Here is a 54,302-nt window from a genome sequence, read left to right as displayed (position 1 = left end):
TACTTTTAAAGGGGTTTGATATGGCAGGCAACAAATCCCTTCACGCGGCAAACAAAGCCAAAAACGATGAGTTCTACACCCAGCTTTCCGACATCGAAAAAGAGCTGCGGCACTACAAACACCATTTCAAAAACAAAACTGTTTATTGCAACTGCGACGACCCGCGCGTCAGCAATTTCTTCCATTATTTTTCTTACAATTTCGAGCATCTCGGCCTGAAAAAGCTGATTGCCACCTGCTACAAAAACCAAAACAGCGACCTGTTCAGCCAAAACGACAGCGAACAGGCGGTTTGGCTGGAATATACAGGGGACAAAGACGGCAACGGCATTCCCACCCCCGAAGAAATAGCAGTCAAACCGCTGAAAGGCGATGGCGACTTCCGCAGTGAGGAATGTATCGAACTGTTGAAACAGGCTGATATCGTCGTAACCAATCCACCGTTTTCGCTATTTCGGGAATATGTGGCGCAGTTGGTTGAATATAGCAAGAAATTCATCATTATCGGCAATCAGAATGCCATTACCTATAAAGAGATTTTTCCCTTGCTAAAAGAAAATAAAATATGGCTTGGCAACCATAATGGTGATATGGCATTCCAAGTGCCTGATTATTATAAGCCAAAAGCAACACGCTATTGGCAGGATGAAACGGGACAAAAATGGCGAAGTATGGGAAATATCTGTTGGTTTACCAACTTGGATATAGCCAAACGCCATGAAGAACTGATTCTGTACCGAACCTACAACCCCGCCGATTATCCGCAATACGACAACTACGATGCCATCGAAGTATCCAAAGTTGCCGATATTCCCTGCGATTACGATGGCGTAATGGGTGTGCCGATTACGTTTTTGGATAAATACAATCCCGAGCAGTTTGAAATAATTGGAACTAGCGATAGAGGGGGCGACGGATTGTTGGAATATATCAAGAAGGTTCATGACCGGTATGATGCCCCTGTTGTAAAAGGGAAAGGGATGTATAAACGCATAATGATTAGGAGAAAATAATCATGAAAATCCAAATGACCACTCTCACTATCCGCGAACTGACGGGCTACGACAGCGAAACCAAAAAAGCGGCGGGCTACACCGACAACAACGAAGACGGCGTGCGCGCTTATGAAGGAAAACTGGACGTTCGCCCGCCCTATCAGCGCGAGTTTGTCTATAAAGACAAACAGCGCGATGCCGTAATTGATACCGTATTGAAAGGATTTCCGCTCAATGTGATGTATTGGGCGGTGCGCGATGACGGCACGTTTGAAATCGTGGACGGGCAACAGCGCACTGTTTCCATCTGCCAATATGTGAACGGCGATTTTGCCTATATGATGCGCTACTTCCATAATTTGCAGGCAGACGAACAGGAGAAGATTTTAAATTACGAACTGACCATATACCAATGTGAAGGAACAGACAGCGAAAAGCTGGACTGGTTCAAAACCATCAATATTGCGGGTGAGAGGCTAACCAACCAAGAATTGCGCAACGCCGTGTATTCGGGCAACTGGGTAACGGATGCCAAACGCCATTTCAGCAAAACCAACTGCGCCGCCTACCAAATCGGAAAAGACTATTTGAACGGTACAGCCATCCGCCAAGACTATTTGGAAACCGCTATCGGATGGATTGCCAACCAAGACGGAGACGAAGCAGTCTGCAAATATATGGCGGTTCACCAACATGATAAGAATGCTGATGATTTATGGCTGTATTTCAAAAATGTGATTGAATGGGTAAATCTGAAATTTCCCTTCAAGCGCACCAAACTGATGAAAGGGCAGCCTTGGGGATTCCTATACAACTGTTTCAAAGATACCGATTTGGATAAAGACGTATTGGAAGCGGAAATTGCCAAACTGATTGCTGACGACGATGTGGAAAACAAAAAAGGGATTTACCAATATGTCCTAACGCACGATGAAAAGTATTTGAACATCCGTGCTTTTTCAGACAGCATCAAACAGAAGATTTACGAAAAACAAGACGGCATTTGCCCACACTGCGAACAGAAATTTGAATTGTCGGAAATGGAAGGCGATCACATTAAACCGTGGTGTGAAGGTGGGAAAACGGTTGAAGAGAATTGCCAGATGTTGTGTCGGGACTGCAACCGGAGGAAATCTAACAAATAGCAAGCCGTAGCCTGCATTCCCACCAACCGCGTGCGTGGCTACGCCACACACCCTACCTGCGGGCGACGCAAACCTTAAGATTAAGGTGTAGGGTGTGTGCGGTACGCACGCACGCGGTTTTTGTTGCTACCGAATGATTCCAAACCATGCCGTAATCCAGTCAGCAGCAAACGCAGCTTGGGTCATGTACCAACAAAACTCAATATCAAAGGCCGTCTGAATTTCAGACGGCCTTTCTGTTTTCATTTCAAGCTGATATTTAAGCTTTTTATTCAATCATCTGACAATCAATCTTTCTCAACCGTAAAAAACAGTTCTTCCTGTTTCAAAGCATTACCGTCTGCATCGGTCAATGCTGCTTCTGCTGCGGAAAACTTGATAACGGCGAGGCTGAGGCTGCCTTGCTCTGTGAGTGCAGTATTAAGAATAACGCCTGCTTCTTCCTCGCCGACTTTGATGGCAATACCGGCGGCTTCTAAAGAATCGCCGCTTAATGCGGCCAGACCGCGTTTGACTTGGCCTCGGTATTGGGCGCGGGCGATGATTTCTTGGCCGGGGTAGCAGCCTTTACGGAAATGGACTGCACCAATGATGTGTTGGTTGAGCATTTGGGCAACAGCCGCTTCTTTGGTTGCGGCGCAAATCCACGGATAGCCGCTGCGGATTTCGTGCAGGTTCCACGCGTTTTCGGCTCCTGCTTGATATTCGGCTGCATTTTCGGCTGCTGAAATTTTCAGACGGCCTGTGTGCGGCAAGGTAATTTCTACGGTGTTTTCTTGAATTTGGGCTGAAAAAGACAGTTGCGGTTCGGTAGCAGGATGTGGTTCTGCATTGTCTGCCAACTCGCCGCTTACTGCCAAATCAGGCATCAGCTCGAAGACGACTTTTGCACGCAAGACAAACATTCTCAGGCGTTTGACGATGGCTTCGGTCAAATCTTGCGCCATGATCAACAGTAAATCTTCTCCTCGATTGACGACCAACATATTCGCCAACACACGGCCTTTAGGCGTATTGTATGTGGCATAACATGCCTGACCGGAAGCTAAATTATTAATATCGTTGGATAATTGGCCATGAAGAAATGAAGCTCTGTCTTCGCCGCTGACACGGACAACACCGAAAAAAGGCAGGCGGGTTTGCATAATCGACTCCTTAAATTGTGGATGCTGAATTATCGCCCAAATTGCCGCTTATTATCAAATAAATAAATTCAGGCCGTCTGAATGTTTCAGACGGCCTGTTGTTTGGATTCAAACAATCAAAATTATTTGATGCTGACTTTGCGGATAATCACGGCTTCGGTTGGAACGTCTTGATGATAGCCGCGTGTCGCTGTTTTTACTTTGCTGATTTTACGGACGACGTCCATGCCGGAAGTGACTTTACCGAAAACGGCATAGCCGTAGCCTTGAGGGGTTTTGCTTTTGAAATTCAAAAAGTCGTTATCGGCTGTATTGATAAAGAACTGGCTGGTTGCGGAATTTGGATCGCCGGTGCGAGCCATAGCGATGGTGCCGACGTTGTTTTTCAAGCCGTTGTCTGCTTCGTTGTTGATGGCTTTATCGGTGGATTTTTGAACCATTTTCTCGGTAAATCCGCCGCCTTGAATCATAAAATTGTCGATAACGCGGTGGAAAATCGTGTTGTCGTAAAAACCTTTTTTGGCGTAATTGACAAAGTTTGCCACGGTTTTCGGCGCTTTGACTTCATCCAGCTCCAGTTGGATGTTGCCCATATTGGTTTCAATCACTGCATGGGTAACCGCTTGCGCTTGCACGGAAAGTGAGAGTGCGAGGGCGCACAAGGTCAGTTTGATGGATTTTTTCATATGTCTTCTCGAATGATGTATTGTGAAAATGGAATATTAACCTTGTTTCGCGTGAAATCCATAAAAAACATGTAAGATTTTTCAAGCAAAAAACATAAGGCAATCAAAATCAGGCCGTCTGAAAAGGGATAAAAACCAAATTCTTGCTTTTTATCATTCCCTTTCAGACGGCCTGCTATTACGGTCAAACCGAAATCAGATTAGAAATCCAATTCCGCTTTCAGCCAGTAAGTACGCGGCATACCGACGACGGCGAAGCTGCGGTCGTATTGGCCGCGCTGAACCTGCCAGTAGTTTTTGTTAAACAGGTTTTCTACCGAGCTGCTGACAGTTAAAGTATTTTTGCCGAGCTTGGTTTTGTAGCGCGCGCCTACGTCAACCAAGGTATAGGACGGGAAGGCGTATTTTTTTTGCGTGTCTTGGTAAGACTTGCCGAAGTACGAAACGTTGCCGTTCAAGGTCAAGCCTTTGGCAAACGGGGTGTCCCATTCCACGCCTGCTTTGGCAATCACGCGCGGGTTGGCAACTTGTACGCCGTTAACCAAATTGTCGGCAAAATTCGGATAATCTTTTACAGTCGATTGCAGATACATCAGACCGAAAGTCGGACGCAGGGTTTTGTTCAACAAGTTGGCATAGGTATTGAACTCGATACCGCGGCTGCGTTCCATACCTTGCTCAGAACCGCTATAAGCCAAGCCCGCATTTTTGCGCGTTGCAAAATCAGTACCTGAAGTCGTTTTACCGAACCAGTAGCCCGGACGTTTGATTTGGAATGCGTTCAGCGTCGTTACGAAATCGCCCCAGTTTTTACGTACGCCGACTTCAAATTGGCGGCTAACGCGCGGATCTGCCATCGTTACATGACGGTCTTCATCAGTACGGATGACGGACGGCTCCAAATCTTCCATATAGTTTCCGTAAACCACCAAATCAGGCTGCGGAACCCATGCCGCCATCAACATCGGGCTGAAACGGCTCGCATCTGCTTTGCGGCCGTTTAATTTGTCTTTCTGCTCGACGGCTTGGAAACGTCCGCCCAAAGTGAGGCGGTATTTATTGTCGGCAAAACCCAGTGTGTCGGATACTGCCAAGCTGTTTACTTTGATCACGGTATCCACTGAAGGCGTTGCACTCCATGCCGTTCCTAAGTTGGAATCCAATTTTGCCAATTGGGTTGGAATATCAAGGCTCGGATCGATAACGCTGCTTCGTGTTTGACGTGCGCCTTGATAAGTGGTGCGTTTACGGTCGATACGGTCAAATGCGGCACTCCAGTTGTGACTTACCGGACCGGTTTCAAATTCGCCGCGCGCAGTCAGATTCATACTGAGCGTTTTGAAACGCTGGTCAGTCAGGCGCGCGCGACCGGAATTGTAGGTTAAACCGCTGTCTGTAACGGTCGGAGAGGCGAAATTACCGTAATAGCGCGCATTGTTGTAGCCGATACCGCCTGTAATTTGGGCATTTTCAAACGCATCCCATTCAAAAGTCAGCATATTCGTTTGACCGCGCGTGTTTTGAGCCTGCCAGCTCGGCGCCAAATTCACTTTGCCTTCAGGCGCGTCAAACAAGCGGCCGTTGGCGTTTTGAATATCTTGGATACGCGCACGGCCGCCGTTGGTTTTGCGTTTTGCGTAGATGGAATCGAACGCCACGCGCAGTTTTTCGCCGCGATAGTCGGCATTCAAGGCAAATTCTTTGTTGTCTTCGCTGTAACCGTGGCGCGGGGTGTCGCCGTGGCGCAGTTTGCCATTGGCGCGCACACCGAATTCTTTGTTTTCGCCGAAGCGTTGACCTAAATCGAACGTACCTTGGGCGCGGTTGTTGCTGAACCAGCCCAAACCGATTTTGCGGTTGCCTTCGTCGGCAGCTTTTTTAGTTTCGATATTGACGGAACCGGATACCGCGCCTTCAGGGTCCATACCGTTTACGGCGGTGGACGCGCCTTTAATCAGTTGCGCAGAACCGACTTGCACGCTGGCCGTGCCTTGCGTACCGTACATACCTGCCAAACCGTTGACGCTGAATTGGCGCGCATCAAGTTGGTAACCGCGGAAATACAGGCCGGTCAATGTATTGCTTTCGCCGCCGAACTGCCAAACGGAAGCGTCTTTTTTCGCTACGGCATCCACCAAAGTACGCGCTTCGGTGTTGTTGAGGGCTTGTTCGTCGTAGTTGACGACGGTAATCGGCGCGGTAAAGGCGTTGGCTTTGCCCAATACGCCCAAGTTCACGCGATCGCGCAAGTCGCCGTCGCTGGCGATGGAATAAGAACGGGCGGCTTTGACGCGTTTGGCGTCAGCGCGGACATTGACTTCCTGCAACTGCTGTTGCACGGGGGTTTCGGGTGTCGCTTCATCGGCGGCATAAGCGAATGCGCTTGCAACCACAAGCGGCATCAGGGCTAATTTGCTGTTCATAAAATACCTTCTGGTTTGAAATATTAATAATTCTTATTTCTTATATCGAGTAAAAAATTACAAAGTAATTTGGTTTTGCGATTATATTTGATAAGATTTCTGCTTTCCACAAAAACAAATAAGAACCGTTTGTAAATACAAAAAAATACAACAGTTCAGAAAACTATTATTACAGTTACCATAGTCAAATAAATTTGCCGTCCTTTCAGACGGCCTTTACTTCCTTTCAGAGAACACCCCATGCAAAAATGGCAAATCGAGCTTTATTCCACGCCGTCTTGGCTATTGCAGACCTTATTGATGGTCGCCGCAGCCTCGGCGGTCATTCTGTTTTTTGCACGCAACACACGCTTCGGGCGCGAGTTTAGCTATATCCTGCGCCTGTGCCTGACGCCGAAAAGTACGGTCAAAGTATTGCTGCTGATTACGGCGATGATTACGCTGCTGTTAACCGAAGTACGGCTGAATGTGTTGAGTACCTTTATGTCCAAAGGGCTTTACGACTCGATGCAGGATTTGAATGCCTCCGCGTTTTGGATGTTTGCAGCGATGAATGCAGGCGTGGTGTTGATACGGGCGTTTAACAACGTCGTCAACGACTTTCTCGATCAAGGCTTGGCGATTAAATGGTCGGAGCGGCTCAATGAAGTTTTGACTTCACGCTGGCTTGCCGACAAAAACTACTACCGCCTGCAAATGCGCCACCACGCGCCGGACAACATCGACCAGCGTATCCAACAGGACGCACAGGATTTCATTGCCTCGACCATAGAATTTGTGCGCGGCATGGTCAATTCGGTCGTTACCTCGCTGGAATTTGCCGTTGTTTTGTGGGGCTTGGCAGGCATCCTGACCGTGTTCGGTTTCGACATTCCGCACGGCATCGTTTGGTTTGTCTATATGTTTGTGATTTTGGCGACCTTTATCGCCATGTGGATAGGCAACCCTTTGATTCGTTACAACTATGAAAACGAAAAGCTCAACGGCGACTACCGTTATTCCCTCATCCGCGTGCGCGACCACGCTGAAAGCGTGGCGTTTTACAGCGGCGAAAAACACGAACACGACCAGCTTTCCGACCGCTTTAAAGCCATTATCCGCAACCGTTGGCGCATTACGCGACAAAGCGTTTGCCTGAGCGGCTTTAACGATATGTTCACTAACGGCATCAAACTCTTCCCGATTATTTTGCAAGCTCCGCGCCTGTTTGCCGGACAAATCAAAATCGGCGACATCCAGCAGACCGTCCAAGCCTTCGCACGACTGCAAAACGCGCTGTCTTTCTTCCGGATGTTCTACAACAAATTCACCGCCTACCGCGCCCGATTGGAGCGTCTGTACGGTTTTTTGCTGAGTACGGAAGAAAAACACACCGCACGACAACCTGACCTTACCGAAGTTTCAGACGGCCTGATCTTAGAAAACGTTGCCCTATACCGCCACAACGGCGAAGTTTTATTAGACGGTATCAATATCAACCTCAAAAACGGCAACTCCCTACTGATACGCGGCCCAAGCGGTTGCGGCAAAACTTCGTTGCTGCGCACGCTGGCAGGGCTTTGGCCTTTCGGCAGCAGCGGTAAAGTCAGCCATCCGCCGCATCAAGACATCCTCTTCCTGCCGCAACGCCCGTACACGGCGCAAGGCAGCCTGCGCGACGCGATTTGTTACCCCGACATCGACAAACAGCATCCCGAGTTAGCCGAAGCCATGAATACCTGCCGATTAGGTTATCTGGTTGATAAATTAGATAAAACCGATGACTGGCAACACAAACTCTCCCCGGGCGAACTGCAACGCGTCGCCTTCGTCCGCGCCCTGCTCTCGCAGCCCAAAGTCATCCTGCTCGACGAAGCCACCGCCGCCTTGGACGAACCGACCGAAGCCATGCTCTACCGCGCCTTAAAACAAAAACTGCCCGACAGCATCATCATCAGCATCGGCCACCGCAGCACGCTCAACGAATTCCATGATTTATGCCTCGATGTCGGTCATGTACAATGCTGAATTAATGGCATATAAAAGGCCGTCTGAAACAGTGAAAAACGAAATCTAACGATTTTGTCATCGCTGTTTCAGACGGCCTTTTCAAACGCCATGGCATGTTTATTTGCTATACTCTGCATTGTGTTAACGTCGTCTAAAAAATATTTATGAAAACCCTGGCCCTTATTCCACATTACAACCACCCGACCACCATCAGCCACGTTGCCCAAACCATGCGCGGCTTCGGTTTAAACGTTTTAATTGTGGACGACGGTTCACGCGAAGAATGCAAACCTGTATTGCAGGCTTTGATTTCAGACGGCATTGATGTCCTTTACCGTCCCATCAACGGCGGCAAAGGTGCAGCGGTCAAAACCGGCTTGGAATACGCTCAAGAACATGGCTATACCCACGTCTTGCAGGTTGATGCAGACGGTCAACACTGCTTGAGCGACACTCCCAAACTCCTCGCCGCAGCAGAACGAAATCCCGAAGCCGTTGTTTGCGGCTGGCCGCAATACGGCGATGACGCGCCCAAAGCACGGCTTTACGGACGCAAAATTACCGATTTCTGGAATATGCTGCACACTTGGTCATGCGACATCAAAGACGGCATGTGCGGCTTCCGCCTCTATCCGCTTGCACCCGCGCTATCCGTCGTCCGCGAAGAAACCGTAGGCGACCGCATGGACTTCGATACGGAAATCCTTATCCGCCTCTACTGGCGCGACGTCAAACCGGTTTGGATTAAAACGCCCGTCCAATACGCCGCCGACGGCGTGTCCCACTTCGATGCCTTTGCCGACAATGTCCGCATCAGCAAAATGCACACACGGCTGTTTTTCGGTATGTTGAAACACCGATTGGGCAAAATTTTTAATCTATATAAAGACTTATGATGACTATCCCACATTTTTCAGAATTACGTAAACCTATATTAGAAAAACTATCTGATGGAAAAGTTTGGAAAAAATCTGAACTCACCGCACCATTAGCTAAATATTTCTCACTAAGCGATGAAGAAATAACGAAAGAATATGAATCTGGAAATGGCATTATTTTTAATGATCGTATTTCCTGGACATTAAGTTATTTAACTCTATGTGAATTACTAGATCGTCCCAAACGAGGGTACTATGTCATTAATTCACTAGGAAGACAATTTCTCTCCAAAAGCAATCAAGAGATTAATGAATATATCGATAAAACAATGGCTTTACGAAATAAAAAAATAAAATCTGAGCCTGTTTTACAGATCACTTTGTCATCAAAAAACTCTATTGAGGAAACCCCTCAAGAACTATTATATGCATCATACAAAACCATACGTCATGAAATATATACTGAAATTATAGACACCATTATCAGTAAAACACCCAAGGTTTTCGAAAAATTAGTAGTCGATTTATTACAAAAAATGGGATACGGTGGTGCAGTAGAAAATTCAGGGACAGTAACTCAATATAGCAAAGATGGTGGTATTGATGGGGAAATTAAGGAAGATATATTGGGATTTGGGAGAATTTATATACAAGCTAAACGATATAAAAAAGATTCCACTATTGGTAGACCAGAAATTCAACGTTTCGTAGGTTCATTAATGGGGAGAAATGCAGACAAGGGAGTTTTTATTACCACCGCCCAATATTCAAATGATGCAATTGAATATGCAAATACTTTACCCAATGCCAAAGTTGTTTTAATAGATGGAATGAAATTGGCAGAATATGTATACCAATATGATTTAGGTATGCAAACAGAACAAACTTTTAGCATTAAAAAGCTAGATACAGATTTTTGGGATTCTCTACTAAACGATGATGTGCAATCCTCTATAACTTAATTCACACCCAAACCATGACCGACAATAAACAAACCCATTGGGCGGCGCAGCCCGAACGCGGCAACCGCCTGTTTCTCGCTCTGACCACATTGATGGTGCGCTATCTGCCGGCTTTTTTCATGAGGCCGTGCATTTGGTTTGTGGTGCTGTATTTTTATGCAACCGCACCCAAACCGCGCCGTCATGTCTTACGCTATCAAACCCGTCTTCAGACGGCCTTTCCCCATACCGTCCTGCCGAAACACAGCGTATTCAAACAATTCATCGCATTTGGCGAAGCGGTTTGCGACCGTTTTGCCGTGTGGCAACGCAAAATCCGTTATGAAGATTTGGTAATTGAAGATCCGGACGATATCTATTCGCAAGTCAAACGCAACGAACGCGGCCAGATTTTTGCCTGTTCGCACTTAGGCAATACCGAAGTTTGCCGTGCGCTGGTGTCGCACCATAAAGATTTCAGACTTAACGTATTGGTGCACAGCAAACACGCGCAGGCATTTAACGAGGCATTGCAAAAAGCCGGCGCAGATCATATCCGTCTGATTCAGGTGACAGATTTGGACACCACCCTGATGATGGAATTGAACCGCCGTATCGAAGACGGCGAATGGATTGCCATCGCGGCCGACCGTGTGCCTGTACGCGGCGAGAAAACCGCCGACATTAATTTCTTAGGCCACACTGCCCCTATGCCGCAAGGCGCATGGCTATTGGCTGCGCTTTTAAAAACGCAGGTAAACACGCTGTTTTGCGTCAAACAAAACGGCCGCTATCATTTGAAACTGCGCCGCTTTACCGATACTTCCAGCTGGAAACGCGGCAGCCGCGAGGCTTCCGTCAAAGACGCGATGCAGCGTTTTGCCGACATTTTGGCGCAAGAATGTGCGCAAAATCCGCTACAATGGTTCAATTTTTATGATTTTTGGGGCGAAGATGCCGTCTGAAACCATCACACTTACTCTTTTAAACCATGAAAAAACACATCTACTGCCAACACAGCTTTGAAACCGAAGTTCCTTTTTTTGACGTAGATGCCATGCATATCGTGTGGCATGGCAACTATGTCAAATACCTTGAAACCGCACGTTGCGCTTTTTTGTCTTCCATCGGTTACGACTACAACGAAATGGGACGGCAGGGGTACAGCTGGCCGATTGTGCAGATGAACCTCAAATACATCCGCCCTGCCCGTTTCGGCCAAAAAATCCGCGTTGATATGGACATCGTCGAGATCGAAAGCTGCCTGCGTATCGATTACACCATTTACGATGCCGAAACCAACGAAAAACTAACTCGCGCTTCGACTACCCAAGCCGCAGTATCGCTTTCAGACGGCCTGATGCAGTTTCAAACGCCGGACAGCTGGTTGGAAGCAGTAAAAAGACATCCGACATTTAAGGCCGTCTGAAAAATTTAGCGATTAAACAACATATTGCCTGCTTATCAGCATTACCCTTTATAATTTTACGTTTCTGTTTCAGACGGCCTTTATCCTCAATCCACACACACTTATGCTACTGAACCTCAACCGCTTTGCCTTTCCTGTTTTCTTAAAAGAAACCCGCCTGCTTACCGCCCTCGCCCTGCCTATGCTGTTGGCCCAAGTGGCGCAAGTGGGTATTGGTTTTGTCGATACGGTGATGGCCGGTGGCGCAGGTAAGGAAGATTTGGCCGCGGTGGCTTTGGGCAGCAGCGCATTCTCAACGATTTACATTACCTTTATGGGCGTGATGGCGGCGTTGAACCCGATGATTGCCCAGCTGTACGGCGCAGGTAAAACCGAAGAAGTCGGCAAAACAGGAATGCAGGGCATTTGGTTTGGCTTGTGTTTGGGCGTATTCGGCATGCTGTTGATGTGGGCAATGATTATGCCTTTCCGTCATTGGCTGACATTGAACGATTATGTCGAAGACACGATGGCGCAATATATGTTCTTTACCAGCTTGGCAATGCCGGCCGCTATGATACACCGCGCCCTGCACGCTTATGCCTCCAGCTTGAACCGTCCGCGCGTGATTATGTTGGTCAGCTTTGCGGCATTTGTGTTGAATGTGCCGCTCAACTATGTGTTTGTTTATGGCAAATTCGGTATGCCTGCTTTGGGCGGTGCAGGTTGCGGCGTAGCAACGGCAGCGGTATTTTGGTTCAGCGCATTGGCTTTGTGGCTTTATATTGCCAAAGAAAAATTCTTCCGTCCGTTTGGTTTGACGGCAAAAATCGGCAAACCTGATTTGGCGGCTTTCAAACAGATTTGGAAAATCGGCGCCCCCATCGGCTTGTCTTATTTTTTAGAAGCCAGCGCGTTTTCGTTTATCGTCTTTTTGGTGGCACCATTCGGCGAGGATTATGTTGCCGCCCAACAAGTCGTCATCAGCCTGTCGGGCATCTTGTATATGGTTCCGCAAAGCGTCGGCTCTGCAAGCACGGTACGCGTTGGCTTTTCACTCGGACGGCGCGATTTTTTGCGGGCGCGTTATATTTCAGGCGTGTCGCTGGTGTTGGGCTGGGTACTTGCCACCTGTACCGCACTGCTCTTGGTCATCTTTCGCTTTCAGTTGGCCGGTATGTACACCAACGATGCGGCCGTATTAGGCATTGCCGCGACCGTTTTATTTTTCGCTTCCCTATTCCAACTGGCAGACGCCACCCAATGTATCGCTTCATATGCGCTGCGTGGCTATAAAGTGACCAAAATGCCGATGTTCATCCATGCCGTGGCTTTCTGGGGCTGCGGCCTGTTGCCCGGCTACCTGCTTGCCTATCATGCCAATATGGGTATTTACGGCTTCTGGACCGCGCTGACCGTTTCGCTGACGATTGCCGCCATTGCATTGGTATGGTGCTTGGAGCTTTGCAGTAAAGAGATGGTCAAATCACATAAGGCCGTCTGAAAAATACAAGCAGTCTTTCTCCAATGATTGCGCCATTTAATCAACGAATTCCTATTTTAAAGTTAAACCCATGCAACCCATCCAATACCAAACCGACCTTACCCCTTACAACACTTTCGGCCTGAAAACCCAAGCCCAAGCATTTGTTGCACTAAAACATTCCGACGAGTTGCGCGACATCGTCCGACTGCCCGAGTTCGACCGAGATACTGTTTTATGGCTCGGCGGCGGCAGCAATATCCTTTTGATGGAGGACTACGCCGGTCTGGTTGTGCATATGGAAAACAAGGGAATACGCGAAATTGAGTGTTCAGATGGCCTGGTTTATATCGAAGCTCAGGCTGGGGAAATTTGGCATGATTTTGTTTTGCATACGGTTGAACTGGGTTTAAGCGGGCTGGAAAACCTCAGCCTGATTCCGGGCACGGTCGGCGCGTCTCCGGTACAAAACATCGGTGCATACGGCGTTGAAGTCAAAGATGTTATCCATAGCGTACGCTGCTTTGATTTGGATACGGAAACCTTTGTCGAGCTTTCCAATGCCGACTGTGACTTTGCCTATCGTGAAAGCCTGTTCAAACAGGAAGGCAAAGGCCGTTATGTGATTGTTTCGGTTGTATTTGCGTTGAAAGAGCATTTTGTGCCGAACTTGGGCTATGGCGATTTGGCGGCAGCGGTTGCCGAACTGAGCCAAGGCCGAGAAGCAACAGCCAAAGATGTTTCCGACGCAGTGTGTTCAATCCGCAACAGTAAACTGCCTAATCCTAACGTACTTGGTAATGTCGGAAGTTTCTTTAAAAACCCTGTTGTCAGCGCTGAAAAAGCTGCCGATTTGTTACAGCAATACCCCAATATGCCACGCTATCCGCAGCCTGACGGTTCGGTCAAACTCGCGGCCGGCTGGCTGATTGACCAATGCCGTCTGAAAGGCCATCAGATCGGCGATGCGGCAGTGCATGACAGACAGGCTTTGGTTTTGGTGAATAAAAACAATGCATCCGCGCAAGATGTCCATCAGCTGGCACAATATGTTTGTAATACAGTATTTACTCAATTTCAGGTAGAATTACACGCAGAACCCAACTGGCTGCCGACTTCATACAGCCTATAAAACAAAGGAGTGTATCCCATGCCGCGCATTGCTAAAGTCAACACTTACACACGAATCATCAATGCCAGCCTCGCCTTGTTCAACGAAGAAGGCGAGCGCAATATCAGCACTAACCATATTGCCGCCCACTTGGGCATCAGCCCAGGCAACCTCTACTACCATTTCCGCAACAAAGACGAAATCATCGTCCAATTGTTTAAACGTTACAGCGATGCCCTGCTTGCCTACCTTAACGAAGCCGTATTGCCGTCTAATGTTGAAGACTCCATCAACTACATGGCCGGTATTTATGATGTGATGTGGGAATACCGTTTCCTTTTCAGCGATGTGAACACCCTGCTTGCCCGCAGTGCCGAATTATTGGGCGAACACAATACCTTTACCCAAGCCAAAGTTTCCCCGCTGTTGGTCAACCTGCTGACCCAGCTCAACGGCTTGAACATCATCAGCGCAGACCAAACCGCCATGAACGACCTTGCCGTCAATATGTGGATGGTGACGAAATACTGGTTCGACTTCGACAGCTCCCTGCGCGGCCGCGCCAAGTTGACCGAAGATTCCAAAGTACGGGGCATCAGCCGCACACTCAGCCTGTTGCGCCCTTACCTCCTGCCGGAACACCGTGCCAAATTCGACCAAAAAATCGGCAGCAACCATTGATTTTTCCATACAAAGGCCGTCTGAAAACGTGGCTTTAACCAAGTTAAAGCTATTTTCAGACGGCCTGTTAATTTTCGGATGCTTTATTTATGCACCTTCCCGATATTTCCATTCTCGGCTTAGGCTATCTCGGCCTACCGCTAGCGCAAAAATGTTATGAACAAGGCAGTCAGGTAGCCGCCATCAAACGCAACCTGACCTCCGACGACATCAATCTGCCGATTGAACTCGACATCATCGATTTAAACCAAAACGATATTTTTCACAGTTCGACTTTATGGCAAAACCATATCAACAAGCCGGCATGGTTCTGCCTGCTTCCGCCTTCGTCATTAAACCATTACGCCGATACCCTGAAAAAATGGATTCAACTTGCCGAGCAATCTAAGGTACAACACATCATCTTTACCAGCAGCACCAGCGTGTATGGCGACCAAGCACGCATATGCGATGAAACCACGCCGCCCGATCCGCAAGCCGAATCCGCCCGTCAAATCCTCGCAATCGAGCAAGCCTTATTTGAAAGCGCCGTCCCCCATATCGACATACTGCGACTGGGCGGACTTTATTCTGCCGACCGTCATCCCGTTACCAAGCTGGTTCAAAAAACACGCATTCAAGGCGGCAATCAACCCGTCAATATTCTTCATAAAGACTTGGCCGTCCAAGTCCTTTTTCAGACGGCCTGCCAAGCTGACGGCAAGCGTATCCGCAATATTGTCGAACCCCGTCACCCAAGCCGGGCTGAATTTTATACTGCCGAAGCGGCCAAACTCGGGCTGCCGGCTCCTGATTTCATCGTTGATGACAAAAGCAACGGCAAAATTGTAAATACCGTTTGCGCAGACGGGCTAAGCCTGTAAAATTGCGACTCAACCCATTAATCCGTTTCAGACGGCATTTAGAGTAAACCATGTCCGCCCTATTTCCCCTTATCAACCACCTGATACAGCAAAATCCAGAGCAACAGCGCGAGCTGTCTGAATTTGCAGGCAGTATCATCTGCATCAGCCTAACCGGTTTCAGACTGACCGGACGCATCAGCGAACAAGGTCTTCTTGAAACCGCACACGAAACCGCCGACACCAACATCACATTCCACAACAGCGCCATCCAAAAAATCCTCCAAGGCGGTCAGCCCGGCGTGGGCGACATCAGCCTCGAAGGCGACTTGGTATTGGGTATGTCCGTCCTTCCTATTTTGGGTGGACTGCGCTATTATCCGAGCGAAGATTTGGCGCGTGTATTCGGCCATGTGGCCGCAGAAAGCATCAGTTCGCGCGCCGGCGACATCGGCCGCACCATGAAAAAAATCGGCAAAAGCATTGCCGAGCAAATCAGCGACTTTTCACGCGAACCCGAATCCCCTGTTATCGACCAAGCCACGCTTGCCGCATGGTTGGAAGAAGTGGACAAACTGCGTGACGACGTTGCCCGCCTAAACGAACGCCTCGACCGCCTCGAGCGCGATATCTGGATAGATTAGACACTTAATTTCAGACGGCCTACTATCATGAAAAGCCCATTTAAAAACATCGGTATCGTTACACGTCCCAATACGCCCGAAATTCAAGATACCGTCCACACATTGGTTTCTTTTCTGCGCGAAAACGGCTTTACCATCTATCTAGATGAATTGAGCGTAGAAGAACACTGCGTCTATATCCAAGATTCCGCATACTGCGAAACCGTAAACAAAGCCCAGCTGGGCAAATACTGCGACCTCGTTGTTGTACTCGGCGGCGACGGCACCTTCCTCTCCGCCGCCCGCGAAGTCGCCCCGCGCGCCGTCCCCATCATCGGCATCAATCAAGGCCACTTGGGCTTTCTTACCCAAATCTCACGCGACACCATGGTTGAGGGCATCCGCCCCGTACTGGAAGGCAAATATCTGCCTGAAGAGCGCATCCTCATTGAAGCCAGCATCATTCGTGACGGCGAAACCATCGAACGCGCCCTCGCCCTCAACGACACCGTACTGTCTCGTGGTGGCGCAGGTCAAATGATTGAATTTGAAGTATTTATCAATCAAGAATTTGTCTATACCCAACGTTCGGACGGTCTGATTATTTCCACGCCGACAGGTTCGACTGCCTACGCGCTTGCCGCCGGCGGCCCCATCATGCAAGCCGGCCTGCACGCCTTCACGCTTGTGCCTATCTGCCCGCAATCCATGACCAACCGCCCGATTGCCATCTCCGACACCAGCGTGATCGAAATCCTCATTACCAAAAGCGGCGACGCACGCGCACACTTTGACGGACAATCCCATATCGACGTGCAAAACTTCGACCGCATCATCATCCGCCGCTATCACAACCCCTTGCGTGTCCTCCATCCCACCGATTACCAATACTTCAAAACCCTGCGCCAAAAGCTGCATTGGGGCGAACAATTGATTTAAACAACTTCAATAAACAGGCTTACCATGAAAACCATTTCAAAAACCTTAATCATCGCGCTGTGTGCCCTTTCCTCCCTCTCCGTCTCCGCACACGGCATGCATAAAAGCAAACCCTTGTCCTTTGAAGAGTTACCGAAAATCTGTCAGCAATACTTTACCCGCGCAGATGCGTGTTACCAAAAAGCAGGAGATAAAGCATCGTTCCAACGCGACAACACAAAATACCTGCGCCAAATCCTACCTGCCGCCGATGTAGGCCAACGTGAACGCATGTGCCAAATTGCCATGGATACATTCGCTGAAAAAACAAAAAACTTGAGCTGCGAATAAAGACCTTTGTCTTAGCTCTAGCAATTTCTGATTCCATACAAAGGCCGTCTGAAACATTGGATTGTTTCAGACGGCCTAATTACAAGATTCTTACTTTCTTAAGAAGAAACCACAAAATTCACTATATGCGCTTCACTGTAATCAGGGATTTCCAGCTTTTCTATCATGCGGTGTAACACATCATTCGGCACAGAATGTTCGCGGTTACGGTTTTGCGATAGTAATTGCGTGTAAGGAACTTCCAAATAAATGAGATGCACGCGTGCGCCGTAATCGGCAAACATCGGCAGCCATTTGCTGCGCAGGTCGCGGTTAAGATTGGTCGCATTAAAGACAAATGACGTACGGGCTCGCAGGTATTCTTTTGCCTGCTCTTTACCCAAACGCACTGCTTCGGCGGTATGTTTGGAATCTGCAGGATTGAGTTTGCGTTCACGGCGAATCTCATCCAGCGATAGCATGGGCAGATGGGCAAGATGTTGCCTGATGTAACTGTCTTTACCGCTACCTGCTATGGCACACATGGCATACACATCAAAGGTTCGATCATCAAATGGCTGATAATCCGGCATTTCACTACGGCCGTTAAGATAGAGATAGCGTCCGTAGTCGCTGGCAAAAGTACGAGCCTTACCCCAACAAACATTTTCTTCACAGAGTTCACGAAACAAATCAATGCGCAGCAAAATATCCTGTTGGTCGCAACATACACGACCCAGTACATCAGCTTTAGCAAGCATGGCAAGATGTGCAGTGTTGACCTGCAAACTGGCAGCTATGACGGCTCGCTCAGGATTAGGCTTGTTAATCGCCCATAAGGGCAATCCGTGCAAGCGCACGAGTTTGGCGATTACTTCTCTTACGGCAAACGAAGCGGCAAGTTCGGTATACAGCAAAGTACGGGCGGTATGCTCGCCTTTTTTTGCGTGATGCGGCGAGACAATCCGCTCTTTGCCGTTTTCAATTTCACGCTTGGTCGTACTGCGTTTTTCCACATCATGCAGCATGGCGGCAGCAAACAGAATATGCTGCTCCTGTTCATCAAGCGCTTGAAACTCGGGCAGTTGTAAAAGGGCTTCGCACACCATTTTGGTATGCGTAAATACGTCGCCTTCGGCATGCCACTCAGGGTCTTGCGGAACGTCCTTCATATCGGCAAACCAACTGAAACGACGTTCTAAGGCTTGCCAATCAGGAAGTTGGCCGGGTATGTAATATGGAAATGTCCACATAATTGTCTTTCTTATTATTGGATCATTGGACTTCAGGCCGTCTGAAACTGCCAGCTTTGCCAATGGTATTTGTCGTAATCGATAAGACGAGCAGGCTTCCAAGTTTTCGTCCAATGAACGTCGGTTTTAACATGTTTGGCTCGTACCAATTTGAAAAGATTGTCGAATTCATTGGATTGAACAGGCAGGTTGCCGTTGTTGGTGGCAAAATCAGCGGCGTTCCGGATAACGAAACCTTCACTGCACGCTGCTCCTGTGTTCGGATCATAGCCGCCAAGCTTGCCTGCAGTTTGTACGCTGTCCGTCCACGGCTCTCCCAAATTGGCGGCAAGCCATTGCGCTAAAGCAAGATCTTCATTGGCGTATTTTTGAGTGAAATCTGCAAGCGGCTGGATAATGGGGATTTCTGGCACAGTCGGGAAATCAAACAGCTGCGCATAAAATTTAACCTCTTCCCATGAAAGCCAATGTCCGCCACGGCGGACTGCAAACAGGTAAAAATAGCTTTCCAGTTGCGAATAGGCAATCGAATGAATGCCATACATATTCTCGCCAAAAAGTTCCAGATCGCCTAAATCATCTTTGATTTGCTGCCATCGTTGCAGCAAAGGTTTATCCCACGGGTGCTGGGTAGGCGCAGCATGACTACGGGCATAGAGGCCGTGCGCGGCAAAGCAGTTATTTTGCCCATCTAATTTTTCGGTTAAAACCAACTTCGGCAGCTCGGCAAAATATGAAAGAAAGCCGCGCGGCATAAAGCGGTCGTCTGAAGTCGTGCCTAGGCTGATGGGCGCGTGTAGGCTGCGAGCGTATTTTTGAGGTTCAGTTGTCGTCATAATATTTTTCCTTTTTATTCATTTTTTAATTTTCTTTTCAAGTATTCCCAGCGACTTGTTATATCTTCCCCACCATATTTCCTTGCTTGGAAACCAAAAGTTGGTCGATTTTCAAGTTTTCGGTATCGATGATTTCAAACTTATAACCGGCATAAACCAAAAAATCCGTACGCTTCGGGATTTTGCGCAGGGAATACATCATAAAGCCGGCGATGGTTTCGTAGTTTTCCGAATTGGGAAACTCTTCAATATCCAGTGCGCGCATGACATCGGTAAGCGGCGTGGCACCGTCCACCAACCATGTATCTTCGGTACGGCGGATGATTTGCGGCTCTTCTTCGGTATTAACCAGCTCGCCCATCACAATGCTCATCACATCTTTCAGCGTTACCACGCCGACCACCAGCGCGTATTCGTTCACCACTACGGCAAAGTCTTCGCCGGAAGTCTTGAAGGTTTCCAAGACATCGTAAAGCGACAGCGTGTCGGGAATGAACAAGGCTTTACGCAACACGCGCTTGTCGGTCAGGCGGACGTCTTTTTCTTTTAAAAATAAAGTCAGCAGCGTATGCGATTCGATATAGCCGATGACGCGCTCCAAGTCGCCGTCACACACGAGGAATTTGTTGTGCGGTTTGTCCGACATCATTTCCAACACGGTATCGCTGCCGTCGTTTTTATCGAAATAGGCGATGTATTCGCGCGTGCTCATGGTGGAAGTGACCGTACGCTCCTGCATATCGAAAATGTTTTCAATCAGATAGTGCTCTTGTTCTTTCAATACACCAGCCTGTGCACCAGCATCAACAACGGCATAAATATCTTCCGAGGTCAGCTGCTCCTGACGGACGGTTGAGATTTTGAAGAGTTTGAATATTGCGTTTGCCAACCCGTCAAAAACCCAGACAAGGGGTTTTAAGATAAAAATCAGAAACATCATCGGACGCACAATGCGTACCGCCACCGCTTCGGGATGGGTCATTGCCATACGCTTGGGCATCAGGTCGGCAATTAAAATAAAGCTGCCTGTAACCAGCGAGAAAGTCAGTAAAGAGGCAACTGTGCTGCCCCAACTGCCTGCGTTCTCCAACAGCTTGCCAAAATACGGACGTATTGCCGCCTCGCCGACAATACCGGCAAGAATGGCGACGGCGTTCAATCCGATTTGGACGACAGTAATAAAACTGCCTGGCTGCTGCTGCATATTGATTACGTCAAGCGCGCGCGTATCGCCGCCGTCTTTCGCCATGACCTGCAATTTGATTTTGCGTGCCGAAGCCAGCGCGAGTTCGGAACAGGACACAAACGCGCTAATAACAATCAGCAGGCACAATAATAGTAAGGCTTCAAAAATATTCATGAAAATGTGTGTGTGTATGGTATAGGTTAAAAATATTCAAACAGCAAAGGCCGTCTGAAAAATTCAATTTGATCTTAGATTTGCGTTTTATTTGTCAGTGATGCGTGAAGCAAATGATGGTATTGAAATAAATTTTACTTAAAAGTAAGTCATATTTTTTCAGATAATCTTGCGGAAAACCTCATTATTTATACAGATAAGGCACGACACTTACCTTCAATATTTCTATCAACTCTTCATCCATGTATCTGTAATCATCAGGAATATCTAAAACAATCATTTCCTTATATTGCAAAGCACGGGGAAACTGTGCCAGCAGACGGCTCTTATGTTTTTGTTCCATCACGAAAATCTTATCCGCCCATGCGATGTCGTCTATGGAAACAGTATGCCGCGCATTGGGGCTGGTCCCTGCAGAACGTGCCTGTACATTTGGATAACGTCGAAATACGGTTTCAGCGGTAGGACTGCGCCATTGGTTACGACTACAAATAAAAAGTGCATTCATAAAAATTAAAAAAGGCGGAAAATATCCGCCTTGTAAAAACCATCTCGATTGAATCGAAAATGTATCTTTTGAGTTAGTCAAACCATTCAGCATCAAATTCATGCTGTCTGAACGGATAAATAAAACCCAATTTTTGTGCACGTTTGATTTTATTGCTGCGGAGATATATCAAATCCCACTTTTTTTCAGGTTTATATTTCAAAGGATTTTTGCCATGTACACGATGACTGGGGCGTTGCTCTTGATGTCGTCGCCATGCACGGCTACGACTTTGATCTAAATTGTCCATTATCTGCTTTCTAATTTTGTTTCGGAAATCGGGTTCAGCAGCCGCGATTTTTATGTATTCGATTATTCGGCAAGAAAATAGGGTAACAAAATTATAGCGAAACTGAAGATATAATGCCAATATTAAACAATTTATTAGGCTCAAAATAGCCAAAGGCCGTCTGAAACTTGAGACACATTTATTGTTTTAATCATCCAGCGCATCTTCATCCAAGGATTTCAACCATTTCAGCTTTTCGCCAATTTTGATTTCCAGCCCGCGAGGGACAGGTTGATAGAAATCAGGTTCGTACAAGCCGTCGGGCATATAGCTTTCTCCAGCGGCGTAGGCATTGGGCTCGTCATGGGCATAGCGGTATTCGCGTCCGTAGCCCAATTCTTTCATCAACTTGGTCGGCGCATTGCGCAGGTGGACGGGCACTTCGTCGCTGGCATTTTCTTTGACGAAACGGCGCATTTGGTTGTATGCCTTATAACCTGCATTGGATTTGGCGGCGGCGGCAAGGTACAACACGGCTTGCGCCAAAGCAAGCTCCCCTTCTGGCGAACCTAAACGCTCATAGGTAGCGGCGGCATCATTGGCAATCGTTAAGGCGCGCGGGTCGGCAAGTCCGATGTCCTCCCACGCCATGCGCACGATGCGGCGGGCGAGGTAGCGCGGGTCGGTGCCGCCATCGAGCATACGGCAGAACCAATACAGCGCGGCATTCGGATGCGAACCACGCACGGATTTGTGCAGGGCGGAGATTTGGTTGTAGAAACTCTCGCCGCCTTTGTCGAAACGGCGGATTTGCGCCCCGAGACTGTCGGCGAGAAATTCGGCAGTTAATTTTTTCAGACGACGTGTGTCGGCGGCGCGTAAAAGTTGTTCTAATAAATTCAACAATCTGCGCGCATCGCCGTCGGCGGTATTGACGAGCAGCTCCTGCGCATCGGCTTCAATCGTGAAATCTCGGTATTCAGGCAAAGCCAATACTTTGGTAATCAGCTTCTTCAGGTCGTCTGAAGACAAGGATTGCAAGACATACACCTGCGCCCTGCTAAGTAAAGCCGGATTGACTTCAAATGACGGGTTTTCCGTGGTGGCGCCGATAAAGGTTAATAAGCCGCTTTCGACATAAGGCAAAAATGCGTCCTGCTGCGCTTTGTTGAAGCGGTGTACCTCGTCAACAAACAAAATCGTCGCGCGCCCTTGCTGCAAGGCAATTTCGGCCTTGTCGATTGCCTCGCGTATGTCTTTCACGCCGGAGAATACGGCGGAAACAGGCAGAAACTGGGCATTGAAACTCTGCGCCAAAATCCGCGCCAACGTCGTCTTGCCCACGCCCGGCGGCCCCCACAGCAACATAGAATGCGGCTTCCCGCCTTCCACCGCCACGCGCAAAGGTTTACCTTCGCCGATTAAGTGCTGCTGCCCGATGACATCGTCTAAAGAATGCGGGCGCAGGCGTTCGGCAAGCGGCGCATCAGGTTGGCGGGTAAAGAGGTCGGACATGGCGGTTTCCGTGAAAGAGGGTTTTCAGACGACGTGGATTATAGCAGGTCGTCTGAAAACGGACGGATGGTAAAGGAAATAATAAAGACAGGATACATCACAACCGTCATTCCCGCGCAGGCGGGAATCCACTTGTGAATTTCAGTTAATTGATTTTTATGGCTTTGCTTATCCTCAAAGATGGATTCCCGCCTGCGCGGGAATGACGGCATAGGTTTGCCATAACCTACTGGCAGATTTTTTTGTCCGTGTATCCTATATCAGGATGACCATCCTTGTTTCTTGGCGAATCATGATTACAGCTGCCGTAATGAATCTGGATTGACATATTTTTTGCATTGGATTGTATCGGCAGGATAGGTTGGACATTGAAATTATTCAAGCCGGCATTGGATTGGGCGTTAAGGTCATTTTTGAATCTAACGTCCGTATTAATATCAATTGCTGGATTGTCATGACCGGTATTGTCAGGATTACTGTCGTCATTGCCATCAGTATCGGTACTGATATAACTTTCCGGCATGATTTGCAAGGCTTTTCCGCTGATGACGATACATTCTTTACGTAATTGTTCTTTTTTTCTATTTCTTTCTTTTTGTTGTTCTTCTTTGGTGTCATCAACAGTTAGGGTATTGTCAACAGTTGGCGGACAGAAAACTTTAGTATCGCCCAAATTCCATGCCATGTAGCCGAATAGGGCGTTATTACGTTGTTCAAAGTGCGGGGAACAGTCAATGTCTTTTTCTTTTTTTTCTGTTTCCGAAAGCGCAGAACATTTAAATTTTTGTTTTAATTTAAGCAAGTCATTTTTATCAATGCCGTTGGCTTCTTGAGAGCCGTTGTTTTGTTGGAAGTTGTTGTGCAGTAAATACCATGAAGAATCTGAGCGAAACTCAACATAATGTATAGGGTATAAAACTTTTGCTTTTTCGCTATAAAACATAAGGATAAGAATGATAAATGCATTAACAGGGAGACATGCAATAAAAAAAATTTTTTTTAATACTTTACTAGATAAATAAGCTATAAGACTAAATAAAAACGCAATAAAACAGAAGACTACGAAGTTCGAAAATGAAAAAGATATTATATTCAAGAATATTAAAATTAAATATATTATTGCAAAAAGTACAATTATAATAGACCATCCTTCTAGTTTATATGATGGAATATCATTTTTAATACCTTCTGGATTTGCTAAACAAAATATAAAGTAAAGTAATGCATAAATTATAAGGAAAATTATTCCAAAAGAAATAGATATTGTTAATAAATTTGCTGCATTCGCTATTACATCAGGGAAAATACTTAACTGACCTATATTAAGAAGATAAGAATATATAGTAATTCCACCAATAAATATTCCATATACTGAAAAAATACCTAATAATTTGCTGATGATTTTCAAATAATCAGACAGTTTTCTTTGCTCTTTTGGTTGCTCAACTGTATCAGCTTGTTTCATTTCTTCTTGTTTTGCAGCATCATTGTTTTCTGCGGCATTTTCATCTGCCTTATTTGAGTTTTTATTTTCGCTTGCGCACATCCATTCCGTAATCTTTTTAAAAAATTTACATAAGCATGTTGATTCATCTGTATTCTGTACATCATCTTTTGATTCAGGCTGTTTATTTTCAGCAGTATGCTCTGAATGCTCTTGAATACCTTCGTCAGCCATTTTCTCTTGATTCTCTTTAGGGTTTTGCGTGTTTTCGTTTGAGTTAGCCATTGATCAATCCTCTATTTTCCCAAAAAAAAACGGATTATACCCCGACTTTCCCCAATCCCCCATCTCACGCCGCTTACGGTATAATACGCGTTTGTTTAAAGACTTTGCGGGGCGTTTCAGACGACCTTGCGGCAAGGGATGGCTATGAATATGAAAAAGATTGTTGCCGTTGCTTCTGTGGCGGCGTTGTTGGGCGGTTGCGCTTATGATTCTGACTCGGCGTTCGGCGGTTTGGGCGGCGGTACGGGTATCGGCGGCAGCGTGGTGAAAATGGCGGTCGATCACCAGTGCCGTTCGGAGTTGAACAAGCGCAATGAGTGGCGTTTGGTTGCGCTGACGATGAGCGCGGAAAAACAGCGCGAGTGGGAAGATAAAATCTGCGGCTGCGCGAGCGAGGAGGCGCCGAATCAGGTGTCCGCACAAGAGTTGATGGATGTTTTGAATCCTTCTTCGCGCGATCGGGCGATTGCGTCGGTAACGGTGAAAACCGTCAATGCTTGTTTCAAGCGTTTGTATAGATAATGTTTTTCAGACGAACTCTGTGTATCGGGGTTGTCTGAAAGTTTATAGTGGATTAAGGTCAGGATAGGGCGGCTTGCGGGATGGTTCGCAGGCGGGTTTCCTGTTTTGACCGGCAATATTTTTGTTTTTATAGAGAAGAAATCATGAAATACATCAGCACCCGCGGTGCAACCGCACGCAAGCAATTCAGCGAAGTTTTATTGATGGGTTTGGCTCCTGACGGCGGTTTGATGCTACCTGAGCAATACCCTCAAATCGACCGTGCTACTTTAGACCAATGGCGCACACTCAGCTATCCTGAGCTGGCGTTTGAAGTCATGAGCCTGTTTGCCACCGACATCCCTGCTGATGATTTACGCGACATCATCAACCGCACCTACACCGAAGAAGTATTCGGCACCAAAGCCATTACTCCGGTGCGTACACTTTCAGACGGCATCAAAATTCAAGCCCTCTCCAACGGCCCGACTTTGGCATTCAAAGACATGGCCATGCAATTCTTGGGCAATGCGTTTGAATATGTATTGAACAAAGAAGGCAAAGAACTCAATATTTTAGGCGCTACCAGCGGCGACACCGGCTCTGCCGCCGAATATGCCCTGCGCGGTAAAAAAAGCGTCAATGTCTTCATGCTGTCTCCGGAAGGCAAAATGAGCGCATTCCAACGCGCGCAAATGTTCAGCCTGCAAGATGCCAACATCCACAACATCGCCGTTGAAGGCATGTTTGACGACTGCCAAGACATTGTCAAAGCCGTACAAAACGATGCCGAATTCAAAGCCAAATACCACATCGGCACTGTCAACTCCATCAACTGGGGCCGTATCGTCGCCCAAGTCGTGTACTACTTCGCCGGTTATTTCAATGCCACTTCGAGCAATGACGAAAAAGTCAGCTTCTGCGTGCCAAGCGGCAACTTCGGCAATGTCTGTGCCGGACATATCGCTCGTCAAATGGGCCTGCCTATTCACCGCTTGATTGTCGCCACCAATGAAAACGACGTATTGGACGAATTTTTCAAAACCGGCGCATACCGCCCGCGCAACAGCGAACACACCCACGTTACTTCCAGCCCGTCTATGGATATTTCCAAAGCCTCCAACTTCGAGCGTTTTGTATTTGACCTGATGGACCGCGATGCAGACGAAATCAAAACCTTATGGGCTGAAGTAGGCTCCGGCAAAGGTTTCAATTTGGAATTTGTCTTAAACAAAGTACATCAACAATATGGCTTTGTTTCCGGCAAATCGACCCATGCCAACCGCCTTGCCACCATCAAACAGGTTTACAAACAAGACCGTGAATTGATTGATCCGCATACAGCCGATGGTGTCAAAGTAGCGCGTGAAGTACGCGAAACCGGCGAAACCATTGTCTGCCTCGAAACCGCATTGGCTGCCAAATTTGAAGCCACCATCCATGAAGCCGTCGGCGAAGTTTCCATCCCCCGCCCTGCCGCATTGGAAGGCTTGGAAAACCTGCCGCAACGTGTCCGTGTTGCCCCTAATAACGCAACGACAGTAAAAGACATCATTAAGGAAGCTTTGGCTTAACCGGTTGTCTTTGACGACTAAAAAGGCCGTCTGAAACTTTTTCAGACGGCCGCGACTGGTACTTGAGAAGTGGATAACATTATTGCCAATCCTACCTCATCACAGTCGTTCTTATTATAAAATCAAGGCGTTAAAACAATACCAACTCCTTTTGACTTTCAATTGCAAACATTGTAATGACAGATATTTTCGTTTAGAATTGCATGTTTGCTCTAAATCTGGATTGATATGCAGACAACACAAGCCACATCCAACTGGGAGCTGTACAAGCGTTTGCTTGGATATTTAAAAAGCTATTGGAAGATGTTTATCGTCTCCGTAGTGGCCATGCTGATTGTCGCCGGTACGATGCCGGCTTTCGGTTACTTGCTCAAACCTTTGATTAATGAAGGTTTTGTCGATAAAAACATGAAAAGCATGTCATGGTTGCCGCTGGCAATTGTGGCGCTGTTTTTCGTTCGCGGCCTGTTCAACTTCATTAATGAATATTGCACGACTTATCTGTCCAGCCACTTGGTGCAGCGCTTGCGCGGTGAAATGTTCAACAAAATGATGCACCTGCCGACTTCGTATTTCAGTAGCAATACCGGCGGCCGTCTGATGTCGCGCATTTTAAGCGACGTCAACCAAATTACCGATGCAGGATTTAACGTCATTACCGTGATCGCCAAAGACGGCGTGAGCGTGGTCGGCCTGTTGGGCTTACTGACTTATCTAAACTGGCGTTTGACCCTGATTACTTTTATTATTTTGCCGGTCGTCGCCGTATGTATCCAAACGGTCAGCAAACGCTTGCGCAAATTGTCTGCCAACAACCAAATTTATCTTGGCCAGCTGATGCAGGTTTTGGGCGAAAGCATTAATGGTGAACGCGTTGTAAAAATCTACGGCGGTCAGGATTATGAAAACCGCCGCTTCAACCGTATTGCCGACGATGTGCGCCGCAACCTGCTCAAACAGGTTTCCGCCAGCTCTGCCGGTACCGGCATTACGCAATTAATGGCTTCAGTTGCTCTGGCTGCAATTATTTACGCAGCAGCCCGCCAAGCAGGGCTTTCAGGATTTAGTGCAGGCGATTTTATGTCGTTTTTGTCTAGCATGATCATGATGTTTGACCCCATCAAACGCATGACCGGCGTGATGCAATCCCTGCAACGCGGTTTGGCGGCAGCTGAAAGTGTCTTCACCTTTTTGGATCAACCTGAAGAAAGCAACGAAGGCAAACAGATTCTCAGCCCAAACCCTGGCGATATCGAATTTTGCAATGTTGTACACCGCTATCCTGAAGCCGAACGCAACAGCTTGAACCACATCAACCTGCTTGTACCGCAAGGAAAAGTTACCGCATTGGTCGGCGCATCAGGCTGCGGTAAAACCACCTTGGCTAATATGTTGCCGCGCTTCCTTAATCCGGATGAAGGCAAGGTTTTGATTGGCGGCGTCAACATCAATGAATATACACTCGAAAGCCTGCGCAGCCGCATGGCTTTCGTCGGCCAAAACGTTGTCCTGTTTAATGGTACGATTGCTGAAAACATTGCCTATGCTCAAGCTGACAAATTCAGTGAAGAAGAAATTATCAATGCTGCAAAAGCCGCGAATGCTTGGGAATTTATCCAAAAAATGCCACAAGGCCTGCACACTGAAGTCGGCGAAAACGGTTTAAAACTGTCCGGCGGCCAACGTCAACGCCTCGCCATTGCGCGTGCACTTTTGAAAAATGCACCGATTTTGATTTTGGACGAAGCCACCAGCGCATTGGATAATGAATCTGAACGTTTGGTGCAAACCGCATTGGAAAATCTGATGCAAAACCGTACCACATTGGTGATTGCCCACCGACTTTCGACCATCGAAAAAGCCGACAATATTGTTGTCATGCACGAAGGCAATGTAGTCGAACAAGGTACTCATCATGAATTGATCAACGCAGGTGGACGCTATTCTGACCTGCACAGCCTCAGCGAAAAATCAGCCAAACCGGCAAGCAAATAGCTGAGCAGCACATTCCATTCTTTTTATTAACCTTGGCCGCCCCGACCTATCCTTTTCAGACGGCCTTATCCGACAGGAAATATCAATGGCAGCATTCAACACCCAGAAAGTCTTGTCCGTACACCACTGGACCGACGCTTACTTCACTTTCACCTGTACCCGTGACGAATCTTTGCGCTTTGAAAACGGCCAATTCGTCATGGTCGGCCTGATGGTAGACGGCAAACCGCTGATGCGCGCATACAGCGTGGCTTCCGCCAACTGGGAAGAGCATCTGGAATTTTTCAGTATTAAAGTACAAGACGGCCCATTGACCAGCCGCCTGCAACACCTTAAAGTCGGTGATGATGTCCTCATCAGTAAAAAACCGACCGGTACATTGGTTGCCGGCGACCTGAATCCGGGCAAACACCTCTACCTCTTGAGCACCGGTACCGGCATCGCCCCTTTCTTGAGCATTACCAAAGACCCTGAAATTTACGAGCAATTCGAAAAAATCATCTTGGTTCACGGCGTACGCTACAAAAAAGACTTGGCATACTACGACCGTTTTACCAAAGAATTACCCGAACACGAATACCTGGGCGACTTGGTTAAAGAAAAATTGATTTACTATCCGATTGTTTCACGCGAAGACTATGTACACCAAGGCCGTCTGACCGATTTGATGCGCAGCGGCAAACTCTTCGAAGACATCGGCCTGCCTAAAATCAATCCGCAAGACGACCGCGCCATGTTGTGCGGCAGCCCTGCTATGTTGAAAGACACCTGCAACGTCTTGGACGAATTCGGCCTGACCGTTTCTCCGAAAACCGGTGTCCGCGGCGACTACCTGATTGAGCGCGCATTCGTCGATCAATAACGTATCTCCGGCAACAGGCCGTCTGAAACCCTTCTTTCAGACGGCCTAAACCTTAATAATTTATCCCACATTATGCCTACTCTACTCATCATCCGTCCGTCCAACCGTCCGCAACAAGATATCCAAACCTGCCATGCAGCCGGTTGGCAGGCTCAGGTATTGAGTCCGATTGAAATAGAGGCGGATCGTTCGGCACTAAAAAAACTCCCCGAACAATTCAAGCAAGCCGATGTCGTGTTTTGGGTCAGCCCCACCGCTATTGAAACCGCAGCGCCGCACCTGAACTTTTCAGACGGCCCCAAAGCACACATTACCGTCGGCCAAACTAGCCAACATACTTTGGCACAATTCTCCCCCTATCCCGTATTCTCTCCCGAAGATGGCAACGACAGCGAAGCCGTCTTGAGAATGCCTATTTGGAAAAACCTGCCGCCCAACACCCGAGTTCTAATCATTCGAGGTCATGGCGGCCGTGATTTTCTGGCAGACAAACTGACCGAACTGGGTTTCCAAATCGACATCGCCGAAATCTATTTCAGACGGCCACACGCCATCGATTGGCAGCACTTTAAAACCGAAGACATCGCCGCCGCCTATATTACATCCGGCGAACTTGCGCGCGAATTTTTCCATCAGATTCCGCCGCAATTTTCCCGATTCTTCGAATCCTTGCTATACTTTACCCACCATCCGCGCATTGCCGATGCGCTTCGCATCGTCGGTGCTAAACATGTAGAAACCGTCACTTCTTTATCCGCTGCACTTTCATCCATGCCACAAAGGAGCCAAGTAGTGAACCCAGTCGAAGACAATAAAGATACCCAACAAGTTGCCAATACGGCAGCTCCGGCGCCTGAACGTTCTGAAAACACCAGGCCGTCTGAACAAAACAAACCTACCCAACCTCAGCGAGTGGAGGCGAGCATGCCCGAGTCCAACAATCTCCCACAAAACAATGCCCCTGTTATTATTAAACAATCCGGCAGCAAAGCCTTGGCCGCAGGTGCGATCGTCTTGGCACTGCTTGGCCTAGGCGCGAGCGGATTCCTGTTTGTACAGGGTCAAAATGTTTTAAAAAACCAAGAGCTCGAATTCAACCAAAAAATCGACAAAGCTGCGTTGGGCGAGTCTGAAAACGCCAGCCTTCTAAAAGACAACCTCAACCGCCAAACCGCTATTCAAGCCGAGTTAGACCGCCTGAACAACGGTCAAAAAAGCAATAGCGATCAAATCCTGCAAACGCAGAAAGCTTATCAAGAGCTGCTCAAAGGCCGTATCAACTGGCTGGTTGACGAAGCCGAATCCATGCTGAACACTGCTTCGCAACAATTGATGCTGTCAGGCAACCTTCAAGGCGCGGTCAGCGTATTGGAACACATTGACAGCCGCTTAAGCCGTTTTGAACAGCCTGAACTTATCCCTGTCAAGCAAGCCATCAGCAATGATTTGGCCGCGCTGAAAAACCGTCCTTATGTCGATATTTCCGCTACTGCCTTGCGTATCGACCGTCTGGAAACCGGTATTTCAGGCCTGCCTTTGGTTTTGGACGGCGTATTGAAACCGGGTGCCGCGCCTGTCGAAACCGCCAATTCAGGAACTTGGTGGGAAAACACATGGGAGAAATCCCTCAATGCCCTCAAAGGCTTGGTTGAAGTCCGTCATCTGGACAGCAACGATGCCATGTTGATTTCGCCCGAACAAACCTACTTCATCCGTGAAAACCTGCGCCTGCGCCTTTTGGATGCGCGCATTGCCCTGTTGCAACACAATGGCGAAGTGTATCAAAGCGATTTAAACAACGTTGAAGCAACTGTAAAACAATACTTCGACAGCAAATCCCCTGCTACGCAGTCATGGCTGAAAGAGTTGGCCGAACTCAAAGCCCTTGATGTCCGCATGATTTCAGACGACAGCCTGAAAGCCAGCTTGAGCGCCGTTCGCGCTTATCAAGAAGGTTCGCGTACACAAATGACGACCGAAGAAACTACGCAAACCCAAGCTGCCGAGAAAACCGCTTCCGCTCCGGCTGCAACTACCGAGCAAGCCACAACTGCCGCACCGGCTGCCGCTTCTGCCCCTCAGTCTTTAGAAGCACCTGCATTGCCGTCTGAAAACAAAAAAGAACCGGCCGCCGAAGCTGCCAAACCACAAAACCAAACCAAGCCTGCTGCCAAAATTAAAGGAGAGCAAGCATGAAAACCGTCGTTTGGATTGTCATTCTGTTTGCCGCCGCCGTCGGTTTAGCGTTGGCTTCCGGCATTTATACCGGCAACGTGTACGTCGTGGTTGAACAAACCATGCTGCGTATCAATCTGCATGCCTTTGTTTTAGGCCTGCTATTGAGCGTATTCGTCTTGTATTTCCTGATTAAATTTGTGTTCGGCCTCTTGAACATTCCGGCACGTATGCAACGCTTCGGCATCGCCCGCAAAGGCCGTCAGGCTTCTGCCTCTTTGAACAGCGCAGGTTTGGCATATTTTGAAGGCCGTTTTGAAAAAGCCGAACAAGAAGCCGCCAAAGTCTTGCATAATAAAGAAGCAGGCGACAACCGTACTCTGGCTTTGATGTTGGGTGCGCACGCGGCCGACCAAATGGAAAACTTCGAATTACGCGACCGCTATCTGCACGAAATCGAACAGCTGCCACAAAAACAACAGCTTTCCCGTCATCTTTTGCTGGCCGAATCTGCACTGGGCCGCCGCGATTATCCGACCGCCGCACAAAATCTTGAAGCCGCAGCCAAAATCAACGGCAACTTAAGCCGCCTGGTGCGCCTGCAATTGCGTTATGCCTTTGATCACGGCGATGCTTCAGATGTCTTGGCAAAAGCAGAAAAACTGGTCAAAGCCGGCGCCATCAACGATTACGAAGCAGAACAGTATCAAAACTGGGCATATCGCCGCCTCTTGAGCGAAGTAACCGATGCAGGCCGTCTGAAAGCCTGTTTGAAACAGATTCCCGAAAACGTGAAATCTGGCGAATTGTGCGTCGCGATAGCCGAAAAATACGAACGTTTGGGCTTGTATGCCGAAGCGGTCAAATGGGTAAAAACCCATTATCCGCAAAACCGCCAGCCCGAGCTTTTGGAAGCATTTGTCGAATCCGTTCGTTTCCTAAGCGAGCGCGACCAGCAAAAAGCTATCGATTTGGCAGATTCTTGGTTGCAGGAACAACCGGACAATGCGCTACTGTTGATGTATCTTGGCCAACTGGCTTACGGCCGTAAACTTTGGGGCAAAGCCCAAGGCTACCTCGAAGCCAGCATCGCCCTGCAACCCAGCGTATCCGCACATTTAGTCCTAGCGCGCGTGTTTGATGAAACCAATCAGCCGCAAAAAGCGCAAGAACAACGCAATCTGGTTTTGGAAAGCGTGGCTGAAGAAGAACATCCGGTAGCCCTTCCTCAACCCAATTGATGTGCTGATTTAGCATTAAGCGACAACATGAAATCTACAACAAAACCAACCATTTAATTATTTCAGACGACCTGAATAAACAACTAAGGCCGTCTGAACTTTGTTCCAACACACCAAATCAGAAAGCCTATTTATTATGACTGCTCTGAAAAACGATACTTTCCTCCGCGCCCTGCTCAAACAGCCTGTCGAATACACGCCCATCTGGATGATGCGCCAAGCCGGACGCTATCTGCCTGAATACAAAGCCACGCGCGCACGCGCAGGCAGCTTTCTCGATTTGTGCAAAAATACCGAGCTGGCGACCGAAGTCACCATCCAGCCTTTAGACCGCTTCGATCTGGACGCAGCGATTCTGTTTTCCGATATCCTGACCGTCCCCGATGCCATGGGTTTGGGTCTGTACTTTGCCGAAGGCGAAGGCCCGAAATTTGAACGTGCCTTGCAACACGAAGCCGACATCGCCAAACTGCAAGTTCCCGACATGGGAAAACTGCAATACGTCTTTGATGCGGTAACTTCCATCCGTAAAGCACTGGACGGCCGCGTGCCACTCATCGGCTTCTCCGGCAGCCCGTTCACACTCGCCTGCTACATGGTCGAAGGCGGCAGCAGCAAAGAATTCCGCACCATCAAAACCATGATGTATTCGCGCCCTGATTTGCTGCATAAAATCCTCGACACCAACGCCCAAGCCGTTACCGCTTATCTCAATGCCCAAATCGATGCCGGCGCACAAGCCGTACAAATTTTCGACACTTGGGGCGGCGTGTTGAGCGATGCCGCATTTAAAGAATTCAGCCTGAAATATATCCGTCAAATCGTAGCCGGACTCAAACGCGAAAGCGAAGGCCGCCGCGTGCCTGTTATCGTGTTTGCCAAAGGCGGTGGCTTATGGCTGGAAAGCATGGCGGAAATCGGTGCAGACGCATTAGGCTTGGACTGGACCTGCAACATCGGCGAAGCCCGCCGCCGCGTCGGCAAACAAGTCGCCCTGCAAGGCAACTTCGACCCATTTGCCCTCTTCGGCACACCCGAATCTATCCGCACCGAAGTCGCACGCACCCTTGCCGACTACGGCAACGGCAGCGGCCATGTATTCAATCTCGGCCACGGCATCAACCAACACGCCGACCCCGAACACGCCAGAATTCTGGTCGATACCGTACACGAATTGTCCCGTCAGTATCACCGTTAATGAAAGCAACTCAAAGGCCGTCTGAAAACAAAAACACAATTATCGTGTAAATTTGTTTTCAGACGGTTTTTCTATATACTTAATATTTGAAGCTTGTCGGCCCCAACCTTCAAATTGAAAAACCCAACCACTCCCCACCGAATATGAATTTCTTAAAAGACATTACCTGGACCGAGATTTTTATCTTCGCCCACACCTGCGCCGCACTCGCCTGCATGCTGCGCGTGTTGTACAAACAAAAAAACATCGGCTCAACCTTTGCCTGGCTGATTATCCTCTTCCTTTTCCCCGTATTCGGAACCATCGCCTACATCCTCATCGGCGAGCCGCGTCTCGGGACGGCCCGCGCCAAACGTACTGGCGAAATGAACCGCTTCTACCGCAACTTTGCCGCCGCCCACCTTACCGATATGTATCTCGATATTGCCGACCAAGTGAAATCACGTTACCACGGCATCAGTAAAGTTGCCGAAAAAGGAACGGGGCTGGGCGCAACCCGAGGCAACGCCATGAGCCTGCTCTCGACCACCGATGCAATCATCGACAGCATGCTTGCCGACATACGCGCCGCAGCCCATTCCTGCCTGTTGGCCTTTTACATTATCGAACCCAAAGGCCGCATCGAAGAAATTCTAAATGAAATCCTTGCCGCCAAAGCCAGAGGCGTAGACTGCTCCATATTGGCCGATGCCGTCGGCAGCAGGAGCTTTCTTGAAAGCGATTGGGTAGAGATACTGCGCCAAGCAGGCGTTGAAGTACATACCTCATTGCCTGTCGGCATTTGGCGTACGTTATTCACGCGCACCGACCTGCGCAACCACCGTAAAATCCTCGTTATCGACAGCAAAATCGGTTACACCGGCAGCTTCAACCTCGTCGATCCGCGCTACTTCAAACAAAACTCAGGCGTCGGCGAATGGATAGATGCCATGATGCGTTGCACAGGGCCTATGGTACTGGAGCTGTCAGCCGTCTTCTTCGCCGACCTTGCCGTCGAAACCGATAAAAACCTCCAAAACGTACAAACATACCTCAACCAAGCAAAAAACCTGCTGCCCCAAATCCTTCCCGAAAAAATGCAGCAAGGCAATATTGTTGCCCAAATCATTCCCTCCGCCCCCGAGCAAAGCAGCTTCGTCATCTACGAAACCATCATCAGCGCCATCTATGCCGCTACCAAACAAATCACAATTCCCACCCCCTACTTCGTCCCTGACGAGCCGCTTCTCATGGCATTAACCGTCGCCGCCAAACGCGGCGTCAAAGTAACCCTGATACTGCCCGCCAAAGTCGATTCACTGATGGTACGCTACGCCTCACGCGCCTACTACCCTATGCTGCTGGAAGCCGGCGTCAAAATCGCCATGTTTGAAGGTGGTCTTCTGCATGCCAAAACCTTGACCATAGACGAAGACTACTCCCTCTTCGGTACGGTCAATATGGACATGCGCAGTTTCTTCCTCAACCTCGAAATCAGCCTCGCTATCTACGATCGCGACACCACCAAACAAATCTGCAACCTGCAGCGCAGCTACCTTAAAAACAGCAGCTACATCGCCATCAAATCATGGCAACAACGCTCCAAACTCCGCGGCTTCGTGGAAAATGCCGTCCGCCTAATGAGCCCTTTGCTGTAAAAAATAAATATTTAGGCCGTCTGAAAAGTACTTTTCAGACGGCCTTTTAAATAAAACACTGATAGATAAAATTCTTTATTGACAGATATTCAAGCTATCCCTTCTCTCCCTCTCGGAAAAAGTAAGACTCAACCCATTTCCCAACCAAAGAATCTTTACTAAATTTAACTAAAATATAAACTAATTGATTTTTATAAAAATCCTATTAATTTGAGACTGGAATAAAACAAAATATATTTATTAATATCTATTAAGAATTTGATAATCATTATTATAACAATTAGAATAAACAGTCAATTTTTTACTTAGGAAAAATCATGAATAAGGTCTCCTCTCCTGTATTCCGTCTTAGTATCATTACACTCGCATTATCAACAAGCTTCGCTCATGCCGAAAATTTGCAACCCGCAGAAACTGCCGAGCTGAATGAAATTAAGGTCACCGGTACTGCCGTACCGACTCGTGTAACCCGCAACCAGCTCGACCGCGAAATTTCGACCGATTTAAAACAAGTCATGAAAGACCAAATCGGTATGGATGTCGGTGGCGGCAACGGCGTAGCACAGTTTTACAGCATCCGCGGCGTTGGTGAAGACAAAATTAACCTAGAAGTCGACAACACCAGCCAATCCACAAAAATCTTCCACCACCAAAGCCGCTTCCAGCTTGATCCTGCTTTGGTGAAAAGCATCAACGTCGAAAAAGGCACAGGCGCGGCAAGCGCAGGTTTGGGTGCGGTCGGCGGTACCATCCGCGTAACAACGGTTGACGCAAAAGACCTACTGACCGACGGCAAACCTTTCGGTTTCAAACTGGGAGCAGGCTTGAGCAGCAATAAAGGCTCAACCGGCAGCGCAGCGGTTTACGGCTATCAAAACGGCTTCGATGCCCTGTTTGCAGGCAACTTCCTCAACAACCGTGACTACAAAGACGGCAACGGCAATGTCAACCTCGGCAGTCATCTGAAACAGCACAGCTACCTCGCCAAACTCGGCTACGACTTCAACGACGACCACGGCATCCGCCTGACCTACCGTCAGGAATACCAAAAAGGGAACCGTACCGACAAAGCCGAGTTCCAAAACGTTGACAGCTACATCGGCGTGGACGGCACTTATCAAAAAGAGCAGACCTACAATCTGGAATACCGTGGCCGCAACGTCGGCTTTATCGACAAAATCGACGCCAACGTCTTCCAAATCAATACTGACGACACCAAACCGCCTAAAGGCGCTCCTTCTCCAAAAGCCCAAGCTTCCGGCACGGCGCAAGGCGGCGTTCCTATCGGTCAGCTTGAATTAAGCAAAATCAAAGCGACCGGCGCGAATCTGAACCTTGCCAGCTCTTTCGGCGACGGACACATGGTGAAATACGGCGTCAACTACCGCCACGAAACCTCAGATCCTTCCGACAAAGGCGCATGGCTGAAGATTCTCGGCCTGTATGACCGCGACAAAGAGAAAAAAGCCGAATACGGCGTGTACGCGGAAGGCATTTGGAACCTGCACCCCGTCACCCTGACCACCGGCCTGCGTTACGACCATTTCAAATACAACGCCGCCAGCAAACAAAGCGCGTCGCACGGTCAGCTCAACCCTAGCATCGGCGCGATTTGGGACATCAACGACAACTTCTCCCTCTTGGCAAACCTCAATCAGGCAAGCCGTGCGCCCCGCCTGAACGAAGCCCTGTTAGCTAACGAACGCGCAGGCGCCGCCGCCGATTTGGACAGCAACCTCAAAGCCGAAACCGCCCGCCGTGCCGAATTAGGCTTCAAATGGCGCAACGACAACTTCAACGTCAGTGGCAGCGTGTTCCACCAACGCATCAAAGACCTCATCGTCTATCGTTGGGCAAAAATCAACAACAACACCGCCTCCATCACCGAACGCGGCAAGATTTACAACGGCGGCACGCTCAAAACCTACGGCTACGAACTTGACGCATCCTACCGCTGGGGCGGCCTGACCGCGCGCGCCGGCGTGTCCTACGTCAAACCCCGTCTGAACGGCGAAATGTACTACGGCGAAAGCCCGATTCAAGCGGAAGACCACGAAAGCTCGTTCACCTTCTGGAACACCGGCCGCCAATGGCTAACCGGCCTGTCTTACCAGTTTGAAAACCCCAAACTCGAAATCGGCTGGCGCGGCCGCTACGCCCAAAGCGTGAAATACACCGACGTCGCCCGCGGACAAGGCACGATACACGGCAAGAAATCAGGCTACGGCGTACACGACATCTACGCCAACTGGCAGCCGCTGAAAAAAGACAACCTGAACGTCAACTTCGCCGTCAACAATATCGGCAACAAGCAATACCGTTCGCACAGCCAACGCTTCCCCGACGGCAACGGACGCGTGCCCTTCTACGAACGCGGCCGCGAGTTTGCCTTGGGCGTGAATTATCGTTTCTGATGATACGAACGACGTTATAAAGAAACCAAAGGCCGTCTGAAATTCAATTTTCAGACGGCCTTTTATAATTCGTAGACAATTTGATTATAAAGTATCTCCTCTCCCTTGCTAGTTACACAACGGATTATCCAGTCTTCAAATCTTCTCCATTGGGCTTCTTTTCCAAATCGGTCATGATTTGATTCCTTCTGAAAACTGACTACTTATTCTTCCAATATAAATAAGATCATCTCCAGTGCCGTCTGAAAAAATAAAGGCTGTATTTTTACATTTAACCATGCCGTTGGAGATTGATTCCATTTGTGTGTTTAAAAAATACAATGCAAATATTAATTACACTTTTGCTGTAAACCATTTGACAAAGTCATTTTTAGGAATATAATATTTCTCATATATGATTTTTGTTATATATATTTATTTATAGACAATTCATTCCGAAACAAGGAGCAATAAAATGAAACGAAACTTGGGTACTTTGGATCGCGTAATCCGTATTGTTATCGGCGTAGCACTGATTGCTGCAGCCGCTACCGGACAAATTGGCTGGTGGGGTTGGCTGGGCATCATCCCTCTGGGTACAGCACTGATTGGCAACTGCGCACTGTACAGCTTATTGGGCATCAACACCTGCCGCATCAACAAAAAATAACGAAGGCAAAACATGAGTACGATCGGACAACTCCTGCGAATTACGCCTTCCGAAGCAATCGCAAAAATCCGTGAGGGCGCGTTGGCAGTGGACATCCGAAGCCAAGCCGAATATCGGGGCGGGCATATTGGCGGCGCATTATCCCTTCCGCCTGAACAGCAGCGAGACAAACTGCCCGATGATACAGCCCCATGCCTGATTTTTTATTGCCTGAGCGGCAAACGTACAACACGGGCAGAAACAATATTGTCAGTACTTGGCCAAGGTCGAGAATGCTATATTTTAGAAGGCGGCTTACAGGCATGGAAAGCTGCAGGGCTTCTTATTGTTGCCAACCGTGCTGCACCAGACATCATACGGCAGGTGCAAACCATAGCGGGCAGTTTGATTCTGTTGGGCGTGCTGGCAGGTTGGCTGGTATCGCCTTGGTTTTATCTGATAGACGTGATGGTCGGCGCAGGCCTATTAACGGCCGGACTAACCGGATTCTGCGGCATGGCTCGCCTGCTGGCCAAAATGCCATGGAACCATTAAACAAAGGCCGTCTAAAAGTTGCTGCTGAGGCCATTATGACTGATAATTCGACCTCCTCATTTGCCGACAAGCGTGAAAAATGACCACTGCCGACAATCAACCGCCCTACGAAGAAGCCAGCGCTTTTCTCAAACTTCTGGCTAATCCTAACCGCCTCGCCGTATTGTGCAAACTACATGAAAGGCCGCACAATGTAACCGAGTTGGCTGAGTCATCCGGACTGCCGCAAGCGGCAATGTCCAGCCAATTAGCCCTATTACGTGAAGCCGGTTTAGTATCGTTTGAAGTGAACCATCGGGAACGGCAATATTACATTGCCGACCCCCGAGTTAACGAGATGATACAGCTGCTGTATTTTTTTTTCTGTGCAGGAAAAGATTGAAATGTGGTTGTACTGCCTTAGAAAGGCTATTCGGAAAATTAACCTAAAAGGTCGTCTGAAAATTTTTCAGACGACCTTTTTATACTGCTTCTGTATTTACACTTAAAGCACGCGTACGACACCCTACCTGCAGCTTTCATGCGGACTAATGCTTGCTGGTGATAAAGTTATTAAGGAATTTGTCAAATATGGAAAAGATTGAGAAATTTAAATCTGAATTATTGGATAACATCTTTGAGTACATTCAGTGTATATCCATTTTTGTCTATAAGAAAAAGATATATTATTTGATTGATTATAAGGAAAATTTCATATTAAATATGAAATTAGACTTAGATTTGGATTTTAAAAACGGTAATATTACGTTAGAACAATATCAGGATGAAATGAATAGTTATTATTACCGAAACGGCATCTGGCAGTTAACTAAGGACAATTTCGAAAGCTATCTTCAATCAGATTCGGTCGTCGTACTGGAAAAAGACGAATTGAAAGCGCTGATGTTACAGGGCTTTAATTTAGATGAAGCAGCAAGATTATATTCCGTTGTCGAGAACAAGTTGTCGTATGATGATCCTATTTCGGATTTTGGCCAACAAAGTGATTTCTTAAAAATCAATCAGATTTCTTCAAGATTACCGTTGTTCTATATTAATTTTGATACGGAAGTTTACCTTCATATGGATTGGGACAGATGTCATGAAGATTATGTCTATGATGGCTGGTTTTCTAAGGCAATGGACTTTGGGTATTTGATACCGGACGAATTTTGTTATTGGAAAATCGAAGGGCGGGATTATTGGAAATTTCGGCAATTATAAAAATAAACAAACGATACAAGTCGTAGTCTGCCCAAAACTTGAAGGTGGGGCTGAGGTGTGTACGAAGTTAGAAGGTTAGACAAGTGATATTTCGCATCATTTGATAAAAGGTCATCTGAAAGCCTGAAAATCGTTTCAGACGACTTTTTATTACGCTTAAAGCCCACGTTTGTGCGTGCCGTATACACTCTACTTACAGGTTTAATGCGGGCTAAGGCTTGCTTACACCCCTTCTAAAAATATTAAAAATTAAAAGCCACAGGAGATTCGAGATGTCGAGAGATATAGGTTTAAGTATTGATTTATCGATGAATAACAAAAAAATTTCTCGTTATGAAATACTGAAATATTTATGGGAGGGTGGTTGGCGTTTTCTCGATAATGGACAATTTACTTATTTGCTGCTTGGTAATGACGACTGGGATTGGAATTCGGCCTCTATGTCGGAACAAGAAATTTTTGATTTTTTAAAAATCAAAAGTAATTCGGATGAAGTTATCGGGTTTGTAATGACATGGTCTGATACCAATATCGGTGGAAACGTCTTATTTTTTCCTAATTTTGAATTCTTATTCAGCATTAATATCAATATTAAGGAAATTTATAATAAAATAGTGGATATAAACTGGTATCTAATTAAATTACTGCCTGTTTTTGACAAGAATGGCGTTCTATATAATTCTATTGTCTATAATGAATACAGATAATTGATGAAAATTTAAATGATGAAAAGCTAATAAATATAGCTAAATAATTGATTTTGTTCAGTTTTAAAAATTTGAGCAGCAAGTGTAGGTCGGATTCTCGAATCCGACAGCTTCATGCTACAAATTTTGGATAAGGAAAGGTCGTCTGAAAATTTTTCAGACGACCTTTTCTTCACTAGCCTCTACTTTGCTATCACTCTTTCTTTCAAAGTCTTCAACACATTCTTCACGGTGTTGATCCTGACTTCGATATTTTCCATCTCGGCTGTAAATCTTAACTTATCCGCCCCAGCGAGCCGATATTTTTTATCCGTCTGAATCAGCAGAATGATTTCTGTCGGGTCGATTTGGTGGTGTTTGCCGAAGGTAACGGTGACGGCTTCGCCGGTGGCGTCGATGGCGTCTATGCCCAATTCTTTTGCAGCGAGCCGCAGGTGGTGGCTTTCGATGAGGGTTTTGACAGGTTGTTCGGGCAGGCCGAAGCGGTCGACGAGTTCTTCGTGTATGGCGTTGATTTGCTGCACGGTTTCGCAGACGGCAAGGCGTTTGTAGAGGACGAGGCGCTCGTGAATGTCGGGGCAGTAGTCTTCAGGCAGTAATACCGGGCTGTGCAGTTTGATTTCGGTGGTAATGCCCAATGGTGCGTCGAGGTCGGGCTGGCGGCCTTTTTTGAGGTCGCGCACGGCTTGTTTGAGCATTTCGGTGTAGAGCGTGAAGCCGACCTGTATCATTTCGCCGGATTGTCCTTCGCCGAGGATTTCACCTGCGCCGCGGATTTCCAAATCCTGCATGGCTAGGGTGAAACCTGCGCCGAGTTCGTCTGCCGCCGCGATGGCGTCGAGGCGTTTTTCTGCGTCTTTGGTGATGTATTCAGGCGTGAGCAGGTAGGCGTAGGCTTGGTGGTGGCTGCGGCCGACGCGCCCGCGAAGCTGGTGCAGTTGCGCCAGTCCGAATTTGTCGGCGCGGTTGATGATGATGGTGTTGGCGTTGGGGATGTCGATGCCGGTTTCGATGATGGTGGAACAGAGCAACACGTTGAATCTTTGCTGCAAAAAGTCGCGCATGACTTGTTCCAGCTCGCGCTCGCGCAGTTGTCCGTGCGCCACGCCGATGCGGGCTTCGGGCAGCAGGGTTTCCAGCCGCTCGCGCATATTCTCAATCGTATCCACTTCATTGTGCAGGAAAAACACTTGTCCGCCGCGTTTGAGTTCGCGCAATACGGCTTCGCGCACGCTGCCTTCGCTGAAGGGTTTGACAAAGGTTTTGACGGCAAGGCGGCGGCTGGGCGCGGTGGTAATCAGCGAGAAGTCGCGCAGGCCTTCGAGCGCCATGCTGAGGGTACGTGGAATCGGCGTGGCGGTCATGGTGAGGATGTCGACATTGGCGCGCAGGCGTTTGAGCTGCTCTTTTTGGCGCACGCCGAAGCGGTGTTCTTCATCGATGATGACCAGCCCTAAGTTTTTGAATTTGATGTCATCCTGCACTAATTTGTGCGTACCGATAACGATATCGATCGTGCCGTCCGCCATGCCTTCCAGCGCAGCTTTGGTGGCTTTGCTGTTGTTGAAACGCGAAAGGCTGGCGACTTTCACGGGAAAATCGGCGAAACGGTCAGCGAAGTTTTGCGCGTGCTGCTCGACCAGAAGCGTGGTCGGGGCGAGTACGGCGACCTGTTTGCCGCCCATCACCGCCACAAACGCGGCGCGCAGGGCGACTTCGGTTTTGCCGAAACCGACATCGCCGCACACAAGGCGGTCCATCGGCTTCGCTTGTGTCAAATCTTTAATCACGGCGGCGATGGCGGCGGCCTGGTCTTCGGTTTCCTCGTAGCCGAAACCGTCGGCAAACGCCTGATAGTCCAACTCGTTGATTTCAAACTTGTGTCCCGATTGGGCGGCGCGTTGGGCGTAGAGGTTGAGCAACTCGGCGGCGGTGTCGCGCGCTTTTTCGGCGGCTTTGCGCTTCGCTTTGTTCCACGCGCCGCTGCCGAGCTTGTGCAAAGTAACGTTTTCATGCGCCTGACCGGAGTAGCGGCTGATTAAATGCAGCTGCGAAACAGGCACATAAAGCTGCGCTTCGCCCGCGTATTCAAGCAACATCATTTCGTTGGTTTCATCGCTCAAATCCATTGTGACCAAGCCCATATATCGGCCGATGCCGTGTTCTTCGTGTACAACAGGATCGCCGATATTGATTTCGGCAAGGTCGCGCAACAGGCCGTCTGAAACAGCGGCGTGTTTCTTACGATGATGTTTGCGCGAGCGGGCAACATATTGATAAAGATCGGATTCGGTAATGACCGAGATGTTTTGATCTTCTAATTTAAACCCGTATGCCAACGGCGCCACTGTAATCATCAGTGGCTCATGCGCCGACAAAAAGCCCTGCCAGTCGGACACGCTTTTGGCTTTTAAGCCGTTTTGCTGCAAGAAACCGAGCATGGTTTCGCGCCGTCCCAAACTTTCGGCGCACAACAAAATCCGTCCGTTAAAGGCCGTCTGAAAATCTTTCAATGCCTGCAACGGTTCATCCGCTTGGCGGTTGACGGCCACGTTTGGCAACGTATGTTCATCACCAAAAATATCCGGCAATACCTGACCATAATTTTTCAGAAGGCCTGCAAAAACATCAGCAGAGAGATACAAATACTGTGGAAGCAAAGGCGGATAGGTTTCATCGCCCTGCGCCATGGCGTAACGCGATTTGACGTCGCTCCAAAAGCGGTTTGCCTCGGCGTGAACGTCTCCCAAAGAGACAAACAGCGCATCTTCGCCGATATAGTCAAACAGCGTTTCCAGCTCGTTTTCAAAAAACAGCGGCAGATAATATTCCACGCCTGCACCAAAATGGCCGTTGCTGACGGCTTTGTACACGGCGGCATCGTTCGGATTACCGTCGACTTCCTCGCGGAAACGGCTGCGGAAGATTTTTTGCGCCTCGCTGTCGGTGGGGAATTCGTGCGCCGGCAGCAGGCAGATTTCGGAAACGGGAGAAATGGTGCGTTGCGTTTCGGTATCGAAGGTTTTAATGCTGTCGATTTCATCGTCAAACAAATCGATGCGGTACGGCATTTCGCTGCCCATCGGGAACAAATCGACAATACCGCCGCGCACGGCAAACTCGCCCGCCGCAACAACATGGGACACATGGTTATAACCTGCATCTACCAAATCACTTTTCAGACGGCCTATATCCAAAGTCTGCCCTGTTTTCAGCCAAAACGTGCGCCCTGCCAGAAATGGCACAGGCGGCAGCTTCTGCATTGCCGTGGCAACCGGTACGAACAACACGTCCGCCGTGCCGCTTTTAATCTGCCACAATGCCGACAAGCGCTCCGATACCAAATCCTGATGCGGTGAAAAACGCTCGTAAGGCAACGTTTCCCAGTCCGGCAGGAATACCGCCGTATCGTGCGGACGGAAAAACAGCCAGGCCGTCTGAAGGCGTAGCGCCTGTTCCGCATCTTGAGTCAAGACAACCTTGAGCTGCTTATGCGGCAGATAACGCGCCAGAGCCAAGGGCAGCGAGCCTTGAGACAGATTGAGCCAACGGGATTTTTCACGGGGTTTGGGAATCGGATAGGTCATGACAAAAAACAGTTTGTAATAAGTAAATACAAGCACCATAGGCCGTCTGAAAAATTTTCAGACGGCCTTTAGCGATCAAATAGATTTTCAATTTTACTGGATACAGGTTTAAAAGAATATAAGGCCTTACATTCAGACGGCCACACCGGCCAGTTTTCCAATAAATCCGGTTATCACCAATGCCGCAACGCCCCATAGGCACACGCGCAAAACGGCAGGAACGACAGGCGCGCCACCGAGTTTGGCGGAGGCATAGCCCAGTCCGGCCAGTCCGCACAAAGTGGAAACTGCCAAGGCCGGAACAATAGCACTAGAAGCCGTCAATGCGACCAGTAAAGGCAAAATTGCGCCGGCACAAAATGAAGCGGCAGAAGCCAGCGCGGCCTGCATGGGTTGGGCGACAGAGGTTTCGGTAATGCCGATTTCGTCGCGCGCGTGGGCGGCGAGCGCATCGTGTTCCATCAAGGCTTTGGCCACCTCTGCGGCGAGCGGGTCGGACAAACCACGGCGGCGGTAAATTTCCGTCAGTTCTTCCAACTCCGCATCAGGATTATTTGCCAATTCGTGGCGTTCTTTGTGCAAATCGGCTTTTTCCGTATCCGATTGGCTGGACACGGAAACATACTCCCCCGCCGCCATTGACACCGCGCCCCCGATAAGCGCCGAAACGCCCGTCAACAGCAGGGTTTGGAAATCTGGCGCGGCAGCGGCTACGCCCGTCAACAGCGAGGCAGTGGAAATCAGGCCGTCATTGGCACCCAATACGCTTGCCCGAAGCCAGTTGTTGCGGTCGCTGAAATGGCGTTCGTTGTGGTGTGAATACATATATGCTCCGATAAATTGGCTGTTTCCAGATGATGATAATATTGTATTGTTTTTTGAAATCAATGTCAGTTTATCCCTTCAAATCAAGCATTCTTAAATCTTTCTGCTGCCATTTCAAACCATAAAAGCCAACACTCCTCTTTGGATTTTTCAGACGGCCTTAACGTTTTTACAAGCAAATTTATTGTTCCAAGTCATGGCATTATCACAAGGCAGTTTTGTGCTGCTTGGTTTATCGGCTTAAAGATGCTATCTTTATGAATCTTTCCACTCCTCAATCCATTGAAAGGATGTATCATGGCCGAAGAAAACAAAATCAAAGTAAACGATTTGCCTGAAGATAAAAAAGAGCAAACCGAAGAAACCGAACTGCCCGTTATCAACAACGAAGAAAAACGTGGCGGTCATGGCGAAGGCGGTTGCTGCGGGGCATGCGGCGGCTAATCTTCCCGACAAAGCCCCCAAGGCCGTCTGAAAAGTCTTACTTTTCAGACGGCCTTTTCCTTTCTAAACAATTACAGGTAAATCAATGAAAGGATGCGGGAGAAGAATTTAAACCCAACCGCGTTTGTGCTACATTCACATCTTTACAAACCACAACAATCTGCACCCGCAGACACACAAGGAAGAAAAAAATGTTTTGGTATATCGTTGGTTTTTTCGCCTTCATCGTTTCCCTGCTTTCCCTTTGGGTCAATGCCAGCGCATTCGGCATGGAAGAGGATGGCACGCCGCAATCCGAATATGAAAAAATGTTGGGCTTGGGTGCGAAATTGAAAGATAAAGAGACAGCCGCAAAAGAGCGTGAAGCGGCACGTTTTCACCCTGACGATTAAGCCTTATTAACTGGACAATCTTGCCGAACTGGGCTAATGTTCCAAACGCATAATGCACACTAACACAACTATACGAGAAGGTAAGAGAAATGACTGTACGAATCGAACACGATTTATTGGGCGACCGCGAGATCCCTGCTGAAGTATATTGGGGCATCCATACTTTGCGCGCCATTGAAAACTTTAAAATTTCCACGCAAAAAATTTCCGACGTACCGCAATTTGTCCGCAGCATGGTCATGGTTAAAAAAGCCACTGCGCAAGCCAACGGCGCATTAGGTGCCATCAAGCCGGAAATCGCGGCCGCCATCGAAAAAGCCTGCGATGAAGTATTGGTCAAAGGCCGCTGCCTCGACCAATTCCCGTCCGACGTTTATCAAGGCGGCGCCGGTACTTCGGTCAACATGAATACCAACGAAGTCATTGCCAATCTCGCATTGGAAGTCTTGGGTCACGAAAAAGGCCACTACGACATCGTCAATCCGATGGACCATGTCAACGCCAGCCAATCCACCAACGACGCCTACCCTACCGGCTTCCGCCTTGCCGTGTATTACAGCATCGGCGAATTGCTCGACAAACTGGCTATCCTGAAAAATGCCTTTGCCGCCAAAGCCGAAGAATTTAAAGACGTTTTGAAAATGGGCCGCACCCAGCTTCAAGATGCTGTACCAATGACTGCCGGTCAAGAATTCCAGTCTTTCCAAGTGTTGCTGGAAGAAGAAATCCTCAACCTCGACCGCACCCGCTCCCTGCTGCTTGAAGTCAACCTCGGCGCCACCGCCATCGGTACCGGCGTGAATACGCCTAAAGGCTATGCGGCTTTGGTCGTTGAGAAACTCTCCGAAGTCAGCGGCCTGCCTTGCAAACTGACTGAAAACCTGATCGAAGCGACCTCCGACTGCGGCGCATATGTGATGGTACACGGCGCATTGAAACGCACAGCCGTCAAACTGTCCAAAATCTGTAACGACTTGCGCCTGCTCTCTTCCGGCCCGCGCGCCGGTTTGAAAGAAATCAACCTGCCTGAATTGCAGGCCGGTTCTTCCATCATGCCTGCCAAAGTCAATCCTGTGATTCCTGAAGTCGTCAACCAAGTCTGCTTCAAAGTCATCGGCAACGACACCACCATCACTTTCGCAGCCGAAGCAGGTCAGTTGCAGCTGAACGTTATGGAGCCGGTCATCGCCCAATGTATGTTTGAAACCATTTCCCTCTTGGGCAACGCCGCGGTCAACTTGGCCGACAAATGCGTCAAAGGCATTACGGTCAACCGCGAAATCTGCGAACACTACGTCTTCAACTCCATCGGTTTGGTCACTTATCTGAACCCATACATCGGCCACCGCAATGGTGACTTGGTCGGCAAAATCTGCGCCCAAACTGGCAAAGGCGTGCGCGAAGTCGTAATGGAGCGCGGTCTGTTGAGCGAAGAAGAGATCAACCGCATCCTCTCTCCAGAAAACCTGATTAATCCTCATCTGTAATTAAGATTTGAAATCAAAGGCCGTCTGGAACTTTAAACGTTTAAAGTTTCAGACGGCCTTTTCGTATTTATATTGATTTTTATCGAATTTTTTTGCGAAATTCAGAATTAAAAGATAGCCTAGCCGTTAGGTTTGATTTAACATGGTGTTGCCCCAGCCTGTTTCTTCCTTAAGGTTATGCCGGTAATGATGCCTCAAAAGGAACCGGATATTGGAATAACATCTTCATTTATTAGGAAAACCAGATGAATCAAATTACACGCGAACAAATGCTGCAAGTATTCGAAAATCGCTGCTCTACCCGTTATTACGATCCCAACAAAAAAATCAGCCAAGAAGATTTTGCAGCGATTTTAGAATTTGCCCGCCTCTCGCCCAGCTCTGTCGGCTCCGAGCCATGGAAATTCTTGGTGATTCAAAACAAAGCCTTGCGTGAGAAAATCAAACCTTTCAGCTGGGGCATGCAATCGCAACTGGACGACTGCAGCCATCTGGTGATTATCCTTGCCAAGAAAAATGCCCGTTACGATACCCCGTTCTTCCGCAGTGTTGCCGAACGCAGGGGCCTGCAAGGAGAGCAACTGGAAAAAGCGTTGGCAAGATACAAAAGCTTCCAAGAAACCGACATTAAAATTGCCGACGACCAACGCGCACTCTTTGACTGGAGCGGCAAGCAGACCTATATTGCTTTGGCCAATATGCTCACAGGTGCAGCGGCCATCGGCATCGATTCCTGCCCAATAGAAGGCTTCAACTACGACAAAATGAACGAAGTATTGGCGGCAGAAGGCCTGTTTGATGCCAACGAATGGGGCGTATCCGTAGCGGCAACATTCGGCTATCGCGCCAAAGAAATCACTAAAAAATCACGCAAACCGATTGATGAAATGGTAACTTGGGTCGAATAAATCTTTTAGATTCATAGGGCGGCGAGTGTCGCCCTTTTACTTTTTTAAAATAGTGAAGTAAATTCCGTAACAACAAATGCTTCTAAATTTAAAAATCAAAAGACCGTCTGAAACCATGTGTCAGAAATCTTAGATTTCATTTCACACCGTTTCAGACGGCCTGATTTAATACGCTTCTACTTAAAACGATACTTTCAAACTGCCGTAGAAGGCACGGCCATGCTCGTTGTAAGTTTGTGCGCCGGCAGTTGTGCGGTACAGTTTTTTGTCAAACAGATTGCTGATACCGCCACGGACGGCCACGCGTTTGTTCCAGTTGTAGCCTGCATTGATGCCCCAAATGCCGTAAGAGCCGACTTGCGTTTGGTTATGTTCGGAAGTTAAAGGCGTGATACCTGCACGTGGATTACCGTCTCGTTCCAGTCTATTAATCGCTACGCCGCGCGGTTTAGTACGGCCGTAGTGGGTAAAGGTCAGATTGGCATCGAAGCGTTCGTTCGGTGTCCAAGATAATGTGCTGTTGATGGTATGTTTCGGCACCAAAGACAATGGATTACCTTGATAATCTTCGGATTTGTGCATGTAAGTGAAATTGTTGCTCCACTTGAGTGTGTCATGCAACGGAATCACCAAGTTACCTTCGATACCCGAAATAGTCGCTTTCGGCGTATTTTCCCATTGCAAAAGCCAGTTGCCGATATCGCTGGTAGCAATGATATTTTCACCAATCACGATTTTGTTACGGTACGCATTATGGAAATAGGTTGCAGAAGCCTGCCAGCCGTTTTTGTTGAACTCAAGACCAATCTCTTTATTGATGCTGGTTTCAGGTTTCAAATTGCTGTTGCCCATGTAGAAACAGCTGACATTATTCGGCGCATTGAGCGGACAACCCTGACCACGTGTGTACAGGATAAAGTCAGAACTAGCTTGATACAGATTTGGCGCTTTATACGCACGGGCAACACCGCCTTTGACCAACCAGTTTTCGCCGATTTGATGAGAGAAGTTCAAAGCCGGACTCCAGTTGCCGCCACTGGCACTGTTATGGTCGAAGCGGATGGCCGGAATCAGATGGGTTTTGTCGGTCAACGAAATATTGTCTTCAACGTAGGCCGCCCAATTGCGTTGGGAAGTTTTACCGCCACGATGTTCCGATACGCCGGAGAAGGTGTTGACAATTACACGTGGCGGTTGACCAGAACGACCTGGAATAATATCTGTCAGACTTTGCGAGTTAGATGTAGGATCATCCAACTTACTGTCAGTAAATTCTGCACCGACCGTCAATACATTATCGACACCAAGTTTGAACGGAATATTCGCTTCGCTGCTGAAGCGCAGGTTTTTCAGACGGCTTTGAACAAAATCCAAGCCTGTATAGCTGCCTTCCGGACCACCTGCCAAACCTTCAGGCAAGTGGCTGTTGATTGTGCGCTCATAACTGATCACGTTTTTGGTATCGCCCCATTCCCATGCGCCGTCATGCGTTAAAGAATAAGCGGAACGGTATAAGCGGGCAGTTTCGGCTTTGCTGTCGGCCAGAGAATTAACCAAAGCAGAACGCGGATTGCTGTTTTGCGTATCGCCGTTGTAGATATTGCCCTGACGGCTGTAACTGCTGTCTAAAATCAATGTTTGTGCAGGGCTGATTTTCCATTGCAGACGGCCTGCAATGTCTTTATTGCGTACGCCTTCGACACCGGCCGCGCTGTCGTTGCCGTGTCCTGCATTGATATCGGCCGCATCTGCATCCGTTTTATTCAGGTTGCCGTAAATGCGGAAGCCCAAAGTATCTTGGATAATTGGACCACTCAAATTGAATCCGATACGGCGGGTTGCGCCCTCTTTGCTGTCTTGCGGCTGATTGGCGTAAAGATTGACTTGGCCTTTAAATTCCTTAGACACTTTTTTGGTGACGATATTGACCACGCCACCCATCGCACCCGAGCCGTAACGTGTTGCCGCCGGACCGCGCAAAACGGTAATGGATTCGATTTCTTCAACCGGTACCCAGTTACTGTCGCCGCGCGTATTGCGTTCACCGCGCATACTGATCCGCTCGGACTGGCGCGAATTAACCGGCTTGCCGTCAATCAAAATCAAAGTGTTTTCAGGACCCATACCGCGCAAGTCGATTTGGCGTTTGTTGCCACGCTGACCTGTTGCCGTATTGCCGGTCAGATTGACACCGGGCATGGTGCGGACAAATTCGGAAATATCATTGGCTGCAGGGCGTTTGTCGATGTCGTCTTTAGAAATACGCGATACACCAAGCGATTGCTGCAATTGCTTCTCGGCAGTAACGTAAACGGTATCGACTTCAGCCTGCTCAACTGCTTTCTCTTCAGCTGCGTGTGAGAATGCACTAATTAACGCCAAAGGCAAAATGGCGAGTGTGAATGTTTTCATTGCATCGTTTCTCTTTAACTTTGTTTGTTAAAAATCAAAATAAAAATTATTCGAGATTTTAAATAAACTTAACAGAGTTTTCAATGCAATTAAGAGTGATTTACAATTATTCGTTAAATTAAGCCAATAAAAATAACCAAATGCCTAATAATTAAAAAGGCCGTCTGAACCGGCATGAAAGGGAATCTGAGATTTCCATCATACCGTTCAGACGGCCTTATTCAAATTTTAATTATTTACCTGCTGCTTTTTGCAAAAGGGCATACAATTCGTCTTTGAGTTTGAGTTTGGCTTTTTTCAGCTCCTCGATTTCTTCGGCGCCGCTGGTTACCACATTATTCACCAAACCGGTAATTTTATCGTCCAGCTCGTTGTGCTCCTCAAACAAACGGGCAAAGTGTGCATCCTCTTGTTTCAGTTTAGAAATCAGATCGCGATATTCTGGAAACATTTTGTTTTCCTCTCTTGTTAATTAAATAAAAAAGTACTGCTGCCAAAAACTAGGACGAATTAATCTTTAGCTTCATTATAACAAACACGGGCGTTTTATCCAGTCTTTTTTAAGCCGAAACTGTTTTATGTCAAAATTAATAATATCAACATAAGTTAGCGCCAAAAATAGAAAGAAACGGCTTTATAGACGGCTTATCGACTTGGGCATACAATCGGGCTTATGCGTTTACACAATGGCCGAACCACCCTATTCCGTCATATCAACGGCATGGACGGACAATTTATCCTGCTTGAAAACCATCCTTCATGGATGCCGGTCAATGATGCCGATTTCAACCATGCTGCCCCCTTGCCCGACGGTTTGGCCGTGCACGAAGAATCATTTTATCCATTTGAAAAAATAGATACCGCCGAATCGGCAGATAATATCAAAATCTTCAGCGAAGAAGCTCTACGGCTGGAGAAAGAACGCTTAAATGCGGTAGCCTTGGTAGAACTGGCAAAAAATCTTAAAGCCGCCCAAGCCGAAGCCGATTTGGCCGCGCTTCTGGAAAAAATGGATTTTCATTTAAAACAAGATGATATTTTCAAATAAACCCTTCAATCTCAGGCCGTCTGAAACCAAACACCCGACACAATTGTTGACAATGCAAGAAAAATAGTTCATCTTGAACCAATTCGCAGCACTCCATCCTATATTTTCAGCCCATCACAAAGGAATCGAGAACATGTTTTCAAAAAGCGTTACCCTCGCACAATATGACCCCGATTTGGCAGCAGCCATCGCCCAAGAAGACAAGCGCCAGCAAGACCACGTCGAGCTGATCGCCTCTGAAAACTACGTCAGCTGTGCCGTTATGGAAGCCCAAGGTTCGCAATTGACCAACAAATACGCTGAAGGCTATCCTGGCAAACGCTACTACGGTGGCTGCGAATACGTTGATATCGTCGAACAATTGGCGATTGATCGCGCTAAAGAGTTGTTTGGCGCAGAATATGTCAATGTCCAACCGCACTCCGGCTCGCAAGCCAACCAAGCCGTGTACGCTTCTGTTTTGAAACCGGGCGACACCATTTTGGGCATGTCTCTGGCACACGGCGGCCACTTGACCCACGGTGCAAGCGTTAACATCTCCGGCAAACTCTACAACGCCATTACTTATGGTTTGGATGAAAACGAAGTTCTCGATTATGCCGAAGTAGAACGCTTGGCGCTTGAACACAAACCTAAAATGATTGTGGCCGGTGCATCTGCCTATGCGTTGCAAATCGATTGGGCAAAATTCCGCGAAATCGCCGATAAAGTCGGCGCATACCTCTTTGTCGATATGGCGCACTATGCCGGCCTGATTGCCGGCGGCGAATATCCTAACCCTGTGCCATTCTGCGACTTTGTAACCACCACCACCCACAAAACCCTGCGCGGCCCTCGCGGCGGTGTAATTTTGTGCCGTGACAATACCCACGAAAAAGCGCTGAACTCTTCCATCTTCCCAAGCCTGCAAGGCGGTCCGTTGATGCACGTTATCGCCGCCAAAGCTGTAGCGTTTAAAGAAGCGTTGCAACCTGAGTTCAAACAATACGCAAAACAAGTGAAAATCAATGCTGCTGCTATGGCGGAAGAGTTGGTTAAACGCGGTTTGCGCATCGTTTCCGGCCGTACTGAAAGCCACGTTTTCCTCGTTGACCTGCAACCGATGAAAATCACTGGCAAAGCCGCCGAAGCCGCTTTGGGCAAAGCACACATCACCGTCAACAAAAACGCCATCCCGAACGATCCGGAAAAACCATTCGTTACCTCCGGCATCCGCATCGGCTCCGCCGCCATGACCACACGCGGCTTTAACGAAGCCGACGCGCGCGTATTGGCAAATTTGGTTGCCGACGTATTGGCCAACCCTGAAGACGAAGCCAACCTCGCCAAAGTCCGCGAACAAGTAACTGCTTTGTGCGATAAATATCCGGTTTACGGCGCATAAACATTTCGCCTTGGATAAAATAACAGGCCGTCTGAAACTTCAGACGGCCTTTTTTTTA

The 54,302-nt window shown here is 48.1% G+C and carries 48 protein-coding genes and 1 pseudogene; 35 read left to right on the top strand and 14 right to left on the bottom strand.

Annotated features, from left to right (window positions below; translation table 11 throughout):
- Positions 1-1,013: adenine-specific methyltransferase EcoRI family protein (locus tag HMPREF2608_RS10125; RefSeq protein ID WP_283122315.1), on the top strand; the 1,013-nt coding region annotated here is incomplete at its 5' end.
- Between the two features lie 14 nt (positions 1,014-1,027).
- A complete protein-coding gene (locus HMPREF2608_RS10120) occupies positions 1,028-2,140 on the top strand; it encodes an HNH endonuclease family protein (protein WP_283122314.1) in 1,113 nt (370 codons plus the stop codon).
- Positions 2,141-2,427: 287 nt separating this feature from the next.
- Here HMPREF2608_RS10120 and HMPREF2608_RS10115 read toward each other — a convergent pair whose 3' ends face one another.
- From HMPREF2608_RS10115 to HMPREF2608_RS10100, 3 genes are all read right to left on the bottom strand, one after another.
- Positions 2,428-3,285, bottom strand: a complete 858-nt coding sequence (locus HMPREF2608_RS10115; protein ID WP_070826932.1) for a CAF17-like 4Fe-4S cluster assembly/insertion protein YgfZ — start codon at positions 3,283-3,285, stop codon at positions 2,428-2,430.
- A gap of 122 nt (positions 3,286-3,407) precedes the next feature.
- The gene (locus HMPREF2608_RS10110) at positions 3,408-3,971 is read right to left on the bottom strand and encodes a peptidylprolyl isomerase (protein ID WP_070629721.1); all 564 of its coding nucleotides are present in this window, start codon (positions 3,969-3,971) and stop codon (positions 3,408-3,410) included.
- A gap of 200 nt (positions 3,972-4,171) precedes the next feature.
- Positions 4,172-6,394: a TonB-dependent receptor gene (locus tag HMPREF2608_RS10100; RefSeq protein WP_070826930.1), complete on the bottom strand. Its 2,223-nt coding sequence runs from the start codon at positions 6,392-6,394 to the stop codon at positions 4,172-4,174.
- A 240-nt stretch (positions 6,395-6,634) separates the two neighbouring features.
- Between HMPREF2608_RS10100 and HMPREF2608_RS10095 the strand changes: the two genes are divergently transcribed.
- From HMPREF2608_RS10095 to HMPREF2608_RS10040, 12 genes are all read left to right on the top strand, one after another.
- Positions 6,635-8,401, top strand: coding sequence for an ABC transporter ATP-binding protein/permease (locus tag HMPREF2608_RS10095; protein ID WP_070826929.1), 1,767 nt, complete (start codon positions 6,635-6,637; stop codon positions 8,399-8,401).
- A gap of 146 nt (positions 8,402-8,547) precedes the next feature.
- A complete protein-coding gene (locus HMPREF2608_RS10090) occupies positions 8,548-9,279 on the top strand; it encodes a glycosyltransferase family 2 protein (protein ID WP_070826928.1) in 732 nt (243 codons plus the stop codon).
- A complete protein-coding gene (locus HMPREF2608_RS10085; RefSeq protein ID WP_070764997.1) occupies positions 9,279-10,223 on the top strand; it encodes a restriction endonuclease in 945 nt (314 codons plus the stop codon). Before HMPREF2608_RS10090 ends, HMPREF2608_RS10085 begins: the two co-directional genes overlap by 1 nt.
- Positions 10,224-10,237: 14 nt before the next feature.
- Positions 10,238-11,167: an LpxL/LpxP family acyltransferase gene (locus HMPREF2608_RS10080; protein ID WP_070826927.1), complete on the top strand. Its 930-nt coding sequence runs from the start codon at positions 10,238-10,240 to the stop codon at positions 11,165-11,167.
- A gap of 26 nt (positions 11,168-11,193) precedes the next feature.
- A complete protein-coding gene (locus HMPREF2608_RS10075; RefSeq protein ID WP_004519960.1) occupies positions 11,194-11,631 on the top strand; it encodes an acyl-CoA thioesterase in 438 nt (145 codons plus the stop codon).
- A 103-nt stretch (positions 11,632-11,734) separates the two neighbouring features.
- Positions 11,735-13,114 (top strand): MATE family efflux transporter, encoded by a 1,380-nt coding sequence (locus HMPREF2608_RS10070; RefSeq protein ID WP_070764994.1) that lies wholly within the window; start codon positions 11,735-11,737, stop codon positions 13,112-13,114.
- 70 nt (positions 13,115-13,184) lie between these two features.
- Positions 13,185-14,225, top strand: a complete 1,041-nt coding sequence (gene murB, locus HMPREF2608_RS10065; RefSeq protein WP_070826926.1) for a UDP-N-acetylmuramate dehydrogenase — start codon at positions 13,185-13,187, stop codon at positions 14,223-14,225.
- Between the two features lie 18 nt (positions 14,226-14,243).
- The gene (locus tag HMPREF2608_RS10060; RefSeq protein WP_070826925.1) at positions 14,244-14,885 is read left to right on the top strand and encodes a TetR/AcrR family transcriptional regulator; all 642 of its coding nucleotides are present in this window, start codon (positions 14,244-14,246) and stop codon (positions 14,883-14,885) included.
- Between the two features lie 89 nt (positions 14,886-14,974).
- The gene (locus HMPREF2608_RS10055) at positions 14,975-15,748 is read left to right on the top strand and encodes a Rossmann-fold NAD(P)-binding domain-containing protein (protein ID WP_049332491.1); all 774 of its coding nucleotides are present in this window, start codon (positions 14,975-14,977) and stop codon (positions 15,746-15,748) included.
- A 50-nt stretch (positions 15,749-15,798) separates the two neighbouring features.
- The gene (locus HMPREF2608_RS10050) at positions 15,799-16,371 is read left to right on the top strand and encodes a ubiquinone biosynthesis accessory factor UbiJ (protein WP_070826924.1); all 573 of its coding nucleotides are present in this window, start codon (positions 15,799-15,801) and stop codon (positions 16,369-16,371) included.
- Between the two features lie 27 nt (positions 16,372-16,398).
- Positions 16,399-17,289: an NAD(+) kinase gene (locus tag HMPREF2608_RS10045; RefSeq protein ID WP_039863638.1), complete on the top strand. Its 891-nt coding sequence runs from the start codon at positions 16,399-16,401 to the stop codon at positions 17,287-17,289.
- A 24-nt stretch (positions 17,290-17,313) separates the two neighbouring features.
- Positions 17,314-17,619, top strand: coding sequence for a hypothetical protein (locus HMPREF2608_RS10040; protein ID WP_070585645.1), 306 nt, complete (start codon positions 17,314-17,316; stop codon positions 17,617-17,619).
- Positions 17,620-17,717: 98 nt separating this feature from the next.
- Here the strand turns inward: HMPREF2608_RS10040 and HMPREF2608_RS10035 are convergent, their stop codons facing one another.
- From HMPREF2608_RS10035 to HMPREF2608_RS10005, 7 genes are all read right to left on the bottom strand, one after another.
- On the bottom strand, positions 17,718-18,851 hold the full coding sequence (locus HMPREF2608_RS10035) for an AAA family ATPase (RefSeq protein WP_070826923.1): 1,134 nt from the start codon (positions 18,849-18,851) through the stop codon (positions 17,718-17,720).
- 32 nt (positions 18,852-18,883) lie between these two features.
- The gene (locus tag HMPREF2608_RS10030) at positions 18,884-19,690 is read right to left on the bottom strand and encodes an RNA ligase family protein (protein ID WP_070826922.1); all 807 of its coding nucleotides are present in this window, start codon (positions 19,688-19,690) and stop codon (positions 18,884-18,886) included.
- A gap of 55 nt (positions 19,691-19,745) precedes the next feature.
- Entirely contained in the window at positions 19,746-21,047 is a 1,302-nt protein-coding gene (locus tag HMPREF2608_RS10025; RefSeq protein ID WP_070826921.1) for a polyamine export protein PaeA, read from the bottom strand.
- A 184-nt stretch (positions 21,048-21,231) separates the two neighbouring features.
- Positions 21,232-21,657, bottom strand: coding sequence for a low molecular weight protein tyrosine phosphatase family protein (locus HMPREF2608_RS10020; protein ID WP_283122312.1), 426 nt, complete (start codon positions 21,655-21,657; stop codon positions 21,232-21,234).
- Positions 21,629-21,844 carry a hypothetical protein gene (locus HMPREF2608_RS10015; RefSeq protein WP_003679777.1) on the bottom strand — a complete coding sequence of 72 codons (216 nt, stop codon included), beginning with the start codon at positions 21,842-21,844 and terminating at the stop codon, positions 21,629-21,631. Before HMPREF2608_RS10015 ends, HMPREF2608_RS10020 begins: the two co-directional genes overlap by 29 nt.
- A gap of 186 nt (positions 21,845-22,030) precedes the next feature.
- Positions 22,031-23,338, bottom strand: a complete 1,308-nt coding sequence (locus HMPREF2608_RS10010) for a replication-associated recombination protein A (protein ID WP_070826918.1) — start codon at positions 23,336-23,338, stop codon at positions 22,031-22,033.
- Between the two features lie 226 nt (positions 23,339-23,564).
- A complete protein-coding gene (locus HMPREF2608_RS10005) occupies positions 23,565-25,067 on the bottom strand; it encodes an EpsG family protein (protein WP_070826916.1) in 1,503 nt (500 codons plus the stop codon).
- A gap of 150 nt (positions 25,068-25,217) precedes the next feature.
- Between HMPREF2608_RS10005 and HMPREF2608_RS10000 the strand changes: the two genes are divergently transcribed.
- The 15 genes and pseudogenes from HMPREF2608_RS10000 to HMPREF2608_RS09935 all read left to right on the top strand — a co-directional run bounded on the left by HMPREF2608_RS10000 (position 25,218) and on the right by HMPREF2608_RS09935 (position 41,757).
- Positions 25,218-25,589 (top strand): hypothetical protein, encoded by a 372-nt coding sequence (locus HMPREF2608_RS10000; RefSeq protein WP_070827040.1) that lies wholly within the window; start codon positions 25,218-25,220, stop codon positions 25,587-25,589.
- A gap of 143 nt (positions 25,590-25,732) precedes the next feature.
- Positions 25,733-27,142 carry a threonine synthase gene (thrC, locus tag HMPREF2608_RS09995; protein ID WP_070826914.1) on the top strand — a complete coding sequence of 470 codons (1,410 nt, stop codon included), beginning with the start codon at positions 25,733-25,735 and terminating at the stop codon, positions 27,140-27,142.
- A 228-nt stretch (positions 27,143-27,370) separates the two neighbouring features.
- Positions 27,371-29,137 (top strand): lipid A export permease/ATP-binding protein MsbA, encoded by a 1,767-nt coding sequence (msbA, locus tag HMPREF2608_RS09990; RefSeq protein ID WP_070826913.1) that lies wholly within the window; start codon positions 27,371-27,373, stop codon positions 29,135-29,137.
- Between the two features lie 85 nt (positions 29,138-29,222).
- Positions 29,223-29,999 carry a ferredoxin--NADP reductase gene (locus HMPREF2608_RS09985; protein WP_070826912.1) on the top strand — a complete coding sequence of 259 codons (777 nt, stop codon included), beginning with the start codon at positions 29,223-29,225 and terminating at the stop codon, positions 29,997-29,999.
- A gap of 72 nt (positions 30,000-30,071) precedes the next feature.
- Positions 30,072-30,764: pseudogene (locus tag HMPREF2608_RS11695) on the top strand (uroporphyrinogen-III synthase); the annotation flags it as partial.
- A gap of 159 nt (positions 30,765-30,923) precedes the next feature.
- A complete protein-coding gene (locus HMPREF2608_RS11690; protein WP_283122319.1) occupies positions 30,924-32,195 on the top strand; it encodes a uroporphyrinogen-III C-methyltransferase in 1,272 nt (423 codons plus the stop codon).
- Positions 32,192-33,415 (top strand): heme biosynthesis protein HemY, encoded by a 1,224-nt coding sequence (locus HMPREF2608_RS09975; protein ID WP_070826909.1) that lies wholly within the window; start codon positions 32,192-32,194, stop codon positions 33,413-33,415. The genes HMPREF2608_RS11690 and HMPREF2608_RS09975 overlap by 4 nt, the downstream gene beginning before the upstream one ends.
- Positions 33,416-33,551: 136 nt before the next feature.
- Complete coding sequence (hemE, locus tag HMPREF2608_RS09970; RefSeq protein ID WP_070826907.1) at positions 33,552-34,613, top strand: uroporphyrinogen decarboxylase; 1,062 nt, start codon at positions 33,552-33,554, stop codon at positions 34,611-34,613.
- A 143-nt stretch (positions 34,614-34,756) separates the two neighbouring features.
- Positions 34,757-36,250, top strand: coding sequence for a cardiolipin synthase (gene cls, locus HMPREF2608_RS09965; protein ID WP_070826905.1), 1,494 nt, complete (start codon positions 34,757-34,759; stop codon positions 36,248-36,250).
- Positions 36,251-36,567: 317 nt separating this feature from the next.
- Positions 36,568-38,664, top strand: a complete 2,097-nt coding sequence (locus tag HMPREF2608_RS09960) for a TonB-dependent receptor plug domain-containing protein (RefSeq protein ID WP_070826904.1) — start codon at positions 36,568-36,570, stop codon at positions 38,662-38,664.
- Positions 38,665-39,118: 454 nt separating this feature from the next.
- On the top strand, positions 39,119-39,313 hold the full coding sequence (locus HMPREF2608_RS09955) for a YgaP family membrane protein (RefSeq protein WP_003685761.1): 195 nt from the start codon (positions 39,119-39,121) through the stop codon (positions 39,311-39,313).
- Between the two features lie 12 nt (positions 39,314-39,325).
- Positions 39,326-39,847, top strand: a complete 522-nt coding sequence (locus HMPREF2608_RS09950; protein ID WP_070826902.1) for a rhodanese-like domain-containing protein — start codon at positions 39,326-39,328, stop codon at positions 39,845-39,847.
- A gap of 79 nt (positions 39,848-39,926) precedes the next feature.
- Entirely contained in the window at positions 39,927-40,229 is a 303-nt protein-coding gene (locus tag HMPREF2608_RS09945; protein ID WP_070826901.1) for an ArsR/SmtB family transcription factor, read from the top strand.
- A gap of 188 nt (positions 40,230-40,417) precedes the next feature.
- Positions 40,418-41,050 (top strand): hypothetical protein, encoded by a 633-nt coding sequence (locus HMPREF2608_RS09940; protein ID WP_070826899.1) that lies wholly within the window; start codon positions 40,418-40,420, stop codon positions 41,048-41,050.
- Positions 41,051-41,322: 272 nt separating this feature from the next.
- A complete protein-coding gene (locus HMPREF2608_RS09935) occupies positions 41,323-41,757 on the top strand; it encodes a hypothetical protein (RefSeq protein ID WP_234395431.1) in 435 nt (144 codons plus the stop codon).
- A 182-nt stretch (positions 41,758-41,939) separates the two neighbouring features.
- Here the strand turns inward: HMPREF2608_RS09935 and mfd are convergent, their stop codons facing one another.
- Together mfd and HMPREF2608_RS09925 are read right to left on the bottom strand one after the other, a co-directional pair.
- Positions 41,940-45,344 carry a transcription-repair coupling factor gene (mfd, locus tag HMPREF2608_RS09930; RefSeq protein ID WP_070827038.1) on the bottom strand — a complete coding sequence of 1,135 codons (3,405 nt, stop codon included), beginning with the start codon at positions 45,342-45,344 and terminating at the stop codon, positions 41,940-41,942.
- Positions 45,345-45,476: 132 nt separating this feature from the next.
- Entirely contained in the window at positions 45,477-46,169 is a 693-nt protein-coding gene (locus HMPREF2608_RS09925) for a VIT1/CCC1 transporter family protein (RefSeq protein WP_070826898.1), read from the bottom strand.
- 297 nt (positions 46,170-46,466) lie between these two features.
- On the opposite strand from HMPREF2608_RS09925, the gene HMPREF2608_RS11510 reads away from it, so the two are divergent.
- From HMPREF2608_RS11510 to HMPREF2608_RS09910, 4 genes are all read left to right on the top strand, one after another.
- Complete coding sequence (locus tag HMPREF2608_RS11510) at positions 46,467-46,613, top strand: hypothetical protein (RefSeq protein ID WP_049336812.1); 147 nt, start codon at positions 46,467-46,469, stop codon at positions 46,611-46,613.
- Positions 46,614-46,804: 191 nt separating this feature from the next.
- Positions 46,805-47,005 (top strand): hypothetical protein, encoded by a 201-nt coding sequence (locus HMPREF2608_RS09920; protein ID WP_003746297.1) that lies wholly within the window; start codon positions 46,805-46,807, stop codon positions 47,003-47,005.
- 89 nt (positions 47,006-47,094) lie between these two features.
- Positions 47,095-48,492, top strand: coding sequence for an aspartate ammonia-lyase (gene aspA / locus HMPREF2608_RS09915; protein ID WP_070826896.1), 1,398 nt, complete (start codon positions 47,095-47,097; stop codon positions 48,490-48,492).
- 245 nt (positions 48,493-48,737) lie between these two features.
- Positions 48,738-49,400 carry an NAD(P)H-dependent oxidoreductase gene (locus tag HMPREF2608_RS09910; RefSeq protein ID WP_070826894.1) on the top strand — a complete coding sequence of 221 codons (663 nt, stop codon included), beginning with the start codon at positions 48,738-48,740 and terminating at the stop codon, positions 49,398-49,400.
- Between the two features lie 180 nt (positions 49,401-49,580).
- Here the strand turns inward: HMPREF2608_RS09910 and HMPREF2608_RS09905 are convergent, their stop codons facing one another.
- Positions 49,581-51,812 carry a FepA family TonB-dependent siderophore receptor gene (locus HMPREF2608_RS09905; RefSeq protein WP_070826893.1) on the bottom strand — a complete coding sequence of 744 codons (2,232 nt, stop codon included), beginning with the start codon at positions 51,810-51,812 and terminating at the stop codon, positions 49,581-49,583.
- Between the two features lie 232 nt (positions 51,813-52,044).
- Positions 52,045-52,263, bottom strand: a complete 219-nt coding sequence (locus HMPREF2608_RS09900; protein WP_003746288.1) for an HP1242/YdcH family protein — start codon at positions 52,261-52,263, stop codon at positions 52,045-52,047.
- A 222-nt stretch (positions 52,264-52,485) separates the two neighbouring features.
- Between HMPREF2608_RS09900 and HMPREF2608_RS09895 the strand changes: the two genes are divergently transcribed.
- Both HMPREF2608_RS09895 and glyA read left to right on the top strand, forming a co-directional pair.
- Positions 52,486-52,860, top strand: coding sequence for a hypothetical protein (locus HMPREF2608_RS09895; protein ID WP_070585602.1), 375 nt, complete (start codon positions 52,486-52,488; stop codon positions 52,858-52,860).
- 133 nt (positions 52,861-52,993) lie between these two features.
- Complete coding sequence (gene glyA, locus HMPREF2608_RS09890; protein ID WP_049332446.1) at positions 52,994-54,244, top strand: serine hydroxymethyltransferase; 1,251 nt, start codon at positions 52,994-52,996, stop codon at positions 54,242-54,244.
- The last annotated feature ends 58 nt before the right edge of the window (positions 54,245-54,302 follow it).

The organism is Neisseria sp. HMSC064D07 (assembly GCF_001837185.1).
GTDB lineage: Bacteria > Pseudomonadota > Gammaproteobacteria > Burkholderiales > Neisseriaceae > Neisseria > Neisseria flavescens_C.
This window is presented reverse-complemented; position numbering and strand designations above follow the sequence as displayed.

What these genes read in the sequence shown, in the direction of transcription:
- HMPREF2608_RS10120 (WP_283122314.1), top strand. Translation starts at nt 1,028, where the DNA reads ATGACCACTCTCACTATCCGCGAACTGACGGGCTACGACAGCGAAACC.
- HMPREF2608_RS10115 (WP_070826932.1), bottom strand. Translation starts at nt 3,285, where the DNA reads ATGCAAACCCGCCTGCCTTTTTTCGGTGTTGTCCGTGTCAGCGGCGAA.
- HMPREF2608_RS10110 (WP_070629721.1), bottom strand. Translation starts at nt 3,971, where the DNA reads ATGAAAAAATCCATCAAACTGACCTTGTGCGCCCTCGCACTCTCACTT.
- HMPREF2608_RS10100 (WP_070826930.1), bottom strand. Translation starts at nt 6,394, where the DNA reads ATGAACAGCAAATTAGCCCTGATGCCGCTTGTGGTTGCAAGCGCATTC.
- HMPREF2608_RS10095 (WP_070826929.1), top strand. Translation starts at nt 6,635, where the DNA reads ATGCAAAAATGGCAAATCGAGCTTTATTCCACGCCGTCTTGGCTATTG.
- HMPREF2608_RS10090 (WP_070826928.1), top strand. Translation starts at nt 8,548, where the DNA reads ATGAAAACCCTGGCCCTTATTCCACATTACAACCACCCGACCACCATC.
- HMPREF2608_RS10085 (WP_070764997.1), top strand. Translation starts at nt 9,279, where the DNA reads ATGACTATCCCACATTTTTCAGAATTACGTAAACCTATATTAGAAAAA.
- HMPREF2608_RS10080 (WP_070826927.1), top strand. Translation starts at nt 10,238, where the DNA reads ATGACCGACAATAAACAAACCCATTGGGCGGCGCAGCCCGAACGCGGC.
- HMPREF2608_RS10075 (WP_004519960.1), top strand. Translation starts at nt 11,194, where the DNA reads ATGAAAAAACACATCTACTGCCAACACAGCTTTGAAACCGAAGTTCCT.
- HMPREF2608_RS10070 (WP_070764994.1), top strand. Translation starts at nt 11,735, where the DNA reads ATGCTACTGAACCTCAACCGCTTTGCCTTTCCTGTTTTCTTAAAAGAA.
- murB (WP_070826926.1), top strand. Translation starts at nt 13,185, where the DNA reads ATGCAACCCATCCAATACCAAACCGACCTTACCCCTTACAACACTTTC.
- HMPREF2608_RS10060 (WP_070826925.1), top strand. Translation starts at nt 14,244, where the DNA reads ATGCCGCGCATTGCTAAAGTCAACACTTACACACGAATCATCAATGCC.
- HMPREF2608_RS10055 (WP_049332491.1), top strand. Translation starts at nt 14,975, where the DNA reads ATGCACCTTCCCGATATTTCCATTCTCGGCTTAGGCTATCTCGGCCTA.
- HMPREF2608_RS10050 (WP_070826924.1), top strand. Translation starts at nt 15,799, where the DNA reads ATGTCCGCCCTATTTCCCCTTATCAACCACCTGATACAGCAAAATCCA.
- HMPREF2608_RS10045 (WP_039863638.1), top strand. Translation starts at nt 16,399, where the DNA reads ATGAAAAGCCCATTTAAAAACATCGGTATCGTTACACGTCCCAATACG.
- HMPREF2608_RS10040 (WP_070585645.1), top strand. Translation starts at nt 17,314, where the DNA reads ATGAAAACCATTTCAAAAACCTTAATCATCGCGCTGTGTGCCCTTTCC.
- HMPREF2608_RS10035 (WP_070826923.1), bottom strand. Translation starts at nt 18,851, where the DNA reads ATGTGGACATTTCCATATTACATACCCGGCCAACTTCCTGATTGGCAA.
- HMPREF2608_RS10025 (WP_070826921.1), bottom strand. Translation starts at nt 21,047, where the DNA reads ATGAATATTTTTGAAGCCTTACTATTATTGTGCCTGCTGATTGTTATT.
- HMPREF2608_RS10020 (WP_283122312.1), bottom strand. Translation starts at nt 21,657, where the DNA reads ATGAATTTGATGCTGAATGGTTTGACTAACTCAAAAGATACATTTTCG.
- HMPREF2608_RS10015 (WP_003679777.1), bottom strand. Translation starts at nt 21,844, where the DNA reads ATGGACAATTTAGATCAAAGTCGTAGCCGTGCATGGCGACGACATCAA.
- HMPREF2608_RS10010 (WP_070826918.1), bottom strand. Translation starts at nt 23,338, where the DNA reads ATGTCCGACCTCTTTACCCGCCAACCTGATGCGCCGCTTGCCGAACGC.
- HMPREF2608_RS10005 (WP_070826916.1), bottom strand. Translation starts at nt 25,067, where the DNA reads ATGGCTAACTCAAACGAAAACACGCAAAACCCTAAAGAGAATCAAGAG.
- HMPREF2608_RS10000 (WP_070827040.1), top strand. Translation starts at nt 25,218, where the DNA reads ATGAAAAAGATTGTTGCCGTTGCTTCTGTGGCGGCGTTGTTGGGCGGT.
- thrC (WP_070826914.1), top strand. Translation starts at nt 25,733, where the DNA reads ATGAAATACATCAGCACCCGCGGTGCAACCGCACGCAAGCAATTCAGC.
- msbA (WP_070826913.1), top strand. Translation starts at nt 27,371, where the DNA reads ATGCAGACAACACAAGCCACATCCAACTGGGAGCTGTACAAGCGTTTG.
- HMPREF2608_RS09985 (WP_070826912.1), top strand. Translation starts at nt 29,223, where the DNA reads ATGGCAGCATTCAACACCCAGAAAGTCTTGTCCGTACACCACTGGACC.
- HMPREF2608_RS11690 (WP_283122319.1), top strand. Translation starts at nt 30,924, where the DNA reads ATGCCCGAGTCCAACAATCTCCCACAAAACAATGCCCCTGTTATTATT.
- HMPREF2608_RS09975 (WP_070826909.1), top strand. Translation starts at nt 32,192, where the DNA reads ATGAAAACCGTCGTTTGGATTGTCATTCTGTTTGCCGCCGCCGTCGGT.
- hemE (WP_070826907.1), top strand. Translation starts at nt 33,552, where the DNA reads ATGACTGCTCTGAAAAACGATACTTTCCTCCGCGCCCTGCTCAAACAG.
- cls (WP_070826905.1), top strand. Translation starts at nt 34,757, where the DNA reads ATGAATTTCTTAAAAGACATTACCTGGACCGAGATTTTTATCTTCGCC.
- HMPREF2608_RS09960 (WP_070826904.1), top strand. Translation starts at nt 36,568, where the DNA reads ATGAATAAGGTCTCCTCTCCTGTATTCCGTCTTAGTATCATTACACTC.
- HMPREF2608_RS09955 (WP_003685761.1), top strand. Translation starts at nt 39,119, where the DNA reads ATGAAACGAAACTTGGGTACTTTGGATCGCGTAATCCGTATTGTTATC.
- HMPREF2608_RS09950 (WP_070826902.1), top strand. Translation starts at nt 39,326, where the DNA reads ATGAGTACGATCGGACAACTCCTGCGAATTACGCCTTCCGAAGCAATC.
- HMPREF2608_RS09945 (WP_070826901.1), top strand. Translation starts at nt 39,927, where the DNA reads ATGACCACTGCCGACAATCAACCGCCCTACGAAGAAGCCAGCGCTTTT.
- HMPREF2608_RS09940 (WP_070826899.1), top strand. Translation starts at nt 40,418, where the DNA reads ATGGAAAAGATTGAGAAATTTAAATCTGAATTATTGGATAACATCTTT.
- HMPREF2608_RS09935 (WP_234395431.1), top strand. Translation starts at nt 41,323, where the DNA reads ATGTCGAGAGATATAGGTTTAAGTATTGATTTATCGATGAATAACAAA.
- mfd (WP_070827038.1), bottom strand. Translation starts at nt 45,344, where the DNA reads ATGACCTATCCGATTCCCAAACCCCGTGAAAAATCCCGTTGGCTCAAT.
- HMPREF2608_RS09925 (WP_070826898.1), bottom strand. Translation starts at nt 46,169, where the DNA reads ATGTATTCACACCACAACGAACGCCATTTCAGCGACCGCAACAACTGG.
- HMPREF2608_RS11510 (WP_049336812.1), top strand. Translation starts at nt 46,467, where the DNA reads ATGGCCGAAGAAAACAAAATCAAAGTAAACGATTTGCCTGAAGATAAA.
- HMPREF2608_RS09920 (WP_003746297.1), top strand. Translation starts at nt 46,805, where the DNA reads ATGTTTTGGTATATCGTTGGTTTTTTCGCCTTCATCGTTTCCCTGCTT.
- aspA (WP_070826896.1), top strand. Translation starts at nt 47,095, where the DNA reads ATGACTGTACGAATCGAACACGATTTATTGGGCGACCGCGAGATCCCT.
- HMPREF2608_RS09910 (WP_070826894.1), top strand. Translation starts at nt 48,738, where the DNA reads ATGAATCAAATTACACGCGAACAAATGCTGCAAGTATTCGAAAATCGC.
- HMPREF2608_RS09905 (WP_070826893.1), bottom strand. Translation starts at nt 51,812, where the DNA reads ATGAAAACATTCACACTCGCCATTTTGCCTTTGGCGTTAATTAGTGCA.
- HMPREF2608_RS09900 (WP_003746288.1), bottom strand. Translation starts at nt 52,263, where the DNA reads ATGTTTCCAGAATATCGCGATCTGATTTCTAAACTGAAACAAGAGGAT.
- HMPREF2608_RS09895 (WP_070585602.1), top strand. Translation starts at nt 52,486, where the DNA reads ATGCGTTTACACAATGGCCGAACCACCCTATTCCGTCATATCAACGGC.
- glyA (WP_049332446.1), top strand. Translation starts at nt 52,994, where the DNA reads ATGTTTTCAAAAAGCGTTACCCTCGCACAATATGACCCCGATTTGGCA.